Raw genomic sequence first — 57,671 nt, forward strand, 5'->3', positions numbered from 1 at the left:
TCATTCATCAATCAGACAATCAACAGCAGTTTGTTGAAGAAAGAATTGTCTCAGATCAGTGTGACCTAGATAAAACAAAATTACAGGCGAGGATCTATCAAGATTATTACCAATACTTTCAAAAGTTGATGAAAAATCAAACCCTCAGTTATCGAAGTGTACAACAAATGTTGGATAATGCGACGATTGATTGGTCACCATGGATTGAACCATTTATCCAGAGCATTCCGAAATCTTTACAAGAAATGAAATTTCCAAAAGTAAAATTACATGGCGATTTATGGACAGCTAATATAATTGTAGACAAGCAGGATATTTGGTACATTGATTGGGATGAATCGGATGACTATTTGTTCTTTTATGATTTTTTCAAAATGATGTGGAACGAAGCAGATGTTCATGGAGAACATGGCTATTTAGATACCTATTTGGCTGGGGACTAGGACGCTGATTTCACAAAGATATTTAAATTATTTAATCTAAATTTTGAAACGGAACATCGCCTAGCCTATTTTTATCTGTTCTTTTTAAGCTTCTTATTAGAAAGTAACTTGCCTATTGAGGTGAAAGAGCTAGAATAGACAGACTTTCAAAGAAAAATTAGTGCGTTGTATAGTAATTCAACACATAAATAGTGACATAACTGAATATACTGGAATGAAAGAAGATGGCTTTAGACTTAGTGAACGATTTTCTTTCATTCCAGTATTTTTTTGTTTTATAGAACAACTCATTTTCATTGCCAAGCATGGTCGTCTCTAATATGATGAATTTATAGAGAGAAGTTGTTATTAAAACAAATAGGAGGATAAAATGAAAATTATTATAATTGGTGCATCCTTTGCAGGTATTTATTGCAGTCTACAAGCACGCAAACTTTATCCAGATGCAGAGATTTTATTGATTGAAAAAAATGAATTAGTCGGTTTTTTACCCAATGGTTTGCTGTTATATTTGCAAGGATTTTATGACACATTGGAGGAAGCGACATTTATTTCCTCAGAAATGTTGAAGCAAAAAAATATTTCTGTTCATTTAGAGGAGACCTTTATTGAAGCGCTTCCTAATGAGAAAAGTGTCGTAACTGACAAAGGAAATTATACTTACGACAAATTAGTTTTAGCTACAGGCTCCAGCCAGCATTCTAAAAATATTGATCTTGCAGAAGAAGAAATTTATCATTATAAAACCTATTCAGCAGCAAAAAAATTATTACCCAAAATTGAAACAGCTCAAAATATTACGATTGTTGGGGCTGGACAAGCCGGTTTAGAAGCAGCTAGTGTCTTTGTTGAATTAGGAAAAACGGTAAATGTCTTTGAGACGATGGATTATCCTCTGTTTAAATATTTTGATAAAGATTTCCTAGTCCCTTTTTTAACAGATATTCAACAGATAGAAAATCTCCATTTACAGTTGAGTCAACAAATTTCAAAAGTAGATAAAAATGATCAATTTGAAGTGAACTTTCAACAACAACAGTTAAAAAGTGATTTGATTTTAACCACGGTCAATGTTCATCCTACCTTGGTTAATTTACCCGTGAAACATCACAGAGACTTGACGGTTGAAACAAATGACTATTTAGAAACTTCTATCAAGGATATTTTTGCTGTTGGGGATTTGATTCAGGTTCCGCTAACTATTACTAAAGAAAAAATGTATCTTCCGCAAATCAGTAATGCTGTACGAACTGGTTTAGTGGCAGCAGAAAATCTAGCTAGCCCTCGGAAAAAATTTCAAGGTAGTTTACGAATGATTGGAACTAAATTATTTCATTGGTATTTAGCAAGTGCGGGTCTGTTAGAAGCAGAAGCGTTTCTTTATCCTAAAAAAATCAGAACCAAATTATTACATTTACCTGCGGCATTAGTGGTGGGTCAATCAGTAGATTGTAAACTAATTTTTGAAGAAGAAAGCCGGCGATTATTAGGTGTGCAGCTCTTGTCTAAAGTGAACTGCTTGGAAACTATTAATCACTACGGTTGGGCAATTGAACAACAAATGACTGTCGAACAATTATTAGAGCAGGATTTCTTTTTTCATTCACAATTTAGTAATCGTCTATCTTTCACCAACGAATTTATTTTAGGGAGTGACACGGATGAGATTTGAAGATTTATTGGAGAAAAAAGAAGCCAAAAAAATTCGTGTCTTAAAGCAATTATTATTAGCAGGTGGAAGCATTACGATTACTGACATGGCAACAAGTTTAAGTGTATCCAAAAAATCTGTTGAAAATTATCTAGAAGAGTTGATGGATGACCTAAAACCTTATCAAGATAAATGCCAATTAAGTTATGACAAAACAATGATTTATTATTCAAAAACGTCGGAGTTTTCTATGTGGGAAGTTGAAAAAACTTGGTATGATAATGCTCCTAAATTTCAAATATTGCTTCATTTATTACGTAACAGAGAAATTGCTTTTATTCGCTTAACACAAGAATTAGCCGTTAGTGAGTCTTCACTGTCCAGAAAAATTAAAGAGTTGAATCAGCTACTAAAAGAGTTTGATCTCATGATTTGGCAAGGAAAACTAGAAGGAGAAGAAAGTCAGATTCGTTATTTCTATTTCCAATTATTGTGGTACTTAGAAAAATACCCCAAAGAGATTGTGGGCCGAGAATTGGATTTACTAGAACAATTAGAACGCGGTTTTGGGGTTTCTATTAAACAAGAAGCGCGATACCGTACAGCGTTGTGGATGCGAATTACTAAATATCGAATTGCCTTATACAAACCACAATTTACAAAGTTTCGAGAAAAGTTTGAACCTTATCAGCGAGATCGTTTTTATTTACAAATCAAGCCTATTTTTCATCGTTTATTTAGTTATTATGCAGTGGAGTTAAAAGAAGAAGAAATCATGTTGCATTTTATTTTTCTCATTAGCATGTCTATTTTAAACGAAAAAGATTTTTATCAATACTGGTTGCAGCGGTCTAAATTTACACCAACTAGTTTGACAGATACACTCGTCTTAGAAACAATCATGCGCCTTTACCCACGAGCAAAAATTCGTCCCAATCGAGAAATTAATAGTTATTATCATCTTTCTCAAGTTCACTTACGCTTGTATTTTTTCAAGGGTGATATTGAAGTCTATGATCGGGAAAACATTTGGCAATTGGAAAAAACGTTATCTAGTCGAGATATTCAAACCTTTAGCGATCAATTGATTCATATGGGTCTTGAGTCGTTAGCAGTTTCTTACACAGAAGAGAATAGCTTAATCGCAATGACTGAAGTGAAATATTTGAGTTTATTGACGATTTTAGATGTTGAAATGAATCGAGAAATTCGTGTTGGAATTGATTTACAAATGGACCCGTTGTTTAAAGAAGCTGCGACGATTATGTATATGCTGCATTTAAAAAATCTGAATGGGGTAGTGATTGAACCCTATCAATCAGAAAAATCCTATGACTTAATTATAACGAACCATCAAAGTTATGATTCTTGTTACTATCGATTATCTGAATTAGGAACAAGTTATGATATTCAAGAAATTAAAAAAATAATTCGTGAGTTATAAAATGTAAAACGCTTGCAAAAACTGCATTCTGTCAAAAATTAAAAAAAAGATAAAAAAGATGACAAAATAAATCAGGTAGAAAATTGTAAGCTATGAATGTAAAGAAAACGTTATCAAAGGAGAGAGAAACATGACACAAAAACAATACATTATGGCGATTGATCAAGGAACAACAAGTTCAAGAGCAATTTTATTTGATAAAAAAGGGAACAATGTAGGATCTTCACAAAAAGAATTTACCCAATACTTCCCACAATCAGGCTGGGTAGAGCACAATGCCAATGAAATTTGGAATTCTGTCCAATCAGTAATTGCCGGTGCTTTTATCGAATCGGGAATTCGTCCAGAGCAAGTAGCGGGTATCGGAATTACCAATCAACGAGAAACAACGGTTGTTTGGGAAAAAGAAACAGGTCGTCCCATTCACAATGCGATTGTTTGGCAGTCTCGTCAATCTGCAGAGATTGCTGATCAATTAGTCAAAGACGGCCACAAAGAAATGATTCATCAAAAAACTGGTTTAGTCGTAGATGCCTACTTCTCAGCAACAAAAGTTCGTTGGATTTTAGATCATGTCGAAGGAGCGCAAGAACGTGCAGAAAAAGGCGAATTATTATTTGGCACGATTGATTCTTGGTTAGTTTGGAAATTAAGTGATGGTGGCAATCATGTAACGGATTATTCGAATGCTAGCCGCACAATGCTATACAATATTCATGAATTGGCTTGGGATGAAGAAATATTGAATCTCTTAAACATTCCTAAAGCGATGTTACCAGAAGTAAAAAGTAACTCTGAAGTATATGGACATACTAAATCTTATCATTTCTATGGAAGTAAAGTACCAATTTCAGGGATGGCTGGAGATCAACAAGCAGCCTTATTTGGACAAATGGCCTTTGAACCAGGAATGGTTAAGAATACTTATGGAACAGGTTCATTTATTGTCATGAATACGGGTGAAAAACCACAATTATCAGAAAATAATTTATTGACTACGATTGGTTATGGTATTAATGGAAAAATTTACTATGCCTTAGAAGGAAGTATTTTTGTTGCTGGTTCGGCGATTCAATGGTTACGTGATGGTTTAAGAATGATTGAAACTTCTCCAGAATCAGAAGAAATTGCTGGGCAAGCAAGTGGCGACAATGAAGTTTATGTTGTTCCAGCCTTTACAGGTTTAGGTGCTCCTCATTGGGATTCCGATGCTCGTGGTGCTGTATTTGGTTTAACTCGTGGAACAACTAAGGAAGATTTTGTTAAAGCGACATTACAATCAATTGCTTATCAAGCAAGAGATGTGTTAGATACGATGAAAAAAGATTCAGGTATTGATATCCCATTGTTAAAAGTTGATGGTGGTGCAGCTAAGAATCGTTTATTGATGCAATTCCAAGCAGATATTTTAAACACACCTGTGCAAATTGCAGCTAATCTCGAAACAACAGCCTTAGGCGCAGCTTACTTAGCTGGTTTAGCAGTTGGTTTCTGGAAAGATTTGGATGAATTAAAGTCAATGTTAGAAGAAGGCGAAATTTTAAATCCCGAAATGTCAGAAGACGAAAGAGAAAAATTATATAGAAACTGGCAAAGTGCTGTCAAAGCAACGCAAGCATTTAAGCCTCGCAAATAATAGAAAGAAGGAACAAAGATGACCTTTTCATTTAAAACAAGAAGTAACAATATTCAAAAAGCCCAAGAAACAACATTGGATCTTCTAGTGATAGGTGGAGGGATTACTGGTGCAGGGGTGGCTGTTCAAGCCGCCGCTGCAGGTATGCAAACCGCTTTAGTAGAAATGCAGGACTTTGCGGAAGGTACTTCTTCTAGGTCCACTAAACTGGTGCATGGTGGCATTCGCTATCTGAAAACATTTGACGTTGAAGTGGTAGCGGATACAGTCCAAGAACGAGCAAATGTTCAAAAAATTGCTCCTCATATTCCTAAGCCAGACCCAATGTTATTGCCGATTTATGATGAACCTGGCGCGACCTTTACTCTTTTTTCTGTAAAAATAGCAATGGATTTATACGATCAATTAGCAGGTGTAACGGGAACAAAATATGCCAATTATATGTTAACTAAAGAAGAGGTTCTAGAAAGAGAACCACAATTAAGCTCGGAAAATCTCCAAGGTGGCGGTGTGTATCTTGATTTTCGTAACAATGATGCTCGTTTAGTCATCGAAAATATCAAGCAAGCACAAACAGATGGTGGTTTGATGATTTCTCGTGCCAAAGTTGTGGAAATTTTACATGATGACAACGGACAAGCAAAAGGTGCTAAGGTGGAAGACTTACTGACAGGAGAAATTTTTACGATTCATGCCCACGTAGTTATTAATACTACAGGTCCTTGGTCAGACAAAGTTCGCCAGTTGGACAGTAAAAATGATTTGCCTCCACAAATGCGTCCAACCAAAGGCGTCCATTTAGTGGTAGATCAAAGTAAATTAAGTGTTCCTCAACCAACCTATTTTGACACGGGAAAAAATGATGGACGAATGGTTTTTGTTGTTCCACGTGAGGAGAAAACTTATTTTGGAACAACTGACACAGACTATCAAGGAGAATTAAGTCATCCAACAGTGGAACAAAGTGATGTGGACTACCTACTCGAAATTGTTAACGAACGTTTTCCAAAAGTGAAGTTAACATTAGCTGATATCGAATCTAGTTGGGCAGGTTTACGACCATTAATTTCTGGGAATGGTGGTTCTGATTATAATGGTGGCAACAACGGATCAATTACCGAAGAAAGTTTCCAAAATTTAGTTTCAGCCGTGGAAAAATACTTAGTAAATCCTGATACCAGACAAGACGTTGAAACAGCGATTAGTGAAGTAGAGTCGTCTATTGATAATGCTGTTAACCCTTCTCAAGTTTCTCGTGGCAGTAGTTTGGATATCTCTGCAGATGGTTTGTTGACATTAGCAGGTGGAAAGATTACCGACTATCGTTTAATGGCTGAAGGGGCATTAAAAAAAATCCAAGAATTGTTAATGAAAAAAATTCAAAAAAACTACATTTTAATTGATTCTACTGCTTATCCTGTATCAGGTGGAAAAATCGATTATCAGAATGTAGATGAGGAATTGGAACAATTAGCCAAACTAGCGGAAGATAAAGGCTTGAGTCACAAAGATGCACTGTATTTAGCTAATTTGTATGGTTCGAATTTATCAAAAGTATTAAGTTACGATGAGCCAATAATGGGTTTATCGGTACGAGATAGTTTCTCATTAAATTATGCTTTAAATGAAGAAGCAGTATTAACTCCAGCGGATTATTTTATGCGCCGTACCAATTTCATTTTATTTATCCGAGATGAAGTAGATGCTATTAAAGAACCTGTCTTGAATAAAATGAGTGAATTTTTCCAATGGACAGATGCAGAAAGAAAGAATCAACAAGCTAACTTAGAAGCAGTAATTGCAGAATCTGATTTGAAAACATTAAAAGAGGAGATTTGACGATGAATGACATGACGCAGATTTTTAGTGAGTTTTTAGGAACAGCGGTCTTAATTTTATTAGGTAGTGGGGTTTGTGCAGCAGTCAATTTAGAAAAAAGTAAAGCCCAAGCTTCGGGATGGATTGTGATTGCTATGGGCTGGGCAGCCGCGGTAACAATTGCCGTATATGCATCTAGCTTTATGGGACCTGCACATTTGAATCCAGCAGTAACTATTGGTATGGCAGTAGCAGGTAATTTTGCTTGGCATTTAGTGGTACCATTTATGATTGCGCAACTTTTAGGTGCTGTTCTAGGTGCAACTTTAGTTTGGCTAACTTACTTACCTCATTGGGAAGAAACAAAAGATCAAGGGGCAATTTTAGGAACTTTTGCTACCGGTCCTGCAATTCGTAATTTAACCGCTAATGTTGTAACTGAAGTGATTGGTACCTTCTTATTAATCTTTGCCTTGTTAGCTTTTGGTGAAACACCATTTGCGGATGGAACAAATCCAATGGTTGTAGGAATCTTAATTTTGGCAATCGGACTATCTTTAGGAGGACCAACAGGATATGCAATTAATCCAGCCCGTGATTTAGGCCCTCGTTTGGCGCATCAATTCTTACCAATCAAAAATAAAGGTACATCCGATTGGGGCTACAGCTGGATTCCAATCGTTGGTCCAATTATCGGTGGAGCACTTGCAGCCTTAGTGTTTAATGTATTGCCAATTTAATGATAAGATGATGGATAAAAAGGCGACTTTACAATATTAATTGTGAAATTGCCTTTTTTGATTTGAAATGAGAAAAAATATGTGACAAAAAAACGGACATTCAAAAATTATGAAGAGATTTTCGAATGAATCACATAATAAGGAGATTTATTTTACTTTCGTTCGAGATGTTTCCGTTTCCAATTTATTTTTATTACAAATAGTCATGGATAATGGTGCAAATTCTTATCAATTGTTGACAAAGCAATCTAATTACTTTATATTACTTTTAATAACAGAATGCGTAGAAAAGAAAAGTACAAATCTAAGAATTTTTAAGAGAGCTTCGGTTGGTGGGAAGAAGTAAAGGATGAGATTTGGAAAATGGTCTTTGAGCATTTGATTGTGAGCGAAAGTTAGCAATCAACGGGTATGCCCGATACAGCATCTCAGTATCTTTATCAAATGTACTGATAGAGGTTAGTTCTGTGAAGGATTAACAAACAAAGGTGGTAACACGAAGCTATGGCTCTCGTCCTTTTCGATTTCGAAAAGAGCGTGGGCTTTTTCTACGTGATTCTGTTAAAAAAGGGGGAAAATAATAATGAAAAATTTGAAAAAAATTGGTTTTGGAATTTTAAGTATTGCAGCAATTACATTTTTAGCAGCCTGTGGTGGGGAAGATACAACAGTTAATTCTTCAGAGGCGGAAACTGCTAACATCGAAGAAAAAGTTGTTGGTGTAGCACCCGGACCATATGGAGATATGGTTACAGAAGTGATTTCTCCATTGCTAGAAGAAAAAGGTTATAAGCTAACTACCAAGGTATTTAATGATTATGTCCAACCGAATCAAGCTTTGAGTGGAGGACAAATTGATGCGAATCTTTTCCAGCATACAGCTTATTTAGAAAAATTCTCAGCTGACAATAATCTAGACCTAACAGCTTTAGAAAAAGTACCCACACTAGGAATGGGAATTTATTCTGATAAAATTTCAAATTTAGATGAGTTGACAGATGGTGATATGGTCTCGATTGCCAATGACGGATCAAACTTAGCGCGGACACTACAATTATTAGAAGTGAATCAACTAATCACACTTGGCGATGCTGTTGATGAAACAAAAGCAACTGTTGATGATATTGCAGAAAATCCTAAAGATTTAGAATTTAAACCTTTGGATGCAGCACAACTAGCTCGTTCATTAGATACGGTAACAATCGCTTTAGTACCAGGGAACTTTTCTTGGGCAGCTGAGTTAGATCCAGCAGATGCTTTAGCTTTAGAGGCATTGAAAGAAGATTATAAGAATATTGTTGCTGTACGTACAGAAGACAAGGATTCTGATTTTGCCCAAGCTATTTTAGAAGTATTAGAAGGTCAAGAATTTAAAGACGCCATCGCTGAATCCGCCTTTAAAGATTTTGACAAGCCAGCCTTCTGGACGGAGTAAGTGAAAAATGGCAAAGATTGAAATTCAAAATCTTTCTGTAGCATTTCGTCAGAAAAAACAAACATTCCAAGCGGTGGAGGATGTGCATTTACAGATTGAAGCTGGCGAAATTTATGGAATTGTTGGGTTGAGCGGTGCGGGTAAAAGCACACTCATCCGGACACTAAATCTCTTACAGCCACCAACTAAAGGAAGTATCAAAATTGATGGAGCAGAGATCACAACCTTAAAGGGTGAATCTCTGAGAGGAATGCGTCAAAAAATTGGTATGATTTTTCAACATTTTAATTTGATTCAAAATCGAACCATTGCAGAAAATATTGAGTTTGCTTTAAAAGCCGGTCATTACCCTAAAGAAAAACGCACTGCCAGAATTCAAGAGCTATTAAAATTGGTTGATTTAGAAAGCAAACATGACGAATATCCAAATAATCTTTCCGGGGGACAAAAGCAACGTATCGGGATTGCACGGGCACTTGCCAATAATCCAGAAATTTTGCTTTGTGATGAAGCGACAAGCGCTTTAGATGTAGAAACAACTGAAGAAATTTTACGTATTTTGGAACGAATTAACTCTGAACTAAAAATTACGATTGTCTTCATTACCCATGAGTTAGAAGTTGCCAAGCGTTTGTTTCATCGGATGGCAGTAATGGAAAATGGCCGAATTGTTGAAGAAGGTCCAACGTATCAAATTTTTAGTGATCCAAAACAAGGAGTAACTCAGAAATTAGTTGGACGCTATTTAAATCTTTCCTTACCAGCAGAGATTTTTGCTGAACTGAATGAAGGTGAGCTTTTGGAATTAAGATATCAAGGAGACAATACCTTAGAACCTTTAATATCGAATGTTTCCAAAGAATTTGCCGTATCAATTAGTATTATTCACGGAAAGATTGAATATATTCAGCATAATGTTATCGGAATTTTATATGTGTACTTAACGGGTGAAGCGACTGAGGTAGATCAGGCAATTGCAAAGCTGACAGCCAATGTACATTCGATTAGAAAGTTAACGGAGGGCTAACATGGAAGAGACATTACAGATTTTACAAAATCATTTACCAAAAGCCTTGTGGGACACCTTCTATATGGTGAGTGTTTCAACTTTAATCGGAGTTCTTTTTGGAACCCTCATTGGATTATTGTTATTTTTGGCTAACAGCCCTTTATTTAATCGTCATGAACTGTTGCATAAAATTGTTAGTTTTCTTGTGAATGCTTTGCGTTCTTTACCCTTTTTAATTCTATTAGTTACGTTAATTCCAATTTTGACTCTATTAATTGGGGATCCCTATACACCTACAGGAGGAGCTATCGCTCTATCAGTGGCAGCAATCCCTTTTTATGCACGGGTGGCAGAAAGTTCCTTTGCAGAAATTAATTCGGGTATTCTAGAAGCGAGTGTCGCTACTGGAGCGACCATGATACAAATTATCCGCGATGTCATTTTACCAGAGAGTTTGCCATCTTTGATTCGAGGATTAGTTTTAACGATTATCAGCTTACTAGGTTATTCAGCTATGGTTGGAACAATTGGTGCGGGTGGTATTGGAGACATGGCGATTCAATATGGCTATTTCCGCTACGAGACAGGTATTCTAGTCATTATTATTGTGTTGTTAATTGTGATTGTTCAAATCATTCAATGGCTGGGAGATTTATTTGCACGACATTTCACTAAATAAAGAATACCAATCTCCTTTACCAGTCGTAGCTAGTAGGATGGTATGGGGGAAAAAGCATCAAATGGAATTACTTTAAACCGAATTAGCTTAATAAACTAAAAAAATAAGGAGGAGTAGCATGGACATTCAAGTAGTGCCAAAGGAATATTTGGTAAACAAAGTAACTGGTGAAATTGGAGCTGCCCGTGGCATTTGCTTTCCTTCCAATTTAGAAGAAGTAGTAGCTTGTGTAAAAAATGAACCTACTCAACCTTTGATTACAATTGGAAGCTTTACAGGCTTGACAGGTGCAACCTTTCCGAGTGGTAATGAAACTTTCCTTAGTCTAAAGAAAATGAATCGTATTCTGGAATTAGATGAAGAAACGATGACTTTAACTGTTGAAGCAGGAGTTACCTTAACTGAGCTTCAAATTTTTTTAGCAGCTACTCCTTATTTTTATGCTCCTGATCCAGGAGAGAAGGCAGCAAGTATTGGTGGAACGGTAGCGACAAATGCAGGCGGCATGCGAGCAATTAAATATGGGGTCACGCGTGACAATATTCGTGGCTTGGAAGTAGTTCTAGCTTCAGGAGAAGTCATGGATGTCGGCGGGCTAAATCGTAAGTCTAGTTCTGGTTATGATTTAAAAGATTTATTCATCGGTTCGGAAGGAACTCTGGGCATTATTACTAAATTACAGCTCAAGCTTGTAGCGCGCCCTAGTTTTGAACAAAGCTTATTAATTGGCTTTAAAACTTTGGATGACTTAGCACCAACCGTTTTCCAAATCTTGTCCTCCACTCTGCAACCAACGACCTTAGAATTTTTTGAACGTCAAGGAATTCAATTTGCAGAAAGCTTGTTGCAACAAACCTTTCCAAATGTTGAAGGAGCCGCTTTTTTATTAATTACTTTGGATGGCGATTCAATTGAATCAATTGAGAATCAACAGCTAGCTTTGCAAAACTTGTTACCAACTGCAAAAATTCATTTTTTAAATGAGGAGGAAGCCGTTAATGTATGGCACTTACGAGGCGGGATTGTTTCAGGAGTTGAGGCTGTCACTCAACAAGAACCATTGGATATCGTCGTGCCAGTGAATCAAATCACTGGAACAATTCAATTTATGAAAGAGTTAGCTAGTCGTTATCATTTAAATGGAGTGTTTTTTGGACATGCTGGAGATGGGAATATCCATGTCTGCGTGATGCGAGAGCAATTATCCGATGAAGAATGGCAAGTTGCTTTACATGGTTATTTAGATGAAATGTATCAATATATTGCGAGTGTGAAAGGTTTACCTTCTGCTGAACATGGGATTGGTCTCTTAAAAAAAGAATTTTTCTTAAAAAATACAGATTCAGTCACCTTAGCCACAATGGAAGCTATCAAAAAAGCTTTAGATCCTCATTTACGCTTAAATCCTGGGAAAATTTTTTCCATTGAATAAATCAAATAAGACTTTGACATAAGTAAGAACCAGACAAACTTATCCTAAAGAGTAGCATGAATGCCATGCAATCTGCTTTTATTCGGATATGTTATTGTGTAAGTACTTATGGTCAGAGTCTTTTTTATTCCTATTCAAATTAAAGGAGAAAAGCAGTGGAGGATTCTTTTCCAGAAATCACAAAAATCGGTTGTATATTTGATTGATTTCTGATTGAATAGAACAAGAGAAAAAGTTTATTTGATTAAGAGGAGTCGAAGAATGTTGAGAAAAATTGGTTTTGATCCCCAAAAATATATTGACGAGCAATCAAAATATATTTTGGAACGCGTGAACAATTACGATAAACTGTATTTAGAATTTGGTGGAAAATTGATTGGTGATATGCACGCCAAAAGAGTGTTACCAGGCTTTGATCAAGATGCAAAAATCAAATTGCTACACAAATTAAAAGATCAAACAGAGATTATTATTTGCGTATTTGCAGGAGATATTGAACGTAATAAGATTCGTGGGGATTATGGTATTACGTATGACATGGATATTATGCGCTTGATTGATGAATTAAGTGATTACGAGCTTTCAGTTAATAGTGTCGTGATTACTCGCTACAATGGTCAACCTTCAACAAAAATCTTTATGAATAAACTTCAACAACGTGGTATCAAGGTCTTTACTCATCGAGAAATCGAAGGCTACCCAATTAATGTGGATAAGATTGTTAGCGATGAAGGATTTGGTCGCAATGAATTTATCCCAACAACGAAGCCGATTGTCGTGGTTACTGGACCGGGTGCAGGAAGTGGTAAGTTAGCGACTTGTTTAAACCAACTGTATCATGAGAGCCAATCCGGACATTCAGCAGGTTATTCTAAATTTGAGACGTTTCCTGTGTGGAATGTTCCTTTAAGACATCCATTAAACATTGCCTATGAAGCAGCAACGGTTGATTTGAAAGATGTCAATATGATTGATTCCTTCCATTATGATTATTATGGAGAAGTAGCGGTGAATTACAATCGTGATTTGGAGTCTTTCCCAATTATCAAAAGAACGATTGAACGGATTACTGGACGTGATGCCGAATTTAATTCACCAACTGACATGGGAGTCAATCGTGTAGGTTATGGAATTACCGATGACGAAGTGGTTCAAGAAGCTTCTAAACAAGAAATTATTCGTCGTTATTTTGATACGGAATGTAATTATAAAAAAGGGTTAACGGATATAGACACCTTAAAACGTAGTCAAATTATCATGGAAGAAGTGTCTCTACGACCAGAAGATCGTCCTAGCGTTAAACCTGCCAGAGAATATGCAGAGGAATTAAAATTACGAGACGATTGGGATCAAGAGTTTATGCCAGCAGTCGTTGCTTTAGAATTAGCAGATGGAGAAATTGTTACCGGACGCGCTTCTAAGTTGATGGATGCCAGTGCATCGGTTATTTTAAATGCCATTAAGAAACTAGCAAATATTAGTGACGATATCTTATTGTTATCTCCTAATATTTTAGAACCGATTAAAAAATTGAAAGCTGATGAACTATCGGGACGTCTGACCTCATTAAATACTTCAGAAATCTTGATTGCTTTATCAATTAGTGCAGTGACCAATCCAACCGCACAATTAGCTTATGATAAATTAACTGAACTAAAAGAGGCTCAAGCGCATTCGACAGTGATTTTAAATAAAGATGATGAACAAATTTTGCGTAGTTTAGGAATTTCCTTTACCTGTGACCCTGTTTATCCATCTAAAAACTTATTTTATGTTTAATAAAAAAGAAGAATTGACCGGTGTCAGTTCTTCTTTTCTTTAAAACTGAATCTGAGTAAGATAAGATAGAAGAAAGAGGAGGGGATCGTTTGAAAGGCATTGTTTTTGATTTTAATGGGACATTACTTAGTGACACGGATATCCATGAAGTAGCGTGGCGAAACTATATTCAAGAGTTGTTAAATAGAGAAATTACCGATGAAGAATTTCATTCCATTCATGGGAGAACCAATCATCTGATTATGGAAACATTTTTAGAAAAAGAATTAACAGTAGCTGAGAGCGAAAAATATTCTGAAGAAAAAGAAGCAGTTTACCGTGAATTGCTACTAAAAGAAAAAAATCCCCAACTAATCAAAGGGGCAATGGAGTTTTTTGATTATTTAAAAGAGCAGAATATTGCAATCAATATTGCGACGGCTTCACCAAAAAGCAATGTTGAGTTTTATTTCGAACTATTTGGTTTGTCTCGTTGGTTTGATTTGTCAAAAGTGGTTTATAATGACGGCACATTGGCGAGCAAACCTGCACCAGACTATTATGTTCAAGCAGCAATCAATGTCGGAATTAATCCAGAAGAAATGTGGGTTTTTGAAGATTCACCGATTGGCTTACAAGGAGCTTTTAATGCAAAAGCAGATAAAATTATTGCCGTAACAACTAATGATAATCGTCAAGCACTAGAAAATATCGAATTTGTAGATCTTGTGATTGATGATTATACGGATTTGCGACTTCATCAACTGATAAAATAAAAAGAGTTGTAAGATACGTCTTATTATTCGCAGCAAACTGGACGCTTCACTGTGAGAGATATTTGCATATCAGGGCAGAGTATATGATGAAAAATACCCGAACGAAAATTTGACTTTCACTATTCCAAGTGAATTGACTTCCGAGAATCAAGAGACTCTCGGAGGTAGTCTTTTTTGTTCGGGTATTTTGTGGTTAAGTGACTTATGGTGCAGACTCTTTTATTTTTTTACAATCATACTAATTGCTTGTTCTAATTTAGCAGCTTGCTCATCAGCATTTGTTTCAGGGTTTACAAAGCAATTTTTTAAATTTTCTGCCATAATCATGCCCATTACGCGATCGATACTTGAACGAACGGCACTTAATTGGGTAATCACATCCACACATTCTTTTTCATCTTCAATCATTTTTTGAATGCCACGAATTTGCCCTTCTGCTCTACGCAAGCGATTGAGGACTTTTTTTTGTTCTTCTCGCATGATGTCGCCTACTTTCTAAAAGTGTTCTTGATTGAAATATACCTGAATAGGGTATGTTAGTCAATCAAAAAGAATAGAACGATTCTCTTGACAAGAGGATTTTTTCATAGTTTAATATACCCCGTAAGGTATAATAAGAAGGGAGAAAATTATGTTTAAATTTTTATATAATCGAGTACCGTCAATTTCAACAAATCAATTACAGAAACAATTATCAAATGATATTAAGATTTTAGATGTACGATCCCCGTCTGAATTTCGTGGTGGGCATATTCGTCAAGCTAAAAATGTACCTCTCAATACGATTAAGAATTATCAAGAGAAAGATAGGGAGATTTATGTGATTTGTCAATCGGGTGTGCGTAGCAAAAAAGCAGCGAAAATCCTGAAACAAAAGGGATACAATGTGATAAATATCCATGGGGGTATGAATCAATGGGATGGTCAAATTAGGGGAGGAAAATAGGATGAAAATTGTGATTGTGGGAGGCGTAGCAGGAGGAATGTCTGCAGCGACACGTTTACGTCGTTTAATGGAAGACGCCGAAATTATTATTTTGGAAAAGGGGCCTTTTGTTAGTTTCGCTAACTGTGGACTACCCTACCATGTGTCCGGTGAAATTGCTAATCGTGAGCAATTAATCGTGCAGACACCAGAAGCACTACAAAGCAGATTTAATTTAGATGTGCGACCTTTCAGTGAAGTCATTAAGATTTTACCAGAAAAACATCAAGTAATCGTTCAACAAAAGGGCAATGAAATTATCGAAAGTTATGACAAATTGATTTTGTCACCAGGCGCGAAACCATTCGTACCACTTATTGAAGGATTATCAGAGACGAAGAATGTCCATACCTTAAGAAATATTCCTGATTTGGATAGTTTGATGAATCAATTGACCGAAGAGACAAAAAAAGTAGTTGTCATTGGTGCAGGTTTTATCGGTTTAGAAATGGCGGAAAATCTTTATAAAAAAGGTTTGGACGTAACCATTGTAGAAAAAGCGCCACAAGTTTTGCCACCTTTAGATGAAGAAATGGCAGCTTTCGTTGAAAAAGAGCTGGTAGAAAAAGGGATTAGAGTCATTACTTCGCAATCAGCTGTGCGCTTTGAAAATGAAGGGAAAAAAGTCATTTTAGAAGATGGGCAAGTACTGTATTCAGATGTGACGTTGCTCTCTGTAGGTGTCCAACCTGAAAATCAGTTGGCCGTGGACGCAGACTTGGAAACAGGGCTTCGCGGTGGAATTGTCGTTGATGAATACTATCAAACAAGTCAAGAGGATATTTATGCAGTAGGGGATGCAATTGTTGTTAAGCAGCAAATTACTGGATCGGATGCCCTGATTTCTTTAGCTTCACCAGCTAATCGTCAAGGGCGACAAGTGGCCGATGTAATTGCTGGATTGAATCGAAAAAATATCGGAAGCATTGGTACTGCAATTGTCAGAGTGTTTGATTTGTCAGCTGCATCAACGGGTTTAAGTGAACGAGCAGCAAAATTAGCAGGTAGGAATCCACAAGTTGTTCATATCACAGGGAAAGATCATGCTAGTTATTTTCCTGGGGCAACGGATATTACATTAAAATTGATTTTTAATGAAAAGACTGGTGAAATTTATGGGGCTCAAGGGATTGGTGAAAAAGGTGTGGATAAACGAATCGACATTATAGCCACTGCAATTAAGGGGAATCTTACTATTTTTGATTTACCTGAGTTAGAATTGACTTATGCACCACCTTTTAGTTCAGCTAAAGATCCAGTGAATATGATTGGGTATGCAGCAATAAATATTGCAGAAGGTTTGAGCGACTCAGTTCAGTGGTATGAGTTAAAAGATGAATTATTAATGGGAAAACGATTGCTAGATGTTCGTAATACGAGAGAATTAGCACAAGGAAGATTACAAAATTCGCTTCATATACCATTAGATGAGCTTCGTTGTCGCATAACAGAACTAGATTTAAATAAAGAGTATATTGTTAGTTGTCATAGTGGTTTACGAAGTTATATTGCGGAGAGAATTCTAAAACAAGCAGGTTTCAAAGTGAAAAATCTGGACGGAGCCTTTGCCTTGTATCAAACTATTTTGCCGGAGGAAATTGAATATGTATAATTCTGTATCAATGAATGATTTTGAAGCATTAAATAAACAAAAGAAATTAGCGATTATTGATGTTCGGGAAGTGGAGGAGTTTCAAGCTGGACATGTTCCGAATGCTAAAAATTATCCACTCAGTCGATTGGATGAGGACTATGTAAGCCTAGCTGATGAGGATGAATATTATGTGATTTGTCAATCAGGTAAACGCTCTGAACTAGCTTGTCAATTTTTAGCCGAACAAGGATTTGAAGTCAGCAATGTGTTGGGTGGAACAATCGCTTGGTCTGGGGAGTTAGCATTCCCAGAATGAAATCTGTAACTGATTGACATAGATAAAACAAGAAAAAATATCCAAACAAGATAGATGATGCCTCTAAATCTAGGAGCAATCTGCTATTGTTCGGATATTTTTTTGTTAAACGGCTTATGTCACAGTCTATTTTAATTATTTAGCGACTACTGGGATCCACATTTCGCCAAAGTATTTGCCTTCTTTTTGACCCATACTGACAGCAGCATTTGGGCCACCTACATAGTGACAGTCTTGAACTTCCATCAAGGCTTGACCAAAAGCCATTCCTGTTAGCGTATTTTCTAGTTCTTCTGTAGAATAATTTCCATGTATATCTTACATTTATATCAAGAAAAAAGAACTTGGTTTATCGAAGGAATCAATCTAAATGAAGAAGAGAAGCATATACTACCTGTGGATGATCTGATAGATATTCAACTATATCAAGGAACTGCTTGGACCAATAATAAAATAAAAAAGATAAATCGTAGGAATCGTGAGAATAATTTAATTATAAATTTGGGTCCGCAAGCAATTAGTCAATTTAGAAAATACCATCCATTTAAACTAACTTTAGCATTCACCAATCCCTTTCAAACAACTGTGAGGTTAGAAACCTTTGTTGACGATTCTCAAACAGAAATAGTGGAAGAAATAGCGAATTGGTTATTATTTTTAGGAAAAGATATGGAATTAATCCAAGTACCAGAAAAAGTAAAGATAGAGCTAAAAAATCAAGTTCAAAAGTTTTCATAAAAATATCTGAAATCTCTAATTGGAGAATTCAGATATTTTTTGTTCTAAATAATTAATTTTGGATTAATGTTCGTGTTTTCGTTATAAACATGTTAAAAAAAGATTGAACATGTTTATAAAACTCGTTATATGCGTACAAACTAAAAATTAAAAATTATAATGTAATTGTATTATTATTCAAATAGTGTTTGAAGTGTATGGCTCATAAGTAGCTCAAATTGATTTAAAGCTGTGCCGAAGAAAAGATTTGGAGCAAATTTATGAAAACCTTTCGTGCTAAACGTATTTGTACTAATGGCCAAAGTTGCTAACTGTCCAATTTTAGATTGAGATTCGCCCACAAAAGCAATGATATCAATTTGATGTTTATCAGCAATAACGGACAATTCTACTAGTCTTTGTGTTTCTCCTGAATGAGAGATGAGAATGATTAAAGCTTCACTCTCAGTAGACGGACGCAATAATTCTAAATGACTGTTAGCCGTTGCTCGAAAGCCGTGTAGATTGAGAAATTCAGAAAAATAATTTGCCAAATTTTGTGAAAATCCTGAAGCAAGAATCATAATTCGTTTATTTTGGTATTTTTTTAATAATTGTGCAAATTGTTGATATTCTTCTTTTGTAATCAATTCCGTAGAAAGAGTCTGTGGAGCAGGTTGATTTTGGAAAGAAAAGACTAAATCACTGTAACCGGAAAATCCTAGCTTTTTAGACATGTTTACAATAGTTGCTGTAGAAACATAAGTATGTTTAGCGACTTCACGAATACCAATTTTTTTCGAAGGCGTAATCGTCGCTTCCATAAACCGTAAAGCATTGGCTTCAGCGTCACTCAATTGGTACTTCTCTATGAGCATTTGCACATTCATACATGAATCACCTCATTTTATTTGATAGGAGAATTATAACATGGAAAACAAAAAAAATATTCAAGATCCTTGGGCAAGAACAACAACTCGTAATGGGTTAGCAGGAGATGAAGTGATTTCAGCATTACAAAAGTCAATTCGTCGTGGTTATGAGAAAGCAGCTTGTGAATTTGCTTATGAAATGTACATTACTTCCCCTCAGTTTGAAGAAAAATTGTGGCGTCGATTATTAGCAATTTCAGTAGAAGATATTGGCATGGGAAACCCACAAGCTGCAATTATGATTAATAATTTGAATCAAATGCGTAAAGAGTTTCAATACAATGAATCCGATCGATTGATGTATATCATTCATGCAATTCGTTATTTATGTAACTCTGAAAAAGATCGTTCGTCAGACTTATTAAAAAACATTATGATCAAAAGTTTTGCAATGGGGTATGTTCCGGAAATCCCAGAATATGCGTTAGATAAACATACAACTCGTGGCTTAGAAATGGGGAGAGATTCGAATCATTTCTTAAATGAAGCTAGTAAGGTATACCCTCAAGCGGAAGTTGATAATGATTTCAAGGAACAATACGCAGAAATTTTGAAGGAATACGATCCAAATAATCAAGTGGAAACAGCTTTTCAATTTAATTCTTGGCAGGTTTAATTAGGGGGAGAAAAAATGGAAAATTCAGCGATGGTAGAAAAGTTAAATGGGATGTTAAGTCCTTTGGCAGCCAAATTAGGGAATCAACGACACTTAAAAGCAATCTCTAACGGAATGATGTTCGGCTTACCATTTATCGTCATTGGTTCATTCTTTTTGATTGTTGCTCATCCATCAATTAACATGGATCAGTATAATCCAGAAACGGCTAATTTTTTCATGCGATTTTTAGCTTCATGGAAAGAATTTGCTGTGGCGAATTATGATATTATTACCGCTCCATACAATCTAACTATGGGATTGATTGGTTTAATCAGTGCTTTTGGTATTGCATATTCCCTAGCTAGTGACTACAAATTAAATGCAGCCATGAATGGTATGATTGCTACAGTTGTCTATGCGATGGTTTGTACACCTGTTGTTGAAGGTAAAATTGATTTAAACTATTTAGGAACCAATGGATTATTTGTGGCCATTATTATTGGATTATTAGTCGTGGAAATTTGTCGTTTGTTTGAAGTGAAAAATATTAAGATTTCCTTACCAGATAGTGTCCCACCAATGGTTGTTGTTTTTATCAATACCTTAATACCTTTACTGACAAACATTATCATTTTTTACGGTATTAATATCATTTTCTTGCTTACTACCAAACAAATTTTTCCAGAAGCTGTGATGCAAGTATTGACACCTGCAACTGATATTGCTGGAAGTTTAGGTGGTTTCCTATTTATAGTGACAATTGGAAATATTTTATGGTTATTTGGAATTAATGGCTCATCAATTATTTTCCCAATTGTGTTTACGCTAGGAATTGCTCAATCAGGTTACAATGCTGAACAAATGTTAAATAATGAATCAATGACTCATTTGATGAACTTACAAATGTTTCGTATTTCAGTGATGGGTGGAGCTGGTGGAACTCTCGGTTTAGTCCTTTTGATGATGAGAAGTAAAGTGAGAGAATATCGTACAATTGGAAAATTATCTTTAATTCCAGGAATTTGTTCCATTAATGAGCCAGTGATTTTTGGTCTACCCATTGTATTTAATCCAGTACTGGCCATTCCCTTTTTAATTGCTCCAGTTGTAAATTTGTTGCTAACGTATTTTGCTCAAAAAATTGGATTAATTGGTTTAGGTTTTATCATTGATCCGTCCTTTACACCATTTTTCGCACAAGCTTATTTATCAAGCATGGACTGGCGGAATGTAGTCTTTACTTTCGTGTTAGTCTTGGTGAGTGCAGCGATTTATTTCCCATTCTTCAAAGTAATGGAAAAAAATCGTTTAGCTCAAGGAGAGTAAACCAAAGCTCTTAGTTATTTTTTGCCGAATGTTTAGTTTTTTGAGCGATTGATCTCATTTTTCGAAAAAAAGTAAAAATATTATTTAAAGAAAGAGGTCCTCAAAAGGGCTCTCTTTTTTTATCTTTCTAAATTATAATAAATGTAGCTTTTTTGTTAAAAAATTGTTCACTTTTACACATTTCTATATTAAAATAGAAAAGAGAAGAAAAAGGAAGGTTGAAACTATGACTGATAAAGCAAAAAAGTTATGTCCGGATTTGGTTTATCGTTTTTTGCAGTGGTTTGCGCTTTTTTTAACAATTTCAGCTTTTTTTGTGGATTCTATTTTTGAAATTTGGAATGGATTGAAAGCGATTGCGATATCTCCTAGTAATTTATTGACGGATTATTTTGAAATAGGTGGTCTAGGAGCTACTTTGTTGAATGCTGGATTACTAACGTTTCTTAGTTTGTTTATTTTGAGAAAACACGAGCATCACTTTTCTCCGAACACAGTCTTAACAATTATGCTATTAGCAGGATATGCTTTTTGGGGAAAAAATTTGTTTAATTCGTTACCGATTATGGTTGGGTTAGTTACTTACTTAAAAAAGGAACACGATGAATCTCAAATAGATATCGCGGCGGGGTTATTAGGTACAGCTCTGGCACCTGCAGTCAGTATTGTCTTCTTTTATTCGGATAGTTGGTCGATGAAAACAATGGCTTTGTTGTTAGGTTTTTTGATTGGTTACACCATTGTTCCTATTTTTAAAAAAGTCTGTGATTATACAAAAGGCCTGAATTTATATAATATGGGTTTTGCGGCAGGAGTAGCCAGTATTGGTGTCAATTTCATCGTTAAACGAATGTTAAATATTCCTGTTCCCCTAAGTAAAAGTGAAGCCTTGCATGGAAATGAAATATTTTATGTATTAGTAACTTTGTTTATGGTTATTTTTTTGTACGGTGTATACATCTTTTTTGCCTATCATTTTATGGGAATTAAAAAAGGAAAAATAATTATTGGTTTTAATCATCATCGTTTTTCTTTAAAAGATACCATGCGAATTTTTCGTTTTTCAATTTATGGTTGGTTAGGTATTTTGATTGTGAGACTGTTTGATGGACAACTAAATGGTCCTGTAGCAGGAACAATCTTAATTTTTACTGGTTTTAGTATGTACCATTTTCACTTCAAAGATTACTTTTTCCCAGCGATCGGGGTGGTTTCTTCATACGCTTTATTTTATCCAGAAGCTAGTATTACCACAAAGTTAATTGCTGTTTTGTTTGTCAGTACAATGGCGCCTTTTTCCAAAAAGTATGGAATTTTACTAGGATTCTTTTCGGGAATATTTTTCCCAATCATTTCCAAACAGCTGAATGCTTTACATGACGGAATCAATTTATACAATAGTGGTTTTGCTGGAGGTGTGACTGCGATTGTTCTGTCATTTATCTATCTTCAAATACAACGAATTCCCTTGCTAAATAAACTGTTAGAACAGAAATATCCCGCTTGGAATGCCAAATTTTTCAAAAAAGGAGCTATTTATTTAAAAAAGATTCCCTTAAATCATCGAATTGAGCTTGTCCCAACTAAACCTTAAACAAAGAGAGTGTAAACAAGAATCTTGTTACATTCTTTTTTTGTTTGAAAAAAATTTGCTAAAATAAAATTAGTTGTTCACTTTTTGAAAGTTGATTTGTTATATAGATGAAGGGGGGAGGAAATGAAAAAGCAATTTGATCGAATTTTATTTGAAACAACCAATGAATTGATTGGTTATTTAATCAAAATGGGTTCAAATCCTGAAGATGCCAAAGATATTTCCCAAGAAACCCTCCTGAAAATTCTTGAAATTGAAACAGAACTATCTATGGATAAAATTCGGCCGTGGATGTATCGAGTAGGAATTAATCTTTATTTCAATTTATATAATCAAACAAAACGACGAGCACAAATTCTGGAACAATATTTCCACGTCATCCCAGAAGAATGGCAAGAATATGACCACAATTTGTTTGAAGCTTTAAATCAATTAGATGTTAAATCCGCTCATTTATTAGTCTTAAAATATAGTGAGGAACGAAGTATGAAAGAAGTTGCTTTCCTGCTAAATCGACCAGAAGAGAGTATTAAAACAGAATTATATCGTGCAAGAAAAAAATTAAAGCAACTATTGGATCGGTTGTCAGTTGATGATTAACAGATTTGATGGAGATGGGAGAACAACTATGGAAGACAAAGAATTCCAAAAATTAGTAAAAAAGTCACGAAGTAAGCAACGGAAAAAACTTATAGGTTTATATATTGTTACATTAATCATTTTCGTAGGAGCAGGAATTAGTCTTATGTATGATTATAACTTTGGACCCTTTCAAGGAGATAAAATTGCTGGTGTTCGCGATAATAGTATAAAGTCAGTTAGCGCTGATGCGGTAGGGGTAGCAGCTTTATTGTTCCAGCAGTCAGGTGAGTTTCGATTTAATGTCGAAGCAGAGGAGTTCACCATGTATCTAGATTATTATCAAAAAGATGAACTGATTAAATCTGATGTAGTTTTTGGTATCTATACTGATGAGAAACCCGGAATTTATGGAAATTTATTGTTGGGAATTACTTCGGGAGATTCACAATTATTAACTAGATATAACGGTGGGACATATAGTGGTGTGTATTCAAGTGGTGTGCCGATCACACTTTCTGATTACTATGAAAGTGAAATTGGTTTAAGTTCTTTTTTAATCCCCTATGACAATTCCCAAAAAATTCAACTAGGCAAAAAGTATTATCTTTATTATGCAAATACTGCAGGGAAATTATATACAGATATTGATCAACATCTCACATCAGAAGCCCTTCGTCAGACAGATGAAACGATTGTCGTTTACATGATTTTTGAATAATTTCGATAAAAAGGCAGGAAACCTAGTTTTCCTGTTTTTTTTTTTTGCTTATAGTCTTAGTTTATTGATAAACTATGACGCCAGTCTCACTTACTAGAACTCCAAGCTAGTGAAATGGTAGGCGAATTGAGAATAAGATTCAAATTTTTGTACTTTGAAAATTTGAATACATTTTTTTATTATTGATAAAATGACATTTCATTTTATCAATAATAAGTAACTATAAGTAAAGAAAACTCTAGGGCATCACTTGACAAATGAATGGTTATTCATGTATTATAAAGATGTAAATATGATTAATCAATCATATGAAATATTTCATGAAATTATTTTATTTTAATAATGAGGAGAGACGCTTATGGATACAGTAAAAGACACCCATCAACATTGTAATCACGAACACGACCATCATGAAGGTCATGCTCATAGTCACAGTCATGACCATGGACGGTTACCTGTGTACTTATATTTTATCGGATTAGTAGCCTACTTAATTGCATTGATTGCTGATTTTCCAACCATTGGAACAAATATCTTATTTATTCTTTCGATGATTACTGCAGGATATCATATTATTATAGAAGGATTTGGAGAAACGCTTACGGAAAGTGTTCGTTTAAAAAAATTCCATCCAAATGTTCATATTTTAATGACTTTAGCAGCCTTAGGAGCTTCCATTATCGGTGACTTTGATGAAGGGGCACTATTGATTCTAATTTTTGCAGGAGCTCATTTTTTAGAAGAGTATACTGAAGGACGTAGTAGAAGAGAAATTACCAATTTGTTAAAATTAAATCCAACTGAAGCGAGATTACTTCAAGCAAACGGTGAGATGGAGTTAGTTTCCGTTGATCGTTTAAAAATTGGGGATTATCTACGTGTATTGCCAGGGGATCAAGTTGCGACAGATGGTGTAATTACTGAAGGAGCGACTTCAATTGATGAAGCGTCTATTAATGGAGAAAGTATTCCTAAAGAGAAAATAGTTGGGGATGAGGTCTTTGGCAGTACAATTAATGGTCAGGGAACATTTACCATGGAAGTAACCAAAGATAGTTCTGAAACAGTCTTTGCCATAATTCTACAATTGGTAAACCAGTCGCAGAATAACTTATCGAAGACAGCAACGAAAATTAAACAAATTGAACCGATATATGTAAAGACTGTTTTAGTACTTGTTCCATTATTTATTCTTTTAGCTCCTACTATTTTTGGTTGGAGTTGGTACATGAGTTTTTATCGAGGGATGATTATGTTGATTGCAGCTTCTCCTTGCGCACTCGCAGCAAGTGCTGTACCCGCAACTTTATCTGGGATTTCTAATTTAGCTAAACAAGGAGTCTTATTTAAAGGTGGTTCTTATCTATCTAATCTAGCAAATACAAAAGTAGTCGCTTTTGATAAAACTGGAACATTAACAGAAGGGAAACCAGTCGTAACCGATACGTATTTTGTTGAAAAACAACAGGCAGAATGGACAAATATTATTGTAGCTATGGAAAAAAATGCCAATCATCCATTGGCAACGGCGATTCTAAATGAATTTTCAGCGAACGTATCAATCGAACTCCAAGTAGAAAATCAAATCGGTCAAGGATTAGTATCTACTTATAATGGGAATAATTATCGTATTGGTAAGCCAAGTACGTTTATCCAAACAAATGATTTAATTCTTCAATTAACAGAACAATATTCTCGTGAAGGAAAAACCGTGGTCTATTTCGCTATCAACGAAGAAGTAAAAGGTTTAATTGCGATGATGGACATCGCCAAGCAAGAAGCCAGTGAAGTGATTCAGTATTTAAAATCCCAAAATATTCACACGGTAATGATTACTGGTGATACTGGAAGTACTGGAGAAGCCGTTGCCAATCGTTTAGGAATTGATGAGGTAGCGGGAAATGTTTTACCTGAAAATAAAGCGGAAATTATTACCTCTCTACAAAAAAAATATGGAGAAACCGTGATGCTTGGTGATGGAATCAATGATGCACCTGCTTTAGTTAAAGCAGATATTGGTTTTGCAATGGGAGATGGAACCGATGTAGCTATTGATGTAGCGGATGCAGTAATTATGCAAAATAATTTGACGAAATTTAAAGATGCTCATCAACTGTCTAAAAAATTAGATAAAATAATTTGGCAAAATATTTTTTTCTCAATGAGCATAGTATTTTTACTTGTCGTTTTAAATATTTTAGGAAAAATGGATATTGGTATAGGTGTACTCGCTCATGAAGGTAGCACGTTGGTTGTTATTTTAAATGGCTTACGCTTATTAAAGAATAGAAAAGATGAATAGCATCTGCTTATAAATTAGAAAATGAAAAAAAAACGATTAGATTAAGATGTAAGTCTTATTTCTAGTCGTTTTTTTTCATCGATTGACTATTGTCCATTTTTTTATTAGTGAAAAAAATCCAAAATTAATCAAATAGATAATGAAAAAATGACAGGAGAATAACATATATTTGTTATTAGGATAGCGAAAAAAATTACATAGAAAGAGAATATTAATTTTTTTGTCAAATGATATAGATAATGTACAGTGAATCACAAATATCAAAATTATTAATATAAAAATAGTTTTATTTTGTGTAAATCCTAATTTCAAGCTATTTTTTAATATTTACAATAAGAATTTTTTATAATAAGATGTCGATTATATCAATAAAATTTATTGTAAATTTATGTTTCTTTAATTATACTTAATGCTTGGGAATGTTTGATAATTTACAAATAATAATAAATTTTCGAAAAACTAAGAAATTAGAAATTTCTAGAAAATTCAATTTTTCATATATTTTTTTATAAAAAACGAACAATAAATGAAGTGGAGAGTGTAAGCCTTTGGATACCTATGGTTTATTAAAAGATGCAATGGCAGTATCGAATAAAAGAGCGGAACTGATTTCGACAAATATCGCTAATGTTAATACAACTGACTTTAAAGCAAAACGAGTTCAATTTGAAAGTGAGCTCCAAAGAGCAATCGGCCAAAATGGTTTTAAATTAAATACAACTCATGAAAAACATATTCGACATGAGATAAAAAATGTGCAACCTAAAATTGTAGAGAATCAAAACACTCGAGTGAAAGAAAATGGAAACAATGTGGATCTGGAAGTTGAAATGTTAGATCAAGCAACGAATGGATTATATTACAGTGCTTTAACTGCACAGCTAAATGGTCGATTTAAAATGATGAATTATGTTTTAAGTAATTAATACTAAGGAGGAAAAGCGAATATGAGTATTTTTAATGGATTGAATATTAATGCAAGCGGACTTTCCTTAGAACGCTTCAAGTTAGATACTATTTCTACCAATATTGCCAACGTGAATACAACACGAACAGCAGAAGGTGGAGCTTATCGTAAAAAAACAATTGATTTTGCTGAAAGTTTGAAAAATATTAATTTGACAGAGCAAAGAAATCAACCTTTACGAAATAGCCAAATGAGCTATGGAGTGAGAGTGACTGGGATTAGAGAAGACCAAACTGTTCGAATGAGCTATGATCCAACTCATCCAGATGCGGATGAAGAAGGGTATGTAGAACAATCAAACGTAAACGTTGCAGATGAAATGATTGAAATGATTCAAGCTCTAAGAACCTATGAAGCCAATGCCTCTGCAGTAGAAATGAACAAAAGTATGCTTAGAAAAGCGTTAGAAATTTCAAAGGAGTAAGTAAATGAATAATATTTCCTATGCACAAAGTTTAATGGATTATCAAAATCAAATAAAAGACCTCCAAGCGATGAATGGTACGCCGACTATAGTTGATCGGAATGAGCAATCAGAAAAATCCTTTGGGTCTTTTTTAGGTGAAGCAATCAATGGATTAAATCAAAATATGCAAATTATTGATGCCGATACTACTCGAGTAATTACTGGTGAAGAAAATGACTTAGCAAAAGTGATGATTCACATGACAGAAGCTCAATTATCTTTGCAAACGGCCGTACAAGTTCGTAATAAATGCCTTGAAGCATATAACGACATTAAAAATATGCAGTTTTAAGAAGACTAGCTTGGAAGGATGGAATCGATGGGAACCAATATAAGAGAATGGTTCGAACAAATCAAAGATAGATGGCAAGAGCTGAGTGATTTTATGAAACGCGTTATCGTTTTAGGGATAATTAGTTTAGTAATTATATTAGGTACTACTTATTATTTTATGACCCGAGTAGATTATGGCGTTCTTTTTTCTGATTTGTCTCAAGCGGATGCGGGAAATATTATTAATGACTTAAAAGAAAAAAATATCCCATATAAACTAGAAGATAACGGTAAAACCATTATGATTGAGCAAAATCAAATTGATAGTTATCGAATTGATTTAGCTGTGGAAGATAAATTACCTGATAGTACAACTGGATTTGAATTGTTTGATGAGTCTGGAATGATGACCACAGATGAAGATCGAAAAATTATGTATCAACGAGCACTAACGGGAGAGTTAGAACGAGCAATTGGGTCTCTGAGTGGCGTTGAAGCAGTCAAAGTAATCTTGGTCACTCCGGATGAAGGGGTATTTAGTAGAGACAAGAAAGAAGCAACGGCTTCTATTACTTTATCTTTGCGCTCACCATTAGCCGATGCAGCAGTTCAGGGGATTGTTACTTTGGCTTCAGGATCAGTTGAGAACTTAAGTCCAGAAAATGTCAGAGTAATTGATACCGATGGAAATGTATTAGCCGGGGGACAAGAAAGCCAAAGCGTGGCCAATACAAGTGATCGTTATATCAATATTAAGACTTCGTATGAAGAAACTTTAGAAAACAAAGTTCGGACCTTATTAGAACCTATTTATGGTACGAATCGATTAAAAGTTTCCGTAAACGTTGATTTGGATTTTGACTCAGTAGAACGAACAACTACGACATACAACAATCCTGAAATAAGAAGTGAAAGCGTTGAAGCCACAGGTTCGGCAGATATTGTTCAAGAAGCACAAACGGGTCAAGTGGATGACAATGTGACCATTGTAACGGGTGATGACACTGAAGGCAATCGAACGTACCGAAGAGATGTAAATAATGAATTGGATACAGAAATCACACGAACTATTAGTGCACCAGGAATGATTAGAAGAATGACTAGTTCAGTAGTTGTTGATGGAAATCTACCTAATGATGTCCAACAAGAATTGCGAGCGTTAGTTGCTTCAGCAGTTGGTTTCAACGAAGAACGTGGAGATGAAATTGCAATTCAAGGAATTAATTTTGGTGTTGATGATGCGGAAGACTTACCGGAAAGTCCTGTGGAAGTGTTGAATCCATTAGACAATGATATGTTAATTTATCTTGCTGTTATAGCAGGTGTCGTAATAGTATTCATTACTTTTACTATTATTTTATCGATTCGTAGAAGACGAAATCGTCAAGAATATTTGGTTGACGAGGAAGAAAGTACGATTGAACTAGATTCAGAAATTTTAGAAACCTTAGCTCAAGCTCAGGCTAACTTAGTAAACGATGAAACTCAAGAGGACATTAAAGAGCTTGAGAGACAAAGAGAACGAGCAAAATATGAAAGCCGCGACAAGCGTGCAAAACAATTTGCTGTGGATAATCCAGAAATCGCAGCGGAGTTAATTAAAGCATGGATGAAGCAAAATTAGATGGAGGTTTGACGCAATGAATACCATGGAAGGTGTTAAAAAAGCAGCAGTTTTATTAATTTCGTTAGGGTCAGAAACCTCCTCTAAAATTATGAAATTATTGCCTGAAGATTTGATTCGTCAAGTGAGTTACGAAATTGCGAATACTGATATCGTACAACCAGAAGAGCGTGAACTTGTTCTGGAAGAACTTGTAGAAACATCTAGTGCGAGGCAATATGTAATCGATGGTGGGATCGATTACGCAAAAGATTTATTAAATCAAGCTTTAGGACCACAACGGGCAAAGGATGTCATCGATGTACTTACCCAAATCCAATTAAAAGAACGTCCGTTTAATATTATTAGGAAAGCTGACATTCAGCAATTAACCAACTTGTTGCTAAACGAACATCCGCAAACAGTGGCCTTACTTTTATGTTATATGCAACCAGAAAAATCAGCGACAATCTTATCCCAATTTCCAAATAAATTACAAGTCGAAATTGCTGAGAGAATTGGGATGATTTCTAATACTTCACCGATAATTATTAGACGTATTGAACAAGTAATCGAGAATAAATTCTCTAATTACGTAGAAAATAGTGCAGAAACTATTGGTGGTGTAAATGCATTAGTAGAAATTTTAAATTCAGCAAGCCGTGGTACAGAGAAAAATATTCTGAACGATTTAGAAAAACGCCAACCAGATCTATCAAACGAAGTCAAAGCCAGCTTATTCACTTTCGAAGATATTGTTGGTTTGGATCGTCTGGATGTTCAGAAAGTCTTGCGAGATGTGGATAACAACACATTAGTTTTAGCTTTGAAAGGCACAACCGATGACATTCGCGAATTTATCTACTCGAATTTATCCAGCCGAGCGGTGGAAAATATCAAAGAAGAAATTCAATTTATGGGACCTACTCGTTTATCTGCAGTTGAAGAAGCACAACAACAAGTGGTGGCAGTCATTCGTCATTTAGATGAGACAGGTGAGATTTATATTGGAAGAGGCGATCAAGATGCAGTGGTCAAATAATTCTTTGCTAAAAAGCGTGGAAATTGATAAAAGTACAGCTCCAAAATCAATAGTCACTCAGCTACCTGTAACTCCTTTGAAAAAAGAAGGAATAGTAGCCAATAAGAAACGATCAAAAATTGTAAATGAAAAACTTCATAAGGAACAAGTAATTATTGAATCCATGAAAGAAGAAATACTCGGCCAAGCCAATCAAACGGCTGAAACCTTAGTGGAAGAAGCCAGAGTGCAAGCGGAGCTTCTGAAACAGAATGCTATGCAAGAAATTGAAGAATTAAAAAAATTCGCTGAAGAAAAAGGCTATCAAGATGGACAGCAAGTAGGTCATTTGCAAGGTCTTGACCAAGCGAGAATCGAAGTTGAAGAAATCTTTCAACAAGCACGTGCTAGTTACGGAGAAGCAATTCAAACCAGCGAAGCATATCTCAAAGAGAAACGACATGAAATTGTTCGTTCTAGCATTGAAATCGCACAGGCTCTAATTCAGACTCAATTCGAAATGGATAAAAAGACAATTTTAGCAATTGTGGAACCAATTTTATTGAAGATGGAAAAACCAGAGCAACTAATTATTATACGTGCCAATCCAAGTCATTACGATGTACTAAGTGAAAAAATGGAGCAAAAGAAACAAGAGATACCAACCTTACGTTACTTAGTCTTAAAAGATGCAGCTAAAGGAATCCAGGATTTCAGTGTAGAATCTGATGAAATGCTCGCTACATTTGAACTTGAAGAAGAATTAGATCGTTTTTTAAATCAACTTTTAAAGGAATGAACACGTAATGGAACTGACTGTACCGATGGATCATTATTTAGAAAAAGCTAAAAAGCATACTTTCTTTTCTACTTTTGGAAAAGTCAGTGAAGTTGTTGGGCTAATCATCAAGGTAGAAGGCTTGGATGTGTTTGTTGGCGAAATTTGTGAAATTAACATTCGAAACAGTAACAAGATTGCTTTGTCAGAAGTGGTTGGATTCGTTAAACAAACCGTTTTATTAATGCCATTGGATGAATTGGAAGGTATTGGACCAGGATGTCTTGTTAAGGCAACTGGAAAAACGCTGACTGTAAAAGTAAATGATGGATTATTAGGGCATACACTTGATGGACTTGGGAGACCGATGGATGGCTTAGTCATTGAAGATGGAAATCCTGAGTATCAAGTGATTAATGATTCACCAGATCCTTTTAAACGTAGAGCAATCTCAGGGGTTATGAGTACTGGAGTTCGTGCAATTGATGGCTTGATGACAGTTGGCGAAGGTCAACGGATGGGGATTTTTGCCGGAAGTGGTGTTGGAAAAAGTACTTTACTAGGTATGATTGCTCGATACTGTGAAGCAGATGTCATTGTTATTGGTTTGATCGGTGAGCGTGGTCGAGAAGTCAAAGAATTTATAGAAAATGATTTAGGAATAGAGGGCTACAAAAAATCAGTAGTGGTTTGTGCAACCTCAGATGCTCCACCACTTGTTCGTTTAAAAGGCGCTCATGTGGCAACAGCTATTGCTGAATTTTTCCGAGATCAAGGCAAAAAAGTTGTGTTGATGATGGATTCGGTTACTCGTTTTGCGATGGCGCAAAGAGAAATTGGTTTGTCCATTGGCGAACCTCCAACGACTAAAGGATATACTCCTTCTGTATTTACTGCTTTACCTAAATTACTAGAGCGAAGCGGGATGTCAGATAAAGGTTCAATTACCGCATTTTATACTGTTCTAGTTGAAGGGGACGATATGAATGAGCCCATTGCGGATGCCGTTCGAGGAATTTTAGACGGACACATTTTACTTTCTCGTAAAATTGCTTCTCAAAATCATTATCCAGCAATAGATGTTCAAAATAGTTTAAGTCGTTTAATGAAGAGCTTAGTTGCTCCGGAACATCAAAAACATTCTGGAGAATTAAAAGAAAATATGGCTGCATATACTGAAGCTAAGGACTTAATTGATATCGGTGCTTATAAAAAAGGTAGTAATCCTCTGGTTGACTATGCTATTTCTTTACATCAACCAATTAATGATTTTTTACGACAACAAGTAGAAGAACCTTCTGATTATGAAATGACAGTCAGAAAACTACACGCATTGTTTAACGAAGTAGCGACAATCAGATAGCAAATGAGAGGGAGAGTTTAGTTGGCGAAGTTTAAGTTTTCATTAGAGAAAGTATTGGATTACCGATGGTTGAAGGAACAAGAAGCAAAACGAGAATACGCATCCGCTCAAAAAGCTCTGACTGAGCAAGAAGATATTTTCCAACAGATAAATCAAGAAAAAGAGAATTTGATGGAAGTGCGAGAGTCTACAATTAATCGTATGCAAGTTCAACAATGGTACTTACTAGATTTAAATCAACGCTTGATTGCGACAACAGAAGCGATTAAAGAGATGTCGCGTTATGTTGAGCAAGCATTATCTGTTTATATCGAGGCACAAAAAGAACGAAAAATCTTAGAAAAACTTTCTGAGAAACAATTAGCAGAATATCAAATCGAAATGAATCGCGAAGAGCAAAAAATGTTAGATGAAATGGCTAATCGTAAGCAAATAAGTTAAGAAATCAGAGAGAAAGGATACCGCTCATGGAAAAACTGCAACAAGTTATCGGAAAAAATGTTATCGGTTCAGGAAAACCAATCAGTATCATTGACGGATCTGCTTTTCAAAACTTTTTTCAACAGTTTCAATTAAAGAAAGCTGAGGGAATGGATTTGTCAGAAGAAATAGACATAAACCTAACAGAAGTAGTTGAACAAACAGAAGAGATGGGGAAAGAATCGGATGATACATCGGAAATCCTTGCACAACCGATTCATGAAGAACAACTAAAAGTGAATGCAGAAGAGACTCTAGAATCTACTCATCATGCGCAATTGTATCAGAATATGGGGCATTCGATTGTGCCATTGGAAAAAGAGCAAGAACTATCCGTATTTCTAGGAACCCCAGAAAATTTAGAACTAATAAGTGAAAAACAACGCAATATCAATATTTCACTTGAAACGGGACAAGAATTGACTATTTTGGATGAAGTTGATTCAGAATTTATAAAAATAATACAAACAAATGAGCATAAACGAGCTTTACCAGAAGAAGAGATTACTAATCTATCAGAGTTTGATACAGAGAAACTCACAGCACACTTCATTAATGGAAACATTCAAGTGAATCAAATAGAGATAGAAAATATGTCAGTTAACTCTTCAAAAACAAGCAACTTAGAAGTGGAAATTCGAGAAATTGATGATTTGAAAATGGTTTATAATCCTAAATTCGTTAATGAAAACACTCAAGAAATAGAGTTGTCCAGTGAAATGAAGACGGATTTTCAAGAGGTCATTTCAGAATCAATACCATCCTTAATAAATGCTTCAAAAGCGAGCGACCCAAAAAGAGAAGTTCATTCAGAAACTAGTATAGAAATAACCTCCTTGAAAGAACTGACGCAAAGCCAGTTTGAACAAGTGTTTTCTGAGAAAATGGCTGAGACTGAGTTTAGTAATCCAGTCAACGAAATACCGAAAATAGATACTACAATGTCCGAGATTCCAAATGAGTTCAAGAGTTCTGGAAAAATAGAGTCACTAAATTCAAACCAGAATCTAGTGGAAACTAAAATTCCTACAGCAACTAGTCAAGAAAATCCTCTGCCGTTAATTAAAGTGGATTTTCCAAAAGTAATTGCTGGAAATCAGCAAGCAATTGAGCAAGTGGTTGAAAAAGTAAATCAACCTATCTTAAAAGAATTAAAAACGATTGAGCGACCGGGAGAAAAAACAATTACTTTTGATTTAAGTCCAGGTGATCTTGGTAAAGTTCAAGTGAAAATGAAAGTTACACCAGATTCGGTTTCACTTGAGTTTACGGTTCAATCAGAACAAACAAAAAAAATGTTAGAAACCATGACAGCAAGTTTTGATAAAGTACTACAAAAACAAGAACAAATTTCAGCCTTTACCGTCACTCAAGTATCAGGTAATGAGTTAGCTGCAACAGGGGATGGACAAGCTGGTTTTTCACAGAATTTCCATCAACAAGGTTTGAAAGATCGTCAATCTCAACAAACAAGTCGCTATCGACAGCCAGTTCTTGATGAACAAGTTACAGAAAAAGAAGTTGAAAGTCGAATCAGTATTTTAGCATAGGAGGAAAACAATGCCCAATTCAATTGATGGATTAAATCCATATAATACGACTCTAAGTTCACAAAAAAATCGTCCATCAGATATTTCTATGGATGATTTCTTAAAGATTTTAGCTGCCTCTATGAGTAATCCAACCGTTATGGGTGGCGGTGAAGGTGGCGGCAGTGGAAATGCTGGAACAGACTATATTGGTCAATTTGTTCAATTTACTTCCTTGCAACAAATGCAAGAAATTGGTCAGAATCTAGACCAAAGTATTCGGATGTCTCAACAGCAACAAGCCTTTTCCATGCTCGGTCGTGAAGTAACCGTCAGAGCAGATGAAGATACCCAAGTGACAGGCAAGGTCGAGAAAGTTCGCTTTGTTGATGGTTATGCAACAATTGTAGTAAACGGTGAAGAATATTACATGAGTGGTATTCAAGAAATCGGCGAATAAAATAAAAAAACTAAAAACAATCAGGAATATCTAGGAGGAAATACAAAATGTTAAGATCACTTTACTCAGGCGTTAGTGGAATGAAAAATTTACAAACAAAAATGGATGTTATTTCAAATAATATTGCCAATGTTAATACGGTTGGTTTCAAATCAAGTCGTGTAATGTTCCAAGATATCATGAGTCAAACAACTGCACCTGCAACTGCTCCAACACCTAACGTGGGTGGGAAAAATCCTCGACAAATAGGTTTGGGTGTTCAAGTAGGTTCAATTGATACCGTTCATACAACAGGTGCACCACAAACGACAGGACGTGCCTTAGACTTTTACTTGACTGGTCCAGGTTACTTCATGGTAGAAGATGGTACAGAAAACGTAATGTTTACTCGTGACGGTGTATTCACTCGTGATTCAAACGGTGATATTGTCAATGGCGCTGGGATGAAAGTGAAAGGGATAAACCTTACTGACCCAATGTTAACAGGTGCTTTCCTTGATGACCCATCTGAATTAGCTACATTCCCACAAGATGAAACAGCATTAGAGGGCATTGAGGTACCATTAAGAGTAGATGATCCGAATAATACAGGTGAGTTTCTTAATTTTCAATCAATGGCAATTGATGAAAATGGTCTGGTAACGGCTAAATATGGTAACCAAGACTTTGTTTTAGGAAGAGTAGCGATTGCAACCTTTACAAACCCTGATGCTTTGGAAAAACTAGGTGGTAATAATTATGAAAGCACATTAAATACTGGTAATCCAATTATTGGTGCTGCTGGTGACAACGGAGCTGGTCAAATGATATCTGGCGCAATCGAAATGTCTAACGTTGATTTGGCGAATGAATTTACTGAGATGATTGTAGCAAGTCGTGCTTATCAAGCAAACTCAAGAAGTATTACGACTTCTGATGAAATGTTGCAAGAATTGATTAACTTGAAACGTTAACGATAGGGGAGAATAACTATGATTCTTATGACAGCTTTTAATGGTAGAACGTTTTATCTAAATCCTGATTTAATGTATCGAATTGAAGAAACACCCGACACAATGATTACTTTAGTCGATGGGAAAACATTGGTTGTAGCGGATTCTGCTGAAGTAGTCGTTCAACGAATCATAGAATACCGTCAAACAATTAGTTATCCCATTGTGGAAACTAAAGAAAAAATGTAGGGAGGGAGAGTTCTAGTGGAAAATAATCGAAAAAAGAAAGCTGAAAAAGAAAGTAAACCAAAAAAAGAAATTAATCTTGGCTTAATAATGCCTTTGATTTTATTGTTGGCTGTTGTGGGAAGTGTCATTGGCACAGTGATTACAAGCAAGTTTTTCTTGCAAGCTCCTGTCGTTCAAGTATCTGACAATGAATCAGGGAGTTCAGGCGTTCTAGAAGAAGATCAAGTAATTTTCCCGTTAGATGAATTTCTTGTTAATCTAGCAAAAACAGAAGATGCAAAACAACAATATATCCGTATTGAATTATCCTTGTTAATTGCTGAGAAAGAACAAGGTGAAGCGGAGAAAAATATTGCTCTAGTAAGAGACAGTATTATCAACATTTTACGTCAAAAACGAGCTGTTGATATCTTAGATACTGATGAAGGGTACAAACAATTAAAAGGTCAAGTCAAAGATTCAGTAAATGCAACTTATGGAAAAGAAGTTGTTTATGATGTTTTTGTCACAGAAATGGTCATTCAATAGCAGTAAGTAGTATAAGTAATACCCACGTTTCATATAAGAGTCGAATGTTTAACAGAGAATAAGGAGCAACTATGGAAATTGTATTTTTATTGATCAGAATGATTGTATTTTTAGTCGTGTTATTGTATGCCGCGAACCAATTATTAAAATATATGAACAATCGTAGCCAACAATTTGGAGATAAAAAGTTGCAAGTCCTTGAGCGAGTTGCGGTGAGTAAGTCTTCTGCGATCGGTATTGTCAAAATTTTAGATAAATACTATGTCATGAGTTTGGCTGAACAAACGAATGAGATTATGCGGGAATTAGAACCTGAAGAAGTTGAAAGATATTTAGCTTCACAATCCAAACCTGAGCTTGTTCCAAAGCAGTTCTCTCAATTTTTCCACGAAAAGAAAGAGCAATTGACAGGAAAGAGGAAAGAAACTGATGGTAAAGAATAAATTATGGCTTGGTTTGTCGAGTATACTAGGACTGTTGCTATTGTTTCCGACAAAAGTTTACGCTCTAGATACGGAACAAATTACAGATACAATTAATGGCTTATTATCTAATACTGGTTCTTCTGATACTACGTTAAATACGTTTATTATGATGACTTTGTTGTCAATTATTCCTGTTTTGTTAGTTATGACAACTTCTTTTACAAGAATTATCATGGTGTTGTCTTTTGTTCGGAATTCTCTAGGAACACAACAAAATCCACCGAATCAGGTATTGATTGGTTTAGCTTTATTTTTAACATTTTTCGTAATGCGTCCGGTGTATACGGATATTTATGATCAAGCAATACAACCTTTTCAAAATGAAGAAATCACACAACAAGAAGTCTTCGATCGTTCTGAAGTTCGTATCAAAGAATTTATGTATGAACAAACACGAGACAAGGATGTTGAGCTATTTGTTGATTTGGCAGACAGTCGAGGTGTTTATGAATCATATGAAGATTTACCAATTACGATTTTGACACCAGCATTTATTATTAGTGAATTAAGAATTGCTTTTAGCATAGGTTTTTTAATCTTTATTCCATTTTTAATTATTGATATGGCAGTTTCAAGTATTTTAATGTCAATGGGGATGTTCATGCTTTCACCGGTTATGATTTCACTTCCGTTTAAGATATTGCTATTTGTTTTAGTCGATGGATGGTATTTAGTAGTGGAATCACTGATGCGTAGTTTTTATTAGAAAGTAGGGGAAATGAATGTCCGTTCAATTGGTATTGGATGTGCTGGGAGAAGCCTTTATGAAAATTTTAGTTGTTGCTGGCCCAGTTGTTATTGTTGCAATGGTTGTGGGGCTATTAATTAGTATCTTCCAAGCAACCACACAAATTCAAGAACAAACATTAAGTTTTGTCCCAAAATTACTGGCCATTTTCTTAACGTTAATGATAGCGGGAAACTTTATGTTAAATACACTGTTACAGTTTACGCAATCGATTTTCCAGATTATCTCGTCAATGTGAGGAAAGAAAATGGCTGAAGTTCAAGTATTTCTTTTAGTTTTTATACGAATATTATCTTTTATGGCAATTTGTCCGGTATTCTCGCAACGAGGCGTACCACTAATGGTTAGAAGTATTCTAGCGGGTAGCTTAGTTTTAGGTTCATGGCAATTTGTGGAGGTAACCACAACCGTACAACCGATGTTTCTCTTTGGTTTAACGAGCATCAAAGAGGTATTACTAGGATTAGCCATGGGATATGTAAGTCAATTGGTTTTTACTGGTGTGGAGATGGCTGGACAGTTAGTAGACTTTCAGGTAGGTTTTTCAATGGCGCAAGCCTTTGATCCAGCTTTCGAGATTATGTCATCTCAGTATGGCAGAATGTACTACTGGATAACGCTTGCCTTGGTCTTTGTATTAGATTTACACCATCTTTTAATTGAAGGTGTGGTGGAATCTTTTCGTTTGATCCCTTTGGGTGTACTTTCAATGGATGGTCCAACTGTCGATGGAGTTGTGCAATTATTTTTAGGAACTTTTGAAATGGCCCTTAATTTAGCGGCACCTTTAGTCGTTTCTGTATTGGTGATTGATATTGTCTTAGGAATTGTTTCGAGAACAATTCCACAAATCAATGTCCTAATGTTAGGAATGCCAATCAAAACATTAACGAGTTTTGTTTTATTTTTATTATTAATTCCTAATGTAGTGAGTTATTTAGGTAAGAGGCTTCCAGAAGCCCTACTATTTTTACAGGAATTTATACAATCTTTAAGTGTGTGAGGTGAGGAAAAATGGGTAATGATGACAAGACAGAACAACCCACCCCCAAGCGTCTAAAAGACGCCCGTAAGCGTGGGGAAGTCGCAAAAAGTCAGGATATTTCCTCTTCCGTCTCCTTATTGATTTTTGCTGGAATGTTGGTTCCTTTATGGACGTTCATGATGAGCCAACTGTTGCCAAATTTAGTGGCATCTATTCAGAGAATTAATAACTATGAAAACTTATTGCAGGATTTACCTAAAATTGCGATGCAATCAATTTTTTTATTTTTATTAACTTGTCTCCCATTTTTTGTCATTGCAGTTTTTGTAGGCGTCGTTGGTAATTTTATCCAGGTCGGTGTGTTATTTTCTGGAAAAGCTATTAAACCAGATTTTAAAAAATTAAATCCGTTACAAGGCTTTAAAAATTTATTTGGCAAACAAGCCATGATGAATCTATTTAAAACTTTGATGAAATTTATCATTGTTATCTATATTTGTTTCAACAAGGTAAAAGAAGTTTTACCCATCTTATTAAATCTAAGTACAGCGGGCACGCAAAAGCATTTATATTTTTTATTGAATTTTATTAAGGATTTAGCTATCCAAATTGGCATTATTTTATTCGCCTTAGCAATCTTAGATTATTTTTTCCAAAGATACTCCCACATTAAAAAACTGAAAATGACGAAGCAAGAAGTCAAAGAAGAATTTAAACAAAACGAGGGAGATCCACAAGTAAAATCTCAACGTAAAGCAAAATATCAAGCGATGGTTCGTAATGCTATTTCTCAAGTGAAAGAAGCAACTGTTGTGATCACAAATCCAACACATTATGCGATTGCTTTACGTTATGACCCGATTAAAGATGAAGTACCGATTGTTTTAGCAAAAGGTGCGGATGAGTTGGCTCAACGTATGAAAGAAGAAGCGAAAGAACAAAAGGTACCGATGATTGAAAATAGACCCGTTGCTAGAGCTTTATACCCACAAGTTGAACCGGGACAAGCTATTCCTGTCGAATGGTACGAAGCGATAGCAGAAATTATAGCACTCGTGTACCAGATGGAAGAAGAGAACAAAAGAAAAGTATAAAAACTTTTAGAAAGTAGGAGAAGTCATGAACGAAGTAACAGCTGGGAAAAAAGGAAAGTCCCTTGGTTATGCGGATATAGTTATTTCCTTTTTAGTTGTCGGAATTATTGGATTAATTATTGTGCCACTTCCAGCAACCATTCTAGACTTTTTAATTATTGTTAACTTAACAATTGCGATCAATATTTTATTGATTACCTTGTTTACTAAAAGTGTTTTGGAGTTCTCTACTTTTCCCACCGTTCTTTTAGTGACGACGATGCTTAGATTAGGATTAAATTTATCCTCCACTCGATTGATTTTAACAAATGGAAATGCTGGAAATGTCATTGATGCCTTTGCCAATGTCGTAGCAGGAAATAATTATATTGTGGGTATTATTCTATTTATCATTATCACGATTGTACAAATCGTTGTAGTAACGAATGGATCCAGTCGTGTGTCCGAAGTTTCTGCACGTTTTACGTTAGATGCGATGCCAGGGAAACAAATGGCGATTGATTCTGACTTAAATGCTGGCTTGATTACAGAAGATCAAGCGAGAAAACGTCGAAAAGACTTACAACGAGAAGCCGATTTTTTCGGTTCCATGGATGGTGCGAGTAAGTTTGTTAAAGGGGATGCAATTGCAAGTATCATGATTACCCTAATCAATTTGATTGGTGGAGCAGTTATTTTCTCTGTGAATGGACAACTATCCATTGGGGAAGCTTTTTCACAATTTGGGAAATTATCCATTGGTGATGGTTTAGTTAGTTCGATTCCCTCTTTGTTAATTTCAGTAGCTTCAGGGGTTATGGTTACACGTTCAGATAGTTCTCAGTCCTTCGGTGTTGATTTAGCTGGAGACTTCACACGAAATCCATCCTTGTTTAGAATTATTGGAGCCATTTTATTTGTTTTAGGAATTGTACCAGGTTTTCCTTTCCTACCATTTGCAATTATGGGTGTGGCGATGTTTGGCTTTAGTATGTTGATTAAACAACAAGAAGAAAAAGCTATTATTGAAGAGAAAAAGCAAGCGCAAACGCTAGCCTTACAACGCAAAAAAGAACAGCAAGAAGAAGAGGAATCTGTATCTGCCTTTCAAGTGGAACCAATCTCTATTGAAATTGGGTATGCATTAATTCCGATGGTCGACAGTTCTGTTGATAATAGTCTGATGAATCGAATTGTCGCTATTCGAAAACAAAGTGCCCATGAACTTGGGATTCTAGTTAATCCCGTGAGAATTCGGGACAATTTATATTTAGAACCAAACAATTATTCAATCAAGATTCGTGGAAATGAAGTAGGAAGTGGGGACATTTATCCAAACAAGTTTATGATCATCAGTCAAGGTGACGAATTTCCATTTAATGGTCAGTTAACCAAAGAACCAGCGTTTAACTTAGATGCAATGTGGATTGACGAGAAAGATAAAGATGCCGCTGATTTACAAGGCTTCACAGTAATTGAACCTTTGACAGTTATTGCAACACATCTAAAAGAAATTATTTATGGTCATGCTTCCGAATTGTTAGGTCGTCAAGAAGTGAAAAAATTATTGGAAGGAATTAAAGATCAATACAACGTAGTAATCGATGAGTTGATTCCCGACATTATGCGCTTAGGGGAAGTTCAAAAGGTTTTACAAAATTTATTGGATGAACAAATTCCAATCAATGATTTAGCGTCAATTTTGGAAACATTAGCTGATTATGGCTTAGTTACCAAAGATATTGAGATGCTGACCGAGTATGTTCGTCAATCTTTAAAACGTACGATTTCTGCTAAATATGCAGATAATAATCATTCAATTAATGTGATTGTGGTTCATCCAAAAGTAGAAGATATTATTCTACAAAGTATTCAAAAAACGGCAACTGGATCTTATCCAGTCTTAAAACCTGATACAGTCAATCAAATTTTAGAAACACTAGGAAATGTTCACCAACATTTGATGTTAGAAAACGTCCCTCATGTGGTGTTAGCTTCGCCAAAAATTCGCTTGGCATTTAGAAAATTAATTTCCTTTAATTTCCCTGATGTAGCAGTCTTGTCGTTAAATGAAATTCCTAATGAAATGATGATTGAAACGGTTGGTAACTTAGAAATATAGTGAACGAAAGGGGTGTTAGGGATGTATTCAGTAAGCAGAGAAGATGAGATTATTAAATACTTACCCTTAGTCGAACGAGTGGTTAACCGCATTGGTATTAAAAGCCAAGAATATGAAAGTGGCGACTTATTTAATATTGGCGTCATAGGTTTAATGGATGCGATCCATAAGTTTGATGCTTCCAAAAAAGTTCCTTTTGAAAGTTATGCAGCCATTCGTATTCGTGGAGCAATTATTGATGAAGTGCGAAAAAATTCCAAACTTTCTCGTTATAAAATGGCTCACGTTAATGCCTATTACAAAGCGAAACAAGAATTAGAGCAATCACTCAAACGAGAAGCTACAGATAATGAAATTTGTTCTGAAATGAATATCACAACCACACAACTAGCTGATATTTTTAATAGTATTCATTATTTAGCCAGCATCTCTTTAGAAGATACTTTATATAGTCAAGAAGATGATGGAATTGAATTAAAAGAGACCATTCGTGATGCATCAGTAAAATCAGCCGATGACTTATTATTGGATGAAGAACATAAAGGAGCATTACAAAACAGTATTGAACAACTAACAGAAAGAGAACAAATTCTGTTAAGCCTTTATTATAAAGAAGAATTAACACTAAGAGAGATTGCCGAAGTGCTGGAAGTATCCATTGCTCGGGTTTCTCAAATACATGGAAAAACAATTGCTAAGTTGAAGAAGTTGATTGAGGAGGAAATGGCATGATTCGCGCATTTGATACATTAACAAAAAACTTTAATATTTTACAAAAGCGTCAAGAAAATATCAGTAGTAACATGAGTAATGTACAAACAACAGGCTTTCAAGCAAAAAGATTATTTCAACAGACATTGAATGAAGTGGAAGTACATAACTACCAAAGTGGTACCAGACTCAATCAACGTAATGATATAGGAACAATAACTTTTGGTAATGAACTTTCGGGAGCAGCGTTAAATACAGAAAAAGGAGCGTTTGAAGAAACAAGTCGTCCAACTGACTTTGCGATTGGTGCAGAGGGGTATTTTGCGGTCTTATTACCAAACGGAGAAACAGCCTATACTAGAAACGGAAATTTTATAATCAATGACCAAAATCAGTATGTAACGCAAGAAGGATTTCTTGTTTTAAGTCAGGGTGATCAGCCAACTGCGGCTGGATTTAATCCGAACTTTAGAGTAGTCGCTTTTGCTAATCCAGAAAATATGGTGAGTGAAGGGGATACTTATTACCAAACCAATGATGCAGAACAAATTCTTGACGAACCAAGAATTTATCAAGGTTATTTAGAAAAAGCTAACGTAACAGTTGCTGATGAGATGGTAGCAATGATTCAAACATCAAGAGAATTCGAAGCCAATCAACGAGTATTGAGTACAACGAATGAAACATTGAGAAAAGCAGTTAATGAATTAGGTCGATTTTAAGTAACCAGTGAATAAATTTAGTTATCATTCACAGTTATCTTTTTAATCTATTTACTACACTACGAAAGCTACTTTTGTCGATTGTGGACCAACTGAATCTTATAGTCTCCATTCAGTGAAGCGTTAAGTTTGCTGTGAATAGTAACTAAAGTTTGACCAAAAAGAAGAGTAAGGGGAGCACAAATGAATTTAAATAGTTTGTTAAATGTTAGCCGTTCTGGAATTAATGGTTTACAAAAACATATGGATGTCACTTCAAATAATATTGCGAATGTGAACACAACGGGATATAAAGAAAAACAAATCAGTTTTCGCGAATTATTAAATAACCCAACAACTGCTGAAGAAGTTGATTTTCCTGAGAATACACAAAATCTTGGTTTTAACCGTGGTGTTACTATCGAAGAACAGGGTGTGAATTTTTCTCAAGGTAGTTTTACTGATACACAGTCAGCTTATGATTTTGCGATTGAAGGTGCAGGATTTTTTGGTGTTAGAGAAGCAAGTGGTGAATTATTATTAACTCGTGAAGGAAACTTCGGTAGAGATGTTTTAGGACAACTAGTTAATCAACGAGGCCAAGTAGTTGAAATGGCAACGACAGTTCCGTATCAAGAGTGGCCAGAAGGAACGCCAAGTGTTGATTCTTATGGGAATGTATCGATTGTTAATGGTGATAATAATTATCCGGTGGGACAAATTTTATTATTCATGCCAGAAAACTCAGATGATTTGGTTGCAGATGGAAGTAATCTATTCAGAGTGGCAAATGAAGCTAATCTACAAACTTCTTTGACTAATCCAAATGCTTTTGGCAATATTCGACAAGCTAGTTTGGAAAACTCTAACGTTGATTTAGCTAAGTCGATGACAGATATGATTGCTACGCAAAGAGCATATACCCTAAATACAAGAGTGTTGCAAAGTACAGATGACATGTTAAGTACGGTGAATCGATTTACTGAATAAAAGGTGAAGACATGATAAAAGTTGAGAAGGCCAATAAAAAGTATAAACAAAAAGATAAATTGGCGATTAATGATATCTCATTTCAAATAGATCAAGGAGAGTTTGTTTATCTGGTCGGTCCCAATGGATCAGGTAAAACAACTCTCTTAAAGATATTATCAAAAGAAATTATACTCACAAGTGGTTCTGTCCAAGTAGATAATATTTTGGTGAATAAAATCCGTTCCGATGCTCTCTATTTGTTACGTCGAAAATTAGGAATTGTACATCAAGAAGATATATTTTTACCACAACAAACGGTTTTGCAAAATATTTTGTTTGCTTTGCAAGTTGTCCGTCACCCATCTCTTGATTTAGTAGCTTTAGCAAAAGAAGCATTAGAAAAGGTGAATATGTGGGGCTATCAGCAAATGATGATTGAAGATTTGTCTATCGGACAAAGAAAAAAAGTTGCTATTGCTCGAGCTTTAGTGAACGATCCCTTATTACTTATAGCGGATGAACCAACCGCCAACCTTGACGTCAAATCAGCAGTGGAAATGATGAAAATTTTCCTGCGAATTAATGATAGTGGAACGACAATATTAATTGCTACCCACGATAGTACGATGGTCAACTCTATCCGTAAACGAGTTTTGGAGCTTTCAGATGGAAAATTGGTTCGTGATCAAAAGTCAGGTGGTTATACGCGATTTTCTGATCCAAAAGATGTGTATGTTTGGTAAATGCTTACTTTAATTTTCGTCAAAATATCCGATAGAGATGCTAGGACTATCATTTTTGGCGAAAGGGAGGGACTAGCAAGCGTCAGAGATAGGATCTAAGAGTAGACAAATATATTGTAGTTGAAGAAAGGGTAGACAAATGAAGAAGAAAATTAAAACGTTTTTCTCAAGTATTCCATTGAGTGGAATCATCGCATTGATTAGTACTGTGCTTGTGTTGTTTGCAGGATATTTTTTCGTAGTAAGACCTAACGGAAATGTTGAAATGATTCAATCTTATACACTATTTTCGATTATTGCCATTCTAATTTTTGGCACTATCGCGATTGCGTATACATTATTTGCTAACAAGAAAAGAAACCAAGGCTTTGAGCAATTAGCAACACAATTAGAATATGTTCGAGAAGGAGACTTTCAACATATCGAAGAAGCTGAAATCAAGAGTAAGTCACCAGTTGTTGCGATAGTTGTCGATTTATTCAGAAGTATTGCTAATACGTTTAAAGCATTAATCTTAGGGATGAAAGATGAAAGTGGTCGCATGACGAATATGGCGGCACAATTAGACGAAACATCTAGAGACATTCAACAATCAGTCGTAAATATTCAAGAAAATATGGAACAGATTGCAAATTCATCCATCTCTCAAGCAACAGACGCAGAACAAACCGTGCAAGAGACAGAAGAATTAGCTAATGATATTGAAGCAATTAATCAAGATATCAATCAAATTGGTACTTACATTGATCAAGCACAAAAAAGCAATATTGCGAATGCTGAAATGATGTTCAAAGTTTTTGAATATTGGGAAATAGAACGTATGGATCAATCTCGTCTAGTAAATGAAATGAAAGAAATGGACACAGATATCCAAAGTATTGGTCAAATCGTCCAATTAATTAATGATATTTCAGAGCAAACTAACTTGTTAGCTTTGAATGCTTCGATTGAAGCTGCACGTGCGGGTGAAGCTGGTCGTGGTTTTGCGATTGTTGCAGAAGAAGTACGGACATTAGCAGAGCAAAGTAACCAATCAACAAAAAATATTCGTAACATTATGACGAGCATTCGTAGCAAGTCAGAAAATATGGTAAAAGCTGTGTCTACTTCTTATGAAAATGGTGAAAGACAAACAGAAACACTGAACAAAGCGATTGAATCAGCAAATGAAATCACTGATGTAGTCGATCAATTTATTAACAGTGTTCAATCAGTAGAAGAACATATCAAAAATATTGTAGTTAAAAAAGACTTGGTGCAACGTTCAGTCAACAATATTTCTGCTTCGATCACATCTACCTCAGCAAGTACTCAAGAAGTAAGTTCAAATTTGGAAAATGTATCTTTAGTGATCGAGAATTTGGAAAAAGAAGTCCAAGAGATTGCCAATACAGCGATGATTTTGAGTTTCCAAGTAGAGCAATTTAAGCTGTAAACGAAAAAATATATAAAGGAAGAGTGTAGACATGGAACAATATGTCGTTTTTAAAAGTCATCAACAACTTTTTGCCATTCGTGTCAAAGACGTTGATCGTGTGATTGAAGCCAATCGTTTCATCGCCCTCCCCGAAGTCGCTGATTTTATTTTAGGTGTATATGAATATCATGAAAATATGTTGCCAATCGTAGACATTAGAAAAAAATTATTCGGACAATTTTCGAATCAAGAAGATGAGAGTAAAGTTATTCTTTGTCGTTGGCAAGATCATTTACAAGGATTGTATGTCGAGGATATCATTGGTATTTCATACATGGAAGAAACAAGTTACGAACAAGATTTAGTCAAATCCCTACTAAAAAATAGCTACATTGAAAAGTTTCTTAAACTAGAAGATGAAGTCGTCATGTTATTGGAACTTGAATATCTATTCAACAATGAGCAAAGCAAAGAAGCTTTTTTAGAGATAGAGCAGCTAATCGAGGCTGATTCTGAGGAACAAGAAGATGTCGCAGACTGATATCCGTGTAGGAATTTCGGATTATAAAGTCGGGCAAGCGCCAGATAAATTAATCACAGTGGGATTGGGTTCATGCATCGGAACGATCATCTATGATGAAAAAACAAAAGTTGGTGGTTTAAGCCACATTATGTTACCTGACAGTCAAATGTTTGCGGGGAAACAAGATATTAAGGTAGCGAAATTTGCAGATTTAGCTTTACCAGAAATGGTAGAAGAGTTAAAAAAGCAAATACCTGTTCCAAGATTGAAGGCCAAAATCGTTGGTGGAGCAAGCATGTTTGAATTTAATGCCAATGCCTCAACAGGTATTGGTCAGAGAAACATTGAAGCAGTTGAAAAAGTATTAGCCGATTTGCGTATTCAAATTGTTGGAAGACACGTCGGAGGTAATATGGGGCGAACAATGATTGTTGATTTGACAGATTTTTCAACAATGGTTCGCATTGTAAATAAGGAAGTTGTCTATATTTAAAGCAAGTTTAATCTGTTACAACAAGTCTAATGAAAAAAGTTTCTACATATTAGTGATGTAGAATGAAGGAGTAGAAAATGAATATATTGGTTGTAGATGATTCGGCATTCATGAGAAAAATTGTTACCGACTTATTGGAAAAAATGCCAAATATTCGTGTAACCAACACTGCTAGAAACGGTCAACAGGCACTAGATATTTTGAAGAAACGAGAACCATTAGACTTGGTATTGTTAGATGTTGAAATGCCGATATTGAATGGTTTGAGCACGCTAAAAGAGATTAAGCAACACTATGATGTACCAGTAGTGATGTTAAGTGCCTTATCCAATAAAGAAGTGACTATCGAGGCTCTAGCACTAGGGGCAGCGGATTTTGTTGAGAAACCGACAAATATTAAAGAAATAGAGAATGAATGGGTCAGAGATTTTCATGCTAAAATAAAATCCATTCACAGTCAAAAAAAACCAGTTACTAAGCAAGAACGCAAAGAAATTAGTCAACCAAATCTCAAAATAAGCGAAAGAAAAATACCAGATAAAATCCAAGCGGTTGTTGTAGGGGCTTCAACCGGTGGACCAAAAGCACTATTACAGTTAAGTAAGAGCTTATCTTCAACACTTAAGGTTCCTATTTTTATTGTACAGCATATGCCAAAGGGGTTTACGACTTCCTTTGCCCATCGTTTAAATGATGAATGTGCGGTACCAGTAAAAGAAGCAACGGATGGAATGTTAGTAGAAAATTGTGTTTACTTATGTCCTGGGGATTACCATATGACCATAAAACAAGGTCGAATTGCATTGAACCAAGAAGCAAAAGTACATGGGACACGTCCTGCAGTGGATTATCTGTTTAAATCAGCAGCTTCCACTTATCGTGAAGGATTAATTGGTGTACTTTTGACTGGTATGGGCAAAGATGGTGCTTTAGGGATGGGAGAAATCCAACGTCTTGGAGGATACACAATTGCCCAAGATAAGGAAACCAGTGTTGTTTTCGGAATGCCGAGACAAGCAATTTTAGCTGGTGCTGTTAATGAAGTGTTGAGCTTAGAAGAAATTGCAAATAAAGTCAAACAAATGGTTAGGTGAAAAAGATGCAATTAAATTTTGATTTTTTTAATAAGTGGGTTGAACAAAAGTTAGGAATTCAATTAGCTGCATATAAAGAAAAACAAATGCAACGAAGAATTGCTAACATTATGGAATCTAGAGGAGCGAGTACTCTAGAAGAATATGCTAAGTTGTTGGAGAAAGATCCAATTGCTAAGCAGGAATTTTTAGAACATATCACTATTAATGTAACTGAATTTTATCGAAATCGAGAATTATTTGACATTTTTGAAAAGAATTTACTTCAATTAAATCAGACGTTTCCAAGAATGAAAATTTGGAGTGCGGCTTGCTCAATTGGAGCGGAACCCTATACCTTGGCAATGATTCTTCAAAAAAATAGAATGACAAGTAAAATTATTGCAACGGATATTGATCAAAAGATTTTACAACGAGCAAAACAGGGGATTTACAAATCTAGCGAGATTAAAAATATTCCAACTTTTGAAAAAAAAGAATATTTTGAAGAAGTTGCAACTGATGAGTTTCATCTAAAGGAACTAATTAAGCGTCAAGTGATGTTTAAAAAACATGATTTACTGAAAGATCGTTATGAAGATAAATGTCATGTCATTGTTTGTCGAAATGTAACGATATATTTCAAAAATGAAGCACGGGATGATGTTTATCGTAAATTTAGTGAATCCTTAGTACCAGGAGGCATTCTTTTCACTGGAGCAACAGAGACAATTAATTTTTCGGAAAAATTTGGTTTGAAAAAAATTGATTCATTTATTTATCAAAAAGTTTAAACGCAACAGTTTTTGTATGCAAGAGTTTTGATGAAATGAATACTTTGGAAGAAATAAGGAGTTGAAGAAGTGTGGATGACAACAGTATTTATCGCACACTGTTCTTCGAAGAAACAGATGACCATCTACAACAATTGAATGATAATGTTTTGGAATTGGAGAGCAATCCCAATGATACCAATTTATTAAATGAAATTTTTCGCTCTGCTCATACGCTAAAAGGGATGGCAGCGACAATGGGCTATGACGTAATGACTGAACTAACTCATAAAATGGAGAATATCTTTGAACAATTCAAAGAAGGTACAGTGGATGTTACAAGTAGCTCAATTTCATTAATCTTTCGTTGTTTAGATAAATTATCTAGTCTCGTCGAAGATTTACGCGATGAAAAAGAATTAACGCATGAGTCAATAGAAGATCTCTTAACAGAACTTCAAGGTGTGGAAGAACAAGATACAGAAACAGTTGAAGAAGTTCCTGAAACCAGTAGCGGTGAGTTAGTTGTTGGTTTTAGCCAGTTAGAAGACAGCGATTTACATGTAATCAAAAATGCTTTAGCTGATGAGTACCAAGCATTCAGTATTGCGATTCGTTTAGAAGGCGGTTCTTTGCTAAAAGGACCAAGAGCATTTTTGATTATGGAAAAATTAGAACAAGAAGGAGATCTACTTCACACAGAACCAACGACAGAAGTATTAGAAGAAGGCGATTTTGAGTCTGATTTCCATGTTGTATATTTAACAAAAAATGATAAAGAACGAGTCTTAGAAAATATTCTAGGAAACAGTGAGATTGAAGAAGTTAAAGTAGAATTGTTTGATGAAACAAAACATATTCTTGATTCTACAAGTGAAGAGATTGTGACTGAAGAAGTTGTTGAAGAAGTTGTTAGCCAAAAAGTTGAAGAGAAACCTAAAGAAACAAAAGCAAAACAACAATCAACTTCAAGCGTGACCCATCATAACAACAATAATCAATCGATTCGGGTTGATTTGTCACGTTTGGATCTATTCTTAAATCTAGTTTCTGAATTAGTTGTTTACCGCAATCAATTGGAAGAAGTAAGTACAAGAGAAAATATTACTGACATCAAAGATTCTTTAGAACAAGTCTCTCGATTAACCTCTGAATTACAAGATTTAGTCTTGAAAATTCGGATGCAACAAGTCAAAGTCGTATTCAGTCGTTTTCCACGAATGGTTCGTGACTTGTCCACTGAATTAGGTAAAGACATGGACTTAATTATTACCGGAGAAGAAACTGAGTTAGACAAAACTGTTGTCTCTGAATTGAGTGAACCTTTAGTCCATTTACTAAGAAATTCAGTCGATCATGGAATTGAGTCTCCTGAAGCTCGAGAAGCTGCTGGCAAAGACCGCAAAGGTACGATTATGTTGTCTGCTTTCCAAGAAGCAAATCAGGTCATTATTACAATTGAAGATGACGGTAAAGGAATTGACCCAGATGTCATTCGTGAAAGTGCCGAAAGAAAAGGAATTTCAACAGAAGGCATGAGTGAGGAAGACATTCAACAATTAATCTTCCATCCAGGTTTTTCAACTGCCCAAGAAGTAACTAATATTTCTGGACGCGGTGTGGGGATGGATGTTGTAAAATCGAAAATCACTTCTTTAGGTGGAACTATCGAGTTGCGCAGTCAAGTCAACTTGGGAACAATGTTCATTATCAAATTACCACTTACGCTATCAATTATTGATGCTTTAATGGTAAGAATTGGTCATGAAAATTTTGCTATTCCATTGGATATTGTTGAAAGAGTCGTAATGATTCGAGAACCTGAAATCCAAGGAACCTTGCATGAAGAAGTGTACGAATTCCAAGGACAGATGATTCCAGTTATTCGAACGAATGAAGTTTTACAGCTAGAAAAGAAACAAACTGAGAAATACTATGCTATCATAGTTAACATAGACCAACGTTATTATGCTGTTTTATCAGATGAACTGATTGGACAACAAGAGGTGGTCATTAAGAAGATTGACAGTATTTTACAACAAACAAGAAAATATCAAGGGGCAACGATTTTAGGAGATGGCTCAATCGCCTTAATTCTAGATGTAAATGCCATTTGTTATGATCAGAGGAAATAATCATGACTTATACAGATTTACAATTAGACGGATTAAAAGAAATTATTAATATTGGTGGTGGTCATGCTGCTACCAGTATTTCAATGATGGTCAACCGCAAAATTGATATGCGTGTACCTGAAGTAGAAATCTTAAGCTATGAAAAGCTGTATCAACAACTTCTAGCTGAAAACGAGGAAGTTTATGCAGTCGTTAGTCAAATACTTGGTGATGTCCGAGGCGTATTCCTATTCGTTTTGACTAATCCCGCAGCTGACAAAATGACTGAATTCATGGTTGGTACCACCGAATTTGATGAAGAAGTCAAAGCTTCTGCCGTGAATGAATTAACGAATATTGTATCTAATTCTTTTTTAGGCGCTATCGGTAAATTTTTGGGGAATCAATTGATTTCCTCCTTACCAATCATTCAATATGATTATTTTGGAGCGATTATCAGTAGTGTTTATATGGCACTTAATCAATTTGATGATCAAATTATGGTAATTAGAAATGAATTTACTTACGATGAAGATAGACTAGAAGCTTCTTTGTTTTTCATTCCAGAAACAGGTGGTATCGAAAAAATCTTAACTACCTTAGGGATTTAAGAATACAGAACTATTAGAGAGACTAAAACTAAAATTTCAATTTTGAAATTTTAATACATTAACACGAACGAGGAGAGAATTATTAATGGCAAAGAAAATTTTGATTGTAGATGATGCGGTATTTATGCGTATGAAATTAAAAGACATTTTAGAAAAAAATGGCTATGAAGTTGTTGGGGAAGCACAAAATGGTCAAGAGGCTTTTGATAGCTATCAAGCAGTTAGTCCTGATTTGGTTACTATGGACATTACAATGCCTGAAGTTGATGGATTAGAAGCATTAAAAATGATTCGTGAAGTTGATCCTGCAGCTAAAGTTGTAATGTGTAGTGCGATGGGCCAACAAGGGATGGTTATGGATGCAATCAGAGCAGGAGCTGTAGATTTCATCGTAAAACCTTTTGATACCGATCGTGTCATCAAAGCTGTCGATAAAGCTCTTTCTTAATCATTGAGAAAATACTAAAACAAGCTAGGAGATGATTAAAGATGCAAATGATTCTATTTAAGATGGATCATCAGAATTATCTCATCTCTGCAGATGCGGTGGAAGAAGTAATTGATACAATCAAAATTACTAAAGTACCATTGGCACCGCATTGGGTAGAAGGATTGATAAATTTAAGAGGTACGGTGTTAACAGTTGTGAACCTTTCCAAATTAATCGGAGTTCCGACTGATGGGGCCAATCGCAATATTTTAATCATGAAAAATGATGAAGATAAAAAAGGACTGTTGATTGAAGAAGTTGTCGAAGTCTTGGATATCAAAGCAGAAGAAATTCAATTAATGAACGAGGAAGGCTATGCAGATTATTATTCTGGCATTGTGTCCTTCCCAGATAAGGTAGCAAATGTGATTCGTGTGAATCATATGATTTTTGAGTAAATGGGGGATTTCATTGGATCAGGTATTGTCGCAACAAGAGATTGATCGATTATTAAATGCTATGAGTAGCGGCGAAATTGATCAAGAAATAGTCGAAGAAGAAAACGAACAGTCAAAAATCAAAAATTATGATTTTAGACGACCGACAAAACTTTCAAAAGAATATGTAAACACCTTGCATATGATTTTTGAAGATTTTTCCAAAATGGGAAGTAGTATGCTATCTACCATTTTGCGAACAAACGTTACTTTCCAATTAGCTGCAATTGAGCAAGTTAGTTATGATGAATTTATACATTCTATTCCAAGGTTTACTTTATTAGGTTTGTTACAATCTAAGCCTTTGAATGGTATTCAAATAGTAGAAATGAATCCCCAATTGTGTATGTTACTAGTGGAATTATTGTTGGGTGGGACTGAAATTCATCAGCAACAAGCGTATGTCGATGAACAATTAGACAAAAAATCATTTACAGATATTGAATTGACAGTATTAGAAGAAGTGATGCTACAATTGATTACTTCTTTCAAAAATGCTTGGAAAGACATCGTAGAACTTTCGACTTCTCTAGAAGGGATGGACACTAACCCTCAGTTGTTACAAAACATGTCACCCAATGAACCTGTAGTATTAGTTACATTTACTGTCACAATTTTCAAAGTACAGACATTTATTAATATTTGTATTCCATACGTTTTCTTCGAAGGAATTATCGATAAATTGAGTTTTCGAAATTGGTTTGATACAAATCAATCCACGGATCAAATGGATTCTGAAGAAATACAAAAAAACTTAAATGGTGTACAGCTAGAGCTGGAAGTATTATTAGGTGACGCTCAAATGAGTCTCTCCGATTTCCTTCATTTAGTACCTGGAGATGTAGTAAAATTAAATAGAAAAATTACAGACCCGCTGGATACATTTATTGAGGGAAAACCTTTCTATCGTGTAGTACCGGGAACAAAAAATAATCAACTTGCTATTGAGCTAATAGATGAAATGGAAGGAGATCAGGGAGATAATGAGTGAAAGTCTATCACAAGCAGAAATTGATGCAATATTAAATGGGGGAGCAGTTAGTTCAGGACCTCAATTAACGGAAAAAGATAAATTTGATATTATTGGTGAAGTTGGAAATATTTCCATGTCACAAGCTGCTACCACGTTGTCCTCTATTTTGGATCGTCGTGTAATGATTACTACACCAAAAGTATCGAAAGTAAAATTTGGTGAAATTTTAGATACTTTAAGTGCACCCAAAGTTTCAACCACGGTTGAATTTAAAGAGGGGCTATATGGTACAAACTTGATGTTATTAGAAGTGAAAGATGCTATCATTATTGCAGATTTGATGATGGGAGGCGATGGCGCGCCAACAAACACGCAGTTTACTGAGTTGGAATTAAGTGCTGTCGCTGAAGCCATGAATCAAATGATTGGTTCGGCTTCTACTTCTATGGCAACCATGATTAATCGTAAAGTCGATATTTTACCACCAGATGTCAACTTATGGGAAAATCAAAAACCAATCGATTTTGATGGAATTGTAAAGGATGAAGATATTTATCGTATTTCTTTCTCATTAAATGTAGAGGGAGTGATCGAAAGCGAAATTATGCAAGTCTTTTCAGAAGAAGTTGTAAATGATATTGCGAACGCTATGCTTTCGGATACAGCAATCAACATCCGAGAATCCCAACAAGCTTTTGTAGCTGAAGAACCAGTTAAAAAACCAGCTCAGCAACAGGTGGAAAAACCAACACCAACACGTACAGAAGCGCCAAAACCAAAACAAACAGTTGAAGTCAGTCAAGCTGAATTTCAACCATTATTTTCAAAAAATACTCCAGCTGAAAGTGACAATGACAACTTAGATTTAATTATGGATGTTCCATTAGACTTAAGTGTTATTTTAGGAAAGAGTCGTAAATCAATCAAAGATATTTTGGCATTAAGTACTGGTTCTGTTGTAGAATTAGATAAGCTAACGGATGAACCTTTGGAAATCTTAGTAAATGGAAAACTGATTGCTACAGGAGAAGTAGTTGTAATCAATGAAAACTTTGGTGTCAGAATTACCAATATCATGTCACCGAAACAACGACTAAGGAATCTAAATTAAATTAATTTAAAAAAGTTAAACAAATAAGTTTAACTTTTTTTGTTTTTGTCCGATACTATTAACATACAGATAGAACAGTGGACAAGGAGGAACTCCAAATGAAAATAGAACGCAGCTATGGCGAATACAGTGATCGCAGCTTACAATCAAAAAAAGTCAAAGATAGTTATACAGCAGCTAGTGTAAGCAGTCGTAAAGATAATATTGACTTATCCGAAACAACTCAAAAAATTCGTGCAACACAAACGAATGATACAACTAACTCAACCCGCTCAGCGAAAGTAGCCGCTTTAAAAGCAGCTATCAAGAATGGATCTTATCAAGTATCAAGTGAAGAAATTGCAAGTAGTATGTTTAAGGCGATGAATAGAACTGAGGATTTTTAATTAATGAATACAAACGAATTCGAGCGTAAATTAAACAAATTTACGCAATTACTAAAAAAAGAACGTGGCTTTTTAATCAAAGGTCAAGCCGAAAAATTAGAAGAGTTAGTTGCTCAAAAAGAGGAATTCGTGCCTCTTTTTAATGCGTATGAAGGTGAAATTACCGATAAAATGCGTCAGCTAATCCTACAAATTCAACAACAACAAGAGGAAAATCTATTGCTGACACAACAAGCAATGAGTTTCCAAACGACGTTGATGGATGCAGTGAAAGACACAATGAAACAAACGACTTACAGTAACACTTATGTGAATCCGGCAAATGGAGTACAAAATCAAACAGCAACAACACTCGTTGATACTGAATTTTAGGAGGAAAGTCGATGACCGGTTTATTTGGATCGTTAGGAACAGCAACAAGAGGAATGAATACTAACCAATTGGGGCTACAAACTAGTGGACACAATATTGCAAATATCAACACGGACGGCTATTCTCGTCAACGTGTACATATGCAAGCTGAAAGACCGTATTATATGGCAGGAGTCGGAAGCATTGGTATGGGGGCGAAAGCCAAAAGTGTGGATCGAATTGTTGATTCATTTATTCGTACACAAACCAATGATGCTTATTCAAAGTTCCGCTTTTTTGAACAAAAGTCAGATGCTTTAGGTCAATTAGAGCATTTTATGAATGAGCCTTCTGAAACAGGTATTATTAATCAATTATCTGTGATGTATGATTCTTGGGCGAAATTAGCAAGTAACCCAGAATTAGCAACTTCTAAGACATTAGTAATTGAAAATTCAAATACTTTTACAGATATGATTAATCAAATGGCAAGCCAAATGAAACAACTACGTGGAGAAACACTTTCTAACGTTGAAAAAAGTACTCTAGATTTGAACCAAAAAGTAGAACAATTAGCAGAATTAAACAATCAAATTTTTGCAATTGCTTCTAATGGTACGACACCTAATGATTTATTAGATACTCGGGATTCATTACTAAAAGACATTGCTGGTTTAGCAGATACCCAAGCGACTTTTGATCGTTTTGGCCGTGTATCAGAATTGAAATTAGGTGACAACGGAGTAACTATTTTGGATCTTGAAAATGGTGTTCGTGAGATTAGTGTTGTTTCTGATTATGACACAAATGGAAAAACGTTGATTTCCCAAGGTGGGGATGCTCAGAAGAGAACAGATATACCAGGTGATTACAAATTAGGCACAATCGTCGTGAAGGGAAAAGATTCTGATGGTAATACCACTTATACTGAAGCTAAAGTGCAAGCAGGTGAAATTGGTGGTTTCAAAGAAGCTGGTAATGAGATTGATGAACGTTTAGGTGAACTGAATAAATTTGTTGAACAAGTTGTTGGAGCGATTAATAAAGTTTATAACCCAGATGGCACTGAAGAGGAAAATTTCTTTGAGCTGATCGATGGAGATTTAAGCACTTTGAGAGTGAATCAAGATTTAAGAAACGATCCATCAACATTAAAAGCGGGCAAGTCAGGTGCAGCTGGAGATGGCGAATTAGCTCGCAAAATCGGGCGCTTATTTTCTGAAAAAGATGAGATATTTAACAATA

General features: G+C 35.3%; 62 protein-coding genes and 1 other annotated feature (2 of these 63 running past the window's edge). Of the genes, 59 read left to right on the forward strand and 3 right to left on the reverse strand.

All coding sequences use genetic code 11. The features are described from left to right. The 12 genes from AC4BBX_RS11455 to AC4BBX_RS11510 all read left to right on the forward strand — a co-directional run. Positions 1–443, forward strand: the 3' portion of a protein-coding gene (locus AC4BBX_RS11455) for a phosphotransferase (RefSeq protein WP_490453951.1). The gene continues 235 nt to the left of window position 1, outside the view; 443 of the gene's 678 nt are visible here — the last part of the coding sequence; the start codon falls outside the window, past its left edge; its stop codon occupies positions 441–443. Between the two features lie 370 nt (positions 444–813). Beyond that, positions 814–2,115: an FAD-dependent oxidoreductase gene (locus AC4BBX_RS11460; RefSeq protein ID WP_490453952.1), complete on the forward strand. Its 1,302-nt coding sequence runs from the start codon at positions 814–816 to the stop codon at positions 2,113–2,115. Continuing rightward, complete coding sequence (locus AC4BBX_RS11465; protein WP_490453953.1) at positions 2,105–3,538, forward strand: AcpB/EbpR/MafR family transcriptional regulator; 1,434 nt, start codon at positions 2,105–2,107, stop codon at positions 3,536–3,538. Before AC4BBX_RS11460 ends, AC4BBX_RS11465 begins: the two co-directional genes overlap by 11 nt. A gap of 130 nt (positions 3,539–3,668) precedes the next feature. Then, positions 3,669–5,174: a glycerol kinase GlpK gene (gene glpK / locus AC4BBX_RS11470; protein ID WP_490453954.1), complete on the forward strand. Its 1,506-nt coding sequence runs from the start codon at positions 3,669–3,671 to the stop codon at positions 5,172–5,174. An 18-nt stretch (positions 5,175–5,192) separates the two neighbouring features. Next, a complete protein-coding gene (gene glpO / locus AC4BBX_RS11475; RefSeq protein ID WP_490453955.1) occupies positions 5,193–7,013 on the forward strand; it encodes a type 1 glycerol-3-phosphate oxidase in 1,821 nt (606 codons plus the stop codon). 2 nt (positions 7,014–7,015) lie between these two features. Continuing rightward, positions 7,016–7,732 carry an MIP/aquaporin family protein gene (locus AC4BBX_RS11480; protein ID WP_490453956.1) on the forward strand — a complete coding sequence of 239 codons (717 nt, stop codon included), beginning with the start codon at positions 7,016–7,018 and terminating at the stop codon, positions 7,730–7,732. A 275-nt stretch (positions 7,733–8,007) separates the two neighbouring features. Continuing rightward, positions 8,008–8,254, forward strand: a binding site (T-box leader). Positions 8,255–8,315: 61 nt separating this feature from the next. Further along, positions 8,316–9,167, forward strand: a complete 852-nt coding sequence (locus AC4BBX_RS11485) for a MetQ/NlpA family ABC transporter substrate-binding protein (RefSeq protein ID WP_490453957.1) — start codon at positions 8,316–8,318, stop codon at positions 9,165–9,167. Between the two features lie 7 nt (positions 9,168–9,174). Further along, on the forward strand, positions 9,175–10,194 hold the full coding sequence (locus AC4BBX_RS11490; RefSeq protein ID WP_490453958.1) for a methionine ABC transporter ATP-binding protein: 1,020 nt from the start codon (positions 9,175–9,177) through the stop codon (positions 10,192–10,194). Between the two features lies 1 nt (position 10,195). After that, positions 10,196–10,855, forward strand: coding sequence for a methionine ABC transporter permease (locus AC4BBX_RS11495; protein ID WP_490453959.1), 660 nt, complete (start codon positions 10,196–10,198; stop codon positions 10,853–10,855). A 118-nt stretch (positions 10,856–10,973) separates the two neighbouring features. Beyond that, positions 10,974–12,287, forward strand: coding sequence for an FAD-binding oxidoreductase (locus AC4BBX_RS11500; RefSeq protein WP_490453960.1), 1,314 nt, complete (start codon positions 10,974–10,976; stop codon positions 12,285–12,287). A 264-nt stretch (positions 12,288–12,551) separates the two neighbouring features. Beyond that, positions 12,552–14,066, forward strand: coding sequence for a DUF1846 domain-containing protein (locus AC4BBX_RS11505; protein ID WP_490455809.1), 1,515 nt, complete (start codon positions 12,552–12,554; stop codon positions 14,064–14,066). 89 nt (positions 14,067–14,155) lie between these two features. After that, positions 14,156–14,821, forward strand: a complete 666-nt coding sequence (locus AC4BBX_RS11510; RefSeq protein ID WP_490453961.1) for an HAD family hydrolase — start codon at positions 14,156–14,158, stop codon at positions 14,819–14,821. A 219-nt stretch (positions 14,822–15,040) separates the two neighbouring features. On the opposite strand, the gene AC4BBX_RS11515 is transcribed toward AC4BBX_RS11510, so the two are convergent. Continuing rightward, entirely contained in the window at positions 15,041–15,301 is a 261-nt protein-coding gene (locus tag AC4BBX_RS11515) for a metal-sensitive transcriptional regulator (protein ID WP_490453962.1), read from the reverse strand. Positions 15,302–15,452: 151 nt separating this feature from the next. Between AC4BBX_RS11515 and AC4BBX_RS11520 the strand changes: the two genes are divergently transcribed. From AC4BBX_RS11520 to AC4BBX_RS11530, 3 genes are read left to right on the forward strand one after another with little or no spacing between them, the layout of a single operon-like run. Then, positions 15,453–15,767: a rhodanese-like domain-containing protein gene (locus AC4BBX_RS11520; protein WP_490453963.1), complete on the forward strand. Its 315-nt coding sequence runs from the start codon at positions 15,453–15,455 to the stop codon at positions 15,765–15,767. A 1-nt stretch (position 15,768) separates the two neighbouring features. Continuing rightward, positions 15,769–17,418: an FAD-dependent oxidoreductase gene (locus tag AC4BBX_RS11525; protein ID WP_490453964.1), complete on the forward strand. Its 1,650-nt coding sequence runs from the start codon at positions 15,769–15,771 to the stop codon at positions 17,416–17,418. After that, positions 17,411–17,716 carry a rhodanese-like domain-containing protein gene (locus tag AC4BBX_RS11530; RefSeq protein WP_490453965.1) on the forward strand — a complete coding sequence of 102 codons (306 nt, stop codon included), beginning with the start codon at positions 17,411–17,413 and terminating at the stop codon, positions 17,714–17,716. Before AC4BBX_RS11525 ends, AC4BBX_RS11530 begins: the two co-directional genes overlap by 8 nt. Positions 17,717–17,851: 135 nt before the next feature. Here the strand turns inward: AC4BBX_RS11530 and AC4BBX_RS11535 are convergent, their stop codons facing one another. Beyond that, positions 17,852–17,983, reverse strand: a complete 132-nt coding sequence (locus tag AC4BBX_RS11535; RefSeq protein WP_490453966.1) for a hypothetical protein — start codon at positions 17,981–17,983, stop codon at positions 17,852–17,854. 42 nt (positions 17,984–18,025) lie between these two features. On the opposite strand from AC4BBX_RS11535, the gene AC4BBX_RS11540 reads away from it, so the two are divergent. After that, positions 18,026–18,454, forward strand: coding sequence for a hypothetical protein (locus tag AC4BBX_RS11540; RefSeq protein ID WP_490453967.1), 429 nt, complete (start codon positions 18,026–18,028; stop codon positions 18,452–18,454). 173 nt (positions 18,455–18,627) lie between these two features. On the opposite strand, the gene AC4BBX_RS11545 is transcribed toward AC4BBX_RS11540, so the two are convergent. Beyond that, positions 18,628–19,323 (reverse strand): MurR/RpiR family transcriptional regulator, encoded by a 696-nt coding sequence (locus tag AC4BBX_RS11545; protein WP_490453968.1) that lies wholly within the window; start codon positions 19,321–19,323, stop codon positions 18,628–18,630. 40 nt (positions 19,324–19,363) lie between these two features. Between AC4BBX_RS11545 and AC4BBX_RS11550 the strand changes: the two genes are divergently transcribed. From AC4BBX_RS11550 to flgK, 43 genes are all read left to right on the forward strand, one after another. After that, entirely contained in the window at positions 19,364–19,981 is a 618-nt protein-coding gene (locus tag AC4BBX_RS11550; protein WP_490453969.1) for an AAA family ATPase, read from the forward strand. Positions 19,982–19,996: 15 nt separating this feature from the next. Further along, the gene (locus AC4BBX_RS11555; protein WP_490453970.1) at positions 19,997–21,289 is read left to right on the forward strand and encodes a PTS sugar transporter subunit IIC; all 1,293 of its coding nucleotides are present in this window, start codon (positions 19,997–19,999) and stop codon (positions 21,287–21,289) included. Positions 21,290–21,515: 226 nt separating this feature from the next. Continuing rightward, entirely contained in the window at positions 21,516–22,883 is a 1,368-nt protein-coding gene (locus AC4BBX_RS11560) for a DUF1576 domain-containing protein (protein WP_490453971.1), read from the forward strand. Between the two features lie 123 nt (positions 22,884–23,006). After that, a complete protein-coding gene (locus tag AC4BBX_RS11565) occupies positions 23,007–23,483 on the forward strand; it encodes an RNA polymerase sigma factor (protein WP_490453972.1) in 477 nt (158 codons plus the stop codon). Between the two features lie 28 nt (positions 23,484–23,511). Then, complete coding sequence (locus AC4BBX_RS11570; protein ID WP_490453973.1) at positions 23,512–24,183, forward strand: hypothetical protein; 672 nt, start codon at positions 23,512–23,514, stop codon at positions 24,181–24,183. 358 nt (positions 24,184–24,541) lie between these two features. Then, positions 24,542–26,485 carry a heavy metal translocating P-type ATPase gene (locus tag AC4BBX_RS11575; RefSeq protein ID WP_490453974.1) on the forward strand — a complete coding sequence of 648 codons (1,944 nt, stop codon included), beginning with the start codon at positions 24,542–24,544 and terminating at the stop codon, positions 26,483–26,485. A 548-nt stretch (positions 26,486–27,033) separates the two neighbouring features. Then, the gene (gene flgB, locus AC4BBX_RS11580; RefSeq protein WP_490453975.1) at positions 27,034–27,411 is read left to right on the forward strand and encodes a flagellar basal body rod protein FlgB; all 378 of its coding nucleotides are present in this window, start codon (positions 27,034–27,036) and stop codon (positions 27,409–27,411) included. A gap of 21 nt (positions 27,412–27,432) precedes the next feature. Further along, the gene (gene flgC / locus AC4BBX_RS11585) at positions 27,433–27,876 is read left to right on the forward strand and encodes a flagellar basal body rod protein FlgC (RefSeq protein ID WP_490453976.1); all 444 of its coding nucleotides are present in this window, start codon (positions 27,433–27,435) and stop codon (positions 27,874–27,876) included. Between the two features lie 4 nt (positions 27,877–27,880). Next, positions 27,881–28,210 carry a flagellar hook-basal body complex protein FliE gene (gene fliE, locus AC4BBX_RS11590; protein ID WP_490453977.1) on the forward strand — a complete coding sequence of 110 codons (330 nt, stop codon included), beginning with the start codon at positions 27,881–27,883 and terminating at the stop codon, positions 28,208–28,210. A 27-nt stretch (positions 28,211–28,237) separates the two neighbouring features. Further along, entirely contained in the window at positions 28,238–29,815 is a 1,578-nt protein-coding gene (gene fliF, locus AC4BBX_RS11595) for a flagellar basal-body MS-ring/collar protein FliF (protein ID WP_490453978.1), read from the forward strand. Positions 29,816–29,831: 16 nt separating this feature from the next. Further along, complete coding sequence (gene fliG, locus AC4BBX_RS11600) at positions 29,832–30,836, forward strand: flagellar motor switch protein FliG (protein WP_490453979.1); 1,005 nt, start codon at positions 29,832–29,834, stop codon at positions 30,834–30,836. Beyond that, on the forward strand, positions 30,820–31,614 hold the full coding sequence (locus AC4BBX_RS11605) for a FliH/SctL family protein (protein ID WP_490453980.1): 795 nt from the start codon (positions 30,820–30,822) through the stop codon (positions 31,612–31,614). The genes fliG and AC4BBX_RS11605 overlap by 17 nt, the downstream gene beginning before the upstream one ends. 7 nt (positions 31,615–31,621) lie before the next feature. Then, positions 31,622–32,956 carry a flagellar protein export ATPase FliI gene (gene fliI, locus AC4BBX_RS11610; protein WP_490453981.1) on the forward strand — a complete coding sequence of 445 codons (1,335 nt, stop codon included), beginning with the start codon at positions 31,622–31,624 and terminating at the stop codon, positions 32,954–32,956. Between the two features lie 21 nt (positions 32,957–32,977). Continuing rightward, the gene (fliJ, locus tag AC4BBX_RS11615) at positions 32,978–33,397 is read left to right on the forward strand and encodes a flagellar export protein FliJ (protein ID WP_490453982.1); all 420 of its coding nucleotides are present in this window, start codon (positions 32,978–32,980) and stop codon (positions 33,395–33,397) included. Between the two features lie 26 nt (positions 33,398–33,423). Further along, a complete protein-coding gene (locus AC4BBX_RS11620; protein ID WP_490453983.1) occupies positions 33,424–34,986 on the forward strand; it encodes a flagellar hook-length control protein FliK in 1,563 nt (520 codons plus the stop codon). Between the two features lie 10 nt (positions 34,987–34,996). Next, a complete protein-coding gene (locus AC4BBX_RS11625; protein WP_490453984.1) occupies positions 34,997–35,425 on the forward strand; it encodes a flagellar basal body rod modification protein in 429 nt (142 codons plus the stop codon). A gap of 47 nt (positions 35,426–35,472) precedes the next feature. Continuing rightward, a complete protein-coding gene (locus tag AC4BBX_RS11630; protein ID WP_490453985.1) occupies positions 35,473–36,378 on the forward strand; it encodes a flagellar hook-basal body complex protein in 906 nt (301 codons plus the stop codon). Between the two features lie 18 nt (positions 36,379–36,396). Next, positions 36,397–36,606 (forward strand): flagellar FlbD family protein, encoded by a 210-nt coding sequence (locus tag AC4BBX_RS11635; protein ID WP_490453986.1) that lies wholly within the window; start codon positions 36,397–36,399, stop codon positions 36,604–36,606. Positions 36,607–36,621: 15 nt separating this feature from the next. Then, on the forward strand, positions 36,622–37,134 hold the full coding sequence (locus AC4BBX_RS11640; RefSeq protein WP_490453987.1) for a flagellar basal body-associated FliL family protein: 513 nt from the start codon (positions 36,622–36,624) through the stop codon (positions 37,132–37,134). Between the two features lie 71 nt (positions 37,135–37,205). Further along, positions 37,206–37,577: a flagellar biosynthetic protein FliO gene (locus AC4BBX_RS11645; RefSeq protein ID WP_490453988.1), complete on the forward strand. Its 372-nt coding sequence runs from the start codon at positions 37,206–37,208 to the stop codon at positions 37,575–37,577. Beyond that, positions 37,564–38,325: a flagellar type III secretion system pore protein FliP gene (fliP, locus tag AC4BBX_RS11650; protein ID WP_490453989.1), complete on the forward strand. Its 762-nt coding sequence runs from the start codon at positions 37,564–37,566 to the stop codon at positions 38,323–38,325. Before AC4BBX_RS11645 ends, fliP begins: the two co-directional genes overlap by 14 nt. Before the next feature lie 16 nt (positions 38,326–38,341). Further along, positions 38,342–38,605 (forward strand): flagellar biosynthesis protein FliQ, encoded by a 264-nt coding sequence (fliQ, locus tag AC4BBX_RS11655; protein WP_490453990.1) that lies wholly within the window; start codon positions 38,342–38,344, stop codon positions 38,603–38,605. 9 nt (positions 38,606–38,614) lie between these two features. Next, positions 38,615–39,370, forward strand: coding sequence for a flagellar biosynthetic protein FliR (gene fliR, locus AC4BBX_RS11660; RefSeq protein ID WP_490453991.1), 756 nt, complete (start codon positions 38,615–38,617; stop codon positions 39,368–39,370). Positions 39,371–39,381: 11 nt separating this feature from the next. Next, complete coding sequence (flhB, locus tag AC4BBX_RS11665; RefSeq protein ID WP_490453992.1) at positions 39,382–40,446, forward strand: flagellar biosynthesis protein FlhB; 1,065 nt, start codon at positions 39,382–39,384, stop codon at positions 40,444–40,446. Between the two features lie 25 nt (positions 40,447–40,471). Further along, the gene (flhA, locus tag AC4BBX_RS11670) at positions 40,472–42,547 is read left to right on the forward strand and encodes a flagellar biosynthesis protein FlhA (RefSeq protein ID WP_490453993.1); all 2,076 of its coding nucleotides are present in this window, start codon (positions 40,472–40,474) and stop codon (positions 42,545–42,547) included. 21 nt (positions 42,548–42,568) lie between these two features. Beyond that, positions 42,569–43,279, forward strand: coding sequence for a sigma-70 family RNA polymerase sigma factor (locus AC4BBX_RS11675; protein ID WP_490453994.1), 711 nt, complete (start codon positions 42,569–42,571; stop codon positions 43,277–43,279). Next, positions 43,276–43,980: a flagellar hook-basal body protein gene (locus AC4BBX_RS11680; RefSeq protein ID WP_490453995.1), complete on the forward strand. Its 705-nt coding sequence runs from the start codon at positions 43,276–43,278 to the stop codon at positions 43,978–43,980. The genes AC4BBX_RS11675 and AC4BBX_RS11680 overlap by 4 nt, the downstream gene beginning before the upstream one ends. A gap of 183 nt (positions 43,981–44,163) precedes the next feature. Further along, the gene (locus tag AC4BBX_RS11685; protein ID WP_490453996.1) at positions 44,164–44,949 is read left to right on the forward strand and encodes a flagellar hook-basal body protein; all 786 of its coding nucleotides are present in this window, start codon (positions 44,164–44,166) and stop codon (positions 44,947–44,949) included. An 11-nt stretch (positions 44,950–44,960) separates the two neighbouring features. Beyond that, positions 44,961–45,674, forward strand: coding sequence for a cell division ATP-binding protein FtsE (locus AC4BBX_RS11690; RefSeq protein ID WP_490453997.1), 714 nt, complete (start codon positions 44,961–44,963; stop codon positions 45,672–45,674). A gap of 139 nt (positions 45,675–45,813) precedes the next feature. Continuing rightward, positions 45,814–47,109, forward strand: a complete 1,296-nt coding sequence (locus AC4BBX_RS11695) for a methyl-accepting chemotaxis protein (RefSeq protein WP_490453998.1) — start codon at positions 45,814–45,816, stop codon at positions 47,107–47,109. A gap of 31 nt (positions 47,110–47,140) precedes the next feature. Next, complete coding sequence (locus AC4BBX_RS11700) at positions 47,141–47,632, forward strand: chemotaxis protein CheW (RefSeq protein WP_490453999.1); 492 nt, start codon at positions 47,141–47,143, stop codon at positions 47,630–47,632. Beyond that, on the forward strand, positions 47,619–48,107 hold the full coding sequence (locus AC4BBX_RS11705; RefSeq protein WP_490454000.1) for a chemotaxis protein CheD: 489 nt from the start codon (positions 47,619–47,621) through the stop codon (positions 48,105–48,107). The genes AC4BBX_RS11700 and AC4BBX_RS11705 overlap by 14 nt, the downstream gene beginning before the upstream one ends. 77 nt (positions 48,108–48,184) lie before the next feature. Further along, positions 48,185–49,201, forward strand: coding sequence for a chemotaxis-specific protein-glutamate methyltransferase CheB (gene cheB / locus AC4BBX_RS11710; RefSeq protein WP_490454001.1), 1,017 nt, complete (start codon positions 48,185–48,187; stop codon positions 49,199–49,201). A gap of 5 nt (positions 49,202–49,206) precedes the next feature. Continuing rightward, the gene (locus AC4BBX_RS11715; RefSeq protein WP_490454002.1) at positions 49,207–49,974 is read left to right on the forward strand and encodes a CheR family methyltransferase; all 768 of its coding nucleotides are present in this window, start codon (positions 49,207–49,209) and stop codon (positions 49,972–49,974) included. Positions 49,975–50,045: 71 nt separating this feature from the next. Next, complete coding sequence (locus AC4BBX_RS11720; RefSeq protein ID WP_490454003.1) at positions 50,046–52,088, forward strand: chemotaxis protein CheW; 2,043 nt, start codon at positions 50,046–50,048, stop codon at positions 52,086–52,088. Positions 52,089–52,090: 2 nt separating this feature from the next. Continuing rightward, the gene (locus AC4BBX_RS11725; protein WP_490454004.1) at positions 52,091–52,678 is read left to right on the forward strand and encodes a chemotaxis protein CheC; all 588 of its coding nucleotides are present in this window, start codon (positions 52,091–52,093) and stop codon (positions 52,676–52,678) included. Between the two features lie 85 nt (positions 52,679–52,763). Continuing rightward, positions 52,764–53,126: a response regulator gene (locus tag AC4BBX_RS11730; RefSeq protein ID WP_490454005.1), complete on the forward strand. Its 363-nt coding sequence runs from the start codon at positions 52,764–52,766 to the stop codon at positions 53,124–53,126. 41 nt (positions 53,127–53,167) lie between these two features. Next, positions 53,168–53,566, forward strand: coding sequence for a chemotaxis protein CheW (locus AC4BBX_RS11735; protein ID WP_490454006.1), 399 nt, complete (start codon positions 53,168–53,170; stop codon positions 53,564–53,566). Positions 53,567–53,579: 13 nt separating this feature from the next. After that, a complete protein-coding gene (gene fliM, locus AC4BBX_RS11740) occupies positions 53,580–54,596 on the forward strand; it encodes a flagellar motor switch protein FliM (RefSeq protein WP_490454007.1) in 1,017 nt (338 codons plus the stop codon). Beyond that, positions 54,589–55,689, forward strand: coding sequence for a flagellar motor switch phosphatase FliY (gene fliY / locus AC4BBX_RS11745; protein WP_490454008.1), 1,101 nt, complete (start codon positions 54,589–54,591; stop codon positions 55,687–55,689). Before fliM ends, fliY begins: the two co-directional genes overlap by 8 nt. Before the next feature lie 98 nt (positions 55,690–55,787). Beyond that, a complete protein-coding gene (flgM, locus tag AC4BBX_RS11750) occupies positions 55,788–56,075 on the forward strand; it encodes a flagellar biosynthesis anti-sigma factor FlgM (RefSeq protein ID WP_490454009.1) in 288 nt (95 codons plus the stop codon). A 3-nt stretch (positions 56,076–56,078) separates the two neighbouring features. After that, a complete protein-coding gene (locus AC4BBX_RS11755) occupies positions 56,079–56,447 on the forward strand; it encodes a flagellar protein FlgN (protein ID WP_490454010.1) in 369 nt (122 codons plus the stop codon). Positions 56,448–56,458: 11 nt separating this feature from the next. Next, positions 56,459–57,671 carry the 5' portion of a flagellar hook-associated protein FlgK gene (gene flgK, locus AC4BBX_RS11760; protein WP_490454011.1) on the forward strand. The gene runs 254 nt beyond the window's last position, so 1,213 of the gene's 1,467 nt are visible here — the first part of the coding sequence; it begins with the start codon at positions 56,459–56,461; its stop codon lies beyond the right edge, outside the window.

It is taken from the genome of Enterococcus sp. AMC1157 (assembly GCF_058216555.1).

Excerpts from the sequence above, each read along its gene's own strand:
- AC4BBX_RS11560 (WP_490453971.1), top strand. The coding sequence starts at position 21,516 with ATGACTGATAAAGCAAAAAAGTTATGTCCGGATTTGGTTTATCGTTTT.
- AC4BBX_RS11515 (WP_490453962.1), bottom strand. The coding sequence starts at position 15,301 with ATGCGAGAAGAACAAAAAAAAGTCCTCAATCGCTTGCGTAGAGCAGAA.
- AC4BBX_RS11550 (WP_490453969.1), top strand. The coding sequence starts at position 19,364 with ATGGAAAACAAAAAAAATATTCAAGATCCTTGGGCAAGAACAACAACT.
- AC4BBX_RS11460 (WP_490453952.1), top strand. The coding sequence starts at position 814 with ATGAAAATTATTATAATTGGTGCATCCTTTGCAGGTATTTATTGCAGT.
- fliI (WP_490453981.1), top strand. The coding sequence starts at position 31,622 with ATGGAACTGACTGTACCGATGGATCATTATTTAGAAAAAGCTAAAAAG.
- AC4BBX_RS11495 (WP_490453959.1), top strand. The coding sequence starts at position 10,196 with ATGGAAGAGACATTACAGATTTTACAAAATCATTTACCAAAAGCCTTG.
- fliY (WP_490454008.1), top strand. The coding sequence starts at position 54,589 with ATGAGTGAAAGTCTATCACAAGCAGAAATTGATGCAATATTAAATGGG.
- AC4BBX_RS11490 (WP_490453958.1), top strand. The coding sequence starts at position 9,175 with ATGGCAAAGATTGAAATTCAAAATCTTTCTGTAGCATTTCGTCAGAAA.
- AC4BBX_RS11685 (WP_490453996.1), top strand. The coding sequence starts at position 44,164 with ATGAATTTAAATAGTTTGTTAAATGTTAGCCGTTCTGGAATTAATGGT.
- AC4BBX_RS11480 (WP_490453956.1), top strand. The coding sequence starts at position 7,016 with ATGAATGACATGACGCAGATTTTTAGTGAGTTTTTAGGAACAGCGGTC.
- AC4BBX_RS11645 (WP_490453988.1), top strand. The coding sequence starts at position 37,206 with ATGGAAATTGTATTTTTATTGATCAGAATGATTGTATTTTTAGTCGTG.
- AC4BBX_RS11605 (WP_490453980.1), top strand. The coding sequence starts at position 30,820 with ATGCAGTGGTCAAATAATTCTTTGCTAAAAAGCGTGGAAATTGATAAA.
- flhB (WP_490453992.1), top strand. The coding sequence starts at position 39,382 with ATGGGTAATGATGACAAGACAGAACAACCCACCCCCAAGCGTCTAAAA.
- glpK (WP_490453954.1), top strand. The coding sequence starts at position 3,669 with ATGACACAAAAACAATACATTATGGCGATTGATCAAGGAACAACAAGT.
- AC4BBX_RS11540 (WP_490453967.1), top strand. The coding sequence starts at position 18,026 with ATGTATATCTTACATTTATATCAAGAAAAAAGAACTTGGTTTATCGAA.
- AC4BBX_RS11575 (WP_490453974.1), top strand. The coding sequence starts at position 24,542 with ATGGATACAGTAAAAGACACCCATCAACATTGTAATCACGAACACGAC.
- cheB (WP_490454001.1), top strand. The coding sequence starts at position 48,185 with ATGAATATATTGGTTGTAGATGATTCGGCATTCATGAGAAAAATTGTT.
- AC4BBX_RS11525 (WP_490453964.1), top strand. The coding sequence starts at position 15,769 with ATGAAAATTGTGATTGTGGGAGGCGTAGCAGGAGGAATGTCTGCAGCG.
- AC4BBX_RS11705 (WP_490454000.1), top strand. The coding sequence starts at position 47,619 with ATGTCGCAGACTGATATCCGTGTAGGAATTTCGGATTATAAAGTCGGG.
- fliP (WP_490453989.1), top strand. The coding sequence starts at position 37,564 with ATGGTAAAGAATAAATTATGGCTTGGTTTGTCGAGTATACTAGGACTG.
- AC4BBX_RS11700 (WP_490453999.1), top strand. The coding sequence starts at position 47,141 with ATGGAACAATATGTCGTTTTTAAAAGTCATCAACAACTTTTTGCCATT.
- AC4BBX_RS11520 (WP_490453963.1), top strand. The coding sequence starts at position 15,453 with ATGTTTAAATTTTTATATAATCGAGTACCGTCAATTTCAACAAATCAA.
- AC4BBX_RS11690 (WP_490453997.1), top strand. The coding sequence starts at position 44,961 with ATGATAAAAGTTGAGAAGGCCAATAAAAAGTATAAACAAAAAGATAAA.
- glpO (WP_490453955.1), top strand. The coding sequence starts at position 5,193 with ATGACCTTTTCATTTAAAACAAGAAGTAACAATATTCAAAAAGCCCAA.
- AC4BBX_RS11630 (WP_490453985.1), top strand. The coding sequence starts at position 35,473 with ATGTTAAGATCACTTTACTCAGGCGTTAGTGGAATGAAAAATTTACAA.
- AC4BBX_RS11730 (WP_490454005.1), top strand. The coding sequence starts at position 52,764 with ATGGCAAAGAAAATTTTGATTGTAGATGATGCGGTATTTATGCGTATG.
- fliG (WP_490453979.1), top strand. The coding sequence starts at position 29,832 with ATGAATACCATGGAAGGTGTTAAAAAAGCAGCAGTTTTATTAATTTCG.
- AC4BBX_RS11465 (WP_490453953.1), top strand. The coding sequence starts at position 2,105 with ATGAGATTTGAAGATTTATTGGAGAAAAAAGAAGCCAAAAAAATTCGT.
- flgM (WP_490454009.1), top strand. The coding sequence starts at position 55,788 with ATGAAAATAGAACGCAGCTATGGCGAATACAGTGATCGCAGCTTACAA.
- AC4BBX_RS11620 (WP_490453983.1), top strand. The coding sequence starts at position 33,424 with ATGGAAAAACTGCAACAAGTTATCGGAAAAAATGTTATCGGTTCAGGA.
- AC4BBX_RS11755 (WP_490454010.1), top strand. The coding sequence starts at position 56,079 with ATGAATACAAACGAATTCGAGCGTAAATTAAACAAATTTACGCAATTA.
- fliF (WP_490453978.1), top strand. The coding sequence starts at position 28,238 with ATGGGAACCAATATAAGAGAATGGTTCGAACAAATCAAAGATAGATGG.
- flgC (WP_490453976.1), top strand. The coding sequence starts at position 27,433 with ATGAGTATTTTTAATGGATTGAATATTAATGCAAGCGGACTTTCCTTA.
- AC4BBX_RS11545 (WP_490453968.1), bottom strand. The coding sequence starts at position 19,323 with ATGAATGTGCAAATGCTCATAGAGAAGTACCAATTGAGTGACGCTGAA.
- AC4BBX_RS11715 (WP_490454002.1), top strand. The coding sequence starts at position 49,207 with ATGCAATTAAATTTTGATTTTTTTAATAAGTGGGTTGAACAAAAGTTA.
- AC4BBX_RS11680 (WP_490453995.1), top strand. The coding sequence starts at position 43,276 with ATGATTCGCGCATTTGATACATTAACAAAAAACTTTAATATTTTACAA.
- fliR (WP_490453991.1), top strand. The coding sequence starts at position 38,615 with ATGGCTGAAGTTCAAGTATTTCTTTTAGTTTTTATACGAATATTATCT.
- AC4BBX_RS11725 (WP_490454004.1), top strand. The coding sequence starts at position 52,091 with ATGACTTATACAGATTTACAATTAGACGGATTAAAAGAAATTATTAAT.
- AC4BBX_RS11500 (WP_490453960.1), top strand. The coding sequence starts at position 10,974 with ATGGACATTCAAGTAGTGCCAAAGGAATATTTGGTAAACAAAGTAACT.
- AC4BBX_RS11675 (WP_490453994.1), top strand. The coding sequence starts at position 42,569 with ATGTATTCAGTAAGCAGAGAAGATGAGATTATTAAATACTTACCCTTA.
- AC4BBX_RS11635 (WP_490453986.1), top strand. The coding sequence starts at position 36,397 with ATGATTCTTATGACAGCTTTTAATGGTAGAACGTTTTATCTAAATCCT.
- AC4BBX_RS11625 (WP_490453984.1), top strand. The coding sequence starts at position 34,997 with ATGCCCAATTCAATTGATGGATTAAATCCATATAATACGACTCTAAGT.
- flhA (WP_490453993.1), top strand. The coding sequence starts at position 40,472 with ATGAACGAAGTAACAGCTGGGAAAAAAGGAAAGTCCCTTGGTTATGCG.
- fliE (WP_490453977.1), top strand. The coding sequence starts at position 27,881 with ATGAATAATATTTCCTATGCACAAAGTTTAATGGATTATCAAAATCAA.
- AC4BBX_RS11485 (WP_490453957.1), top strand. The coding sequence starts at position 8,316 with ATGAAAAATTTGAAAAAAATTGGTTTTGGAATTTTAAGTATTGCAGCA.
- AC4BBX_RS11735 (WP_490454006.1), top strand. The coding sequence starts at position 53,168 with ATGCAAATGATTCTATTTAAGATGGATCATCAGAATTATCTCATCTCT.
- AC4BBX_RS11565 (WP_490453972.1), top strand. The coding sequence starts at position 23,007 with ATGAAAAAGCAATTTGATCGAATTTTATTTGAAACAACCAATGAATTG.
- fliQ (WP_490453990.1), top strand. The coding sequence starts at position 38,342 with ATGTCCGTTCAATTGGTATTGGATGTGCTGGGAGAAGCCTTTATGAAA.
- AC4BBX_RS11570 (WP_490453973.1), top strand. The coding sequence starts at position 23,512 with ATGGAAGACAAAGAATTCCAAAAATTAGTAAAAAAGTCACGAAGTAAG.
- AC4BBX_RS11530 (WP_490453965.1), top strand. The coding sequence starts at position 17,411 with ATGTATAATTCTGTATCAATGAATGATTTTGAAGCATTAAATAAACAA.
- AC4BBX_RS11555 (WP_490453970.1), top strand. The coding sequence starts at position 19,997 with ATGGAAAATTCAGCGATGGTAGAAAAGTTAAATGGGATGTTAAGTCCT.
- AC4BBX_RS11695 (WP_490453998.1), top strand. The coding sequence starts at position 45,814 with ATGAAGAAGAAAATTAAAACGTTTTTCTCAAGTATTCCATTGAGTGGA.
- AC4BBX_RS11535 (WP_490453966.1), bottom strand. The coding sequence starts at position 17,983 with ATGGCTTTTGGTCAAGCCTTGATGGAAGTTCAAGACTGTCACTATGTA.